The sequence below is a fragment of the Candidatus Binataceae bacterium genome (assembly GCA_035308025.1).
Lineage (GTDB): Bacteria > Desulfobacterota > Binatia > Binatales > Binataceae > JAJPHI01.
This window is the reverse complement of the sequence record DATGHL010000031.1, coordinates 1-57,067: the sequence shown is the minus strand read 5'-3', so window position 1 is coordinate 57,067 and position 57,067 is coordinate 1. Positions and strand designations below refer to the sequence as shown.

Below are 57,067 nucleotides of genomic sequence, written 5' to 3'. Positions count from 1 at the left end.
TCGAGCGCGCCGGCCAAGCCAAAGATCCAACTCATGCCATAGATCATCAGACCCGACGCGACGCCGCCGTAAATCAGATATTTGAGCGCCGCTTCCTGCGAGCGCCGGTTATGCCGCACGACCCCGGTCAGCACGTACGACGTCAAGCTCACGAACTCAAGCGCGAGATACGCCATCAACAAGTTGACCGATTCGGCCATCAGGAGCATACCCAGAGTACTCGCAATCAGTACTGCATAGTATTCTCCCTGCTCACAGCTCTTGATCTCATCCGAGCCGATCGACATCCAGCTCGCGACCAGTGCGGCGAGCACGATCAGGACACGGAAAAATGTCGCGAACGGGTCATACACCAGCATTCGATTGAACAGCCACGCCTCGTCGGAATGCGATTCGAGACCGATGACTAACAGGGCCAAGGCGACGGCGACGAGCGCCAGCTCTCCCAGATAGGACTTGTCCCTCAACACCAAATCAATCAACACCAGCATCAGCGCCGCCGCCATCAGCAATAGTTCCGGGTAGAAATATCGCAAGCTCGCGAGATTGCCGAGGTCCATTTCAGCCTCAGTGGAACGCGAGCGTAAACCCAGTTGCCGCGCCAGCCACAATCTGATTGAGGTGATCCAAAGAAGTTTGCAAAAGCATCAGCAGCGCGTGCGGGTATACTCCCAGTACTAGTACGATGACCGCAAGGGGCGCGAGTGTAAACACTTCGCGTGCACTTAAGTCGGGCAACCGATTATACTTCTCGTTAAGTGGGCCCAGGTAGATGCGCTGAAAGCACCACAGAAGGTAGCCTGCCGTCAGGATCGCGGTGCCGGCGCCAAACACGGTCATTATCGGATGCGTCTGCCAGGAACCCAGCAAAACCAGCACCTCCGATATGAATGCTGAAAGCCCGGGCAGTCCCATGCCGGCAAAAAAAGCGAAACCGGTTATTCCAGTGTATAGCGGCATCTGATAAGCCAGTCCGCCGAACCCGTCGATCTCACGATGGTGCGTACGGTCGTAAATAACGCCGACCAGAATGAACAGCATGGCCGTGATTGTTCCGTGATTAAACATCTGCAGCACGGCGCCATTGATTCCGACGGCAGTGAACGACGCCATCCCGAGCATCACGTAGCCCATGTGACTAATCGAAGAATATGCGATCAGCTTTTTATAGTCAGTCTGCGCCATGGCGCACATAGCGCCGTATACGATATTGATCGTGCCGATGACGCCTAAAAACAGCCACGCCAGGTCGTGGCTCGCGGCCGGGAAGATCGGGAAGTTTACCCGCAAGATTCCGTAGGTACCCATTTTGAGCAAGATGCCCGCCAGAATGACGCTAATCGCGGTCGGCGCTTCGACATGTGCGTCGGGCAGCCAGGTGTGAAACGGGAAAGCCGGAATCTTGATCGCGAATCCGAGGAATAGAGCGACCCAGCAAATTCGTTGAAAACTCATCGAGTAGCTACCCGACTGCGCCGCCAACTGTGTCATGTCAAAAGTCGGATTCGGGGCGTAATAATATAATCCGAGCATGACCAGCAAAATCAGTACCGAGCCGAGCAGCGTATAGAGAAAGAACTTTATAGCCGCGTATAAGCGCCGTGGTCCGCCCCACACGCCGATGAGAAAATACATCGGCAGCAGCATCACCTCCCAGAAGATGTAAAACAGGAAGAAGTCCAGCGAAACGAAGACGCCCATCATGCCGGTGTCGAGCATCAGCAGCAGCGCGTAGTAGCCTTTCTCGGCGCGATCGATACCGAAGCTCACAAAGACTGAGATGAAACAGATCAATGCCGTCAGCAGGACCATCGAGATGCTGACGCCGTCGATACCGACGAAGTAGTTAATATGGTAGGCGTCGATCCAAGCGTGCCGCTCGACGAACTGCATCGAGGTAGTGACTGTGTTGAAGTGTTCGTAGAGCCATCCGGCAATCAGCAATTGCGGGGCGGTGGCGACAGCCGCGATCCACTTGTAGATAGGCTTAGCCGAGTCCGGGCAGAGTAGAATCAACACCATGCCCGCCAAGGGCACGAAGGTGATGAGGGTTAGCGGATGCTTCAGCTCCATGTAATATTCGGCGCCGTGTTCAAAATCGCTGGATCGCGCGGGCGAGCAGAATGAGCATCACGCCAGCAAGAATGCCGTAGAGATATCCATTGATCGAACCAGTCTGAAGGCGACGGAGGCGATTGCCTGAGGCGAGCGTCGCGTTCGCCGCGAGATTGACGAGACCGTCCACTATGTAGTTATCGAACAGGCCGGAGAGCCACGCACCGAGGCCGACTAATGCCGCTGTCAGGTTCACCACGCCATCGATGATGTGCTGATCAAACCAGGCCATCGCATGGGTTGCCACCAGGTAGGGCTGCACGATGAGGCGGTCATAGATTTGATCGATGTAGTATTTGTTGAATGAGAGGCGGTAAACGACGCCGTGCGCAAGATTGCTTAGGATGCGAGGATCGATTTTTTTTTGACGATATGTGAAGTCCGCGAGGAGCCAACCCAAACCAACCACGAACAGCGAGAGCAGAGCGAAGTCGGCTTCCCAATCTTCGTGGGACTGCGCGGTTGTGAGCAAACGAGTCTGGGGCGAATCGAAAAGTGGGGCAAGAAAGTCGCGGAGCGGTGCGAAGTTCGAGACAAAATGCGGCAGCATTACGAGGCCACCCACCAGCGACAGGCCACCGAGGACTACGAGAACCGAGACCATCGAAGGCGGCGATTCGTGAAGATGGTGCTGCTGTTCGTGGGTGCCGCGAAACTCGCCGAAGAATGTCATGTAGACCTGACGAAACATGTAAAAGGCAGTGAGTCCGGCGCCGATCAGAAGGAGCGCCCAGATTATCGGATGACCGCCTGCAAACGCGCTCCAGATAATACCGTCTTTCGACATGAAGCCGGCGAAGGGCGGGACGCCGGCAATTGCGAGTGTCGCCGCGAGGAATGTCCAATAGGTAATAGGCAGCTTGTGGCGCAGGCCGCCCATCTGACGCATATCTTGCTCGCCACCCATCGCGTGGATGACGGAGCCTGCGCCGAGAAAAAGACACGCTTTGAAGAACGCGTGGGTCATCAAGTGAAAGATAGCAACGCCATATGCGCCGACGCCGGCAGCCGCGAACATGTAGCCGAGTTGGCTCACGGTGGAGTATGCGAGCACGCGTTTGATGTCGTTTTGCGTGACGGCTACGGTCGCCGCGAAGAAGGCGGTTGCAGCGCCGACAGTTGCAATCGTCAACATGGTCGCGGGCGCCATCGAGAAGAGGAAGTTAAGACGTGTGACCATGTAGATACCCGCTGTCACCATCGTCGCCGCGTGGATGAGAGCGCTGACCGGGGTCGGCCCGGCCATCGCATCGGGCAGCCATACGTGGAGAGGAATCTGGGCTGACTTGCCCGTAGCACCGAGGAATAGCAACAACGTCACGAAGGTTACCAAGCTCATTCCGAAATAGCCGGAACGTCCTGCGAGGATCGGCGCATAGTGTGCGATATCGCGAACGACCAAACTGGGATGGCCCACACCGGAAAGGCCACCGAATAAGGCGTAGAGCGCAATTACAAAAGCCCAGTCACCTATGCGATTGACGATGAACGCCTTGTTGCCGGCCGTCGTATTGATTGGATCTGTGTACCAAAAGCCAATCAGCGCGAAGGAGCAGAGGCCGACGCCTTCCCATCCGACGAACATTAGCCAGAGATTGTCGGCGAGGACCAGCACCAGCATCGCGAACGTAAACAGGTTCAGCCAAGCGAAGAAACGCCAGTACGACGGGTCGTCGCGCATGTAGCCGGTCGAGTAAATATGAATCAGGCCGCCGACGCCGGTAATAATCAAAACCATCGTGAGCGAGAGCGGATCGAGCCAGAAGGCAATGTCGAGATTGAGGCCGCCAACGTCGAACCAGCGCCAAAGATCGTCGAGCATGAAGCGCTGAGCCGGCGCGAGTTCGAGCATCCTGACAAAAGCCCCGGCAGCGCAGGCGAAGGCGGCGACGACGGCGCCGCAGGCAACGACGCTCACCGGCCAATGGCCGAGCCTCTTTTGGATCGCGCTACCCACTGCGAAATTAAAAACCGCGCCCGTGAGCGGAAGCAAAACGATCCAGCGAATAAAGGCGACGGTTAGTGGATGGTCCATTTCCGATCAGGCAGCTCTCGCAAGGCGCCAGGATTACCTGCACGACGCTCGCATATACGCAGAAAACGACGAACACGCAAACGATCGGAATAGAGGCGGGTGCGGCGAGGAGTCCACAACCCCGTTCGCATTATCCGCCCAAGGTAGCGGACGCGCCAACGTCGATAGTCCTCAGGTTATTGTAGATAGCCAGAACTATGGCGAGACCGATGACGGCCTCGGCGGCGGCCAGCATAATCACGAAGATTGCGAACACCTGGCCGTCGTACCTTGCGCCACCGCCACCGTAGGCGGCGAAAGCGACGTAATTGATGTTGGCGGCATTCAATATCAGCTCGATGCCGAGAAGAATTCCAATCGCATTACGGCGAGTGAGCACACAAAAGCAGCCGAGCAGAAAGAGCATTAGGCCGAACACGAGGAAGTGATCGAGGGTCAGCGATGGTGGCATTTTTGGCTCGACTTGTTCTAAGAGCGGGTCTCCTGGCGTGAGATCACGATCGCGCCGACGAGCGCGGCGAGCAGAACGATTGAAGCGATTTCGAACGGCAGGATATATCCACTCAAGAAAGCGTTGCCGATGCCATATGTCGTCGGGAGCGGGGGCGCAGCAGGCCCGACGATCCACTTCGTTTGCTGCAGCGCGTAGAACATCACGGCGCCGGCGACCAGCATAATTGCCAGGGCAGGCGCGACGCCGACAGCGCGATTCGAAACGTTGACGTCGGCCACCCCCTGCGTGAGCATCACGGCGAAAATGGTTACAACGAGTATTCCGCCGATGTATATAAACACCTGAATGATGAAAAGAAAGTCAGCGCCGAGCAACGCGTAGATACCAGCGACGCCGGCCAAGGCGCCGAACAGGGCGAAAGCAGAATAGACAATGTTGCGCGAGAACGCGGTGATGATCGCGGATAAAATGCTCAGCGCGGCGAGTCCGTAGAAGATCGCGAGCGCCACTATGGGACCTTTTCGTTTGACGCCGGGGAGGTCGCAGGGGCCGGCTTCGGCGCCGCGGCGGGTGCTTTGTCACTGCCCGGCTGCGCCCATTCGTCCACGTATTTCATTCCGCGTCCGAGGAGCTTCGCAACATCCTCATCAGGTTCAGGGCCTTTCTTGGGCTTGTAAGCGACGACGGGCTCGACAATGAAGCGCCGAATCAGGCTTTCGAGCGAGTAGTCAGCGCCCTCAAACTCGGTAGTGTGATGAATGGCGCCGGTGGGGCACGGCTCACTGCACAACCCGCAGTACATGCATTTCGCCATATCGATATCGAACTGCGAGATGACAATTTCGCGGGTCTGCGCGTTCTTCTCGATCGCCATCGCGATGCAATTGATCGGACAGGCGCGATCACAAGCAAGGCAGCCCGTGCAGATTTCGAGATCGACATCGAGGATGCCGCGGTAGCGGAAGGGCAGCGTATCCTGCACGCGCACCGGCATGCGATCGGGATACTGAATCGTGAAGGGACGGCGGATGAGATGCGAAGCAGTCACGGCCATACCGTCGAAAATGCTGACGACAGCATCTTTGATATTTCTGAAATAGCTATTGGCCACGGCCATCGTTCGCTCGCCTCAGATAGTCGGGCGCAGATAGAGTTCCATGCCGGAGCGCCGGGTGAAGGTGATTACGCGCGAGGCAAACAGAACCGCAATCGCGACCCCGAAAGCCAACATGCCCCAGCGCACAATCGCGTTGCCGTCGGGGAAGATCGCTACCCAGACGGCGGTGCCAATCAGGTTGATAAAGGAGATCGGCACGAAGTACTTCCAGCAAAGAGACATCATCTGATCGATGCGCACACGCGGGAGGGTGCCCCGAACCCACATCGAGACGAGCACCAGAAAAAGACACTTGACCATAAAGGCAACGAACTGGAGCGCGTTCATGACGACGGCGCTGCGGGTAAGCAGGGGAAATTGCCAGCCGCCGAGAAACAGCGTCACGACGATCGCAGCGGCGATGAACATATTGCCCCATTCGGCCATAAAGAAGAACAAATAGCGCATGCTCGAATACTCAGTCGCGAAGCCGGCGACGAGTTCAGATTCGGCCTCCGGAAGATCGAAGGGCGTGCGGTTGTTCTCGGCGAGGCTTGAGATGAACATGATAAAGGCGGCGACAAAACAAAAGGGATTGGCAAAGATGAACCATCGATCAGGTGCCCAGCCTTGGGCGCGAATAATACCTTGCATCGAAAGCGTGCCGGTCATCAGAACGATCGGAAAGATTGAGAGTCCTGCCGGAATCTCGTAACTGATGATTTGAGCGGCAGAACGGATTCCACCTATCAGCGACCACTTATTATTCGACGCCCATCCGCCCATGAGGATGCCGACAACCGTCAGGGCTGGGACCGCAGTAATATAAAGAATACCGATATTGAGATCCGCCAAAATCAGTCCGGAGGAAAAGGGCATCACCGCCCAGGGTAGAATGAAGGCGAGAACGACCAGATAGGGCGCGAGTTTGAAGAGGCGGGCGTCGGCCTCGGAGGGAATCAAATCCTCCTTGCAGACGTGCTTGACGCCGTCGGCGAGCCATTGCAGGAAGCCGTTGGGCCCGACTCGATTAGGGCCGATACGCGACTGGATGCGCGCCCACACGCGACGCTCCACCCAGGTGACAATGGAGGCGAATGGCAGCGCGACGAGCATCAGAACTAGCGCGCAGGCGATCGTGATCGCGATAGTATATACCCACTCGTGCGAGGGGTGCGGCCCAAAAACACCGTGCGCGATTAAACTATCGAGCCAGAGTTGCATAGGTCAGCGATCGATTTCCGGCGCGATGACGTCGAGGCTGGCGATGAGAACGACCAAGTCGGCGATCATCAGGCCGCGACTGAGTTTTTGAATCATGCCCATCGCGGCGAAAGAGCCGGTGCGCACATGCACGCGCTGCGGAAAGGCGGTGCCGTCGCTGACGACATACCAGCCCTGATCGCCGCGCGCGCTTTCGACCCGTACCTGACACTCGCCGGCCGCGGGTTTGAAATTGCGCACCACCTTGCCGAGCACAGGACCGTCGGGCATCTGGGCGAGGGCCTGGCGCAGGATTCGCGACGACTGCACCATTTCGCGAATACGCATCATGTAGCGATCCATGGCGTCGCCCTGACTACCCCACTCGCCGGCGCCTAGAGGCACCTCGAACTCAAGTTCGGAATAGACTGAGTAGGGAAGATCGCGGCGCACATCCCAGTTGACGCCGGAGGCGCGGAGATTAGGACCGACCAGATTGTAATTGATTGCGTCGGCGGCGCTGATCGGGGCGACATTCGCGAGGCGCTCGATACAGATTTTGTTGTAGGAGAAGAGCGAGTTGAATTCGTCGAGGATCGGAGCGAGATGATCGAGGTAGGCGAGCGCCTTCTCGCGCCATCCGGGGGGAAGGTCCCAGGCGACTCCGCCGATACGCATATAGTTGAAAGTGAGACGAGCGCCGCAGAGTTCCTCGATGAGATCGTTGATCATTTCGCGCTCGCGCAGGGCGTGCAGAAACGGCGTCATTGCGCCGATGTCCATGCCCATCAGGCCGACGGTCAACAGATGCGAAGCGAGGCGATTGAACTCGGCGGCGACGACGCGGCAATACTCGCCGCGCCGCGGCACGGTGACGTTGGCGAGCTTCTCGCAGGCCATCGCCCAACCCTGATTGGTAAACATCGCGCAAACATAATCTACGCGGTCGGTGTAGGGCATGAAGCCGTGATAGCCGACTTTCTCGGCGATTTTCTCGATCGACCGATGGAGATAGCCGACATCCGGGATCGCCTCGCGCATGACCTCGCCATCGGCCTTGATCACGAAGCGCAACACGCCGTGCGTCGACGGGTGCTGCGGACCCATGTTGAGAGTCATTTCCTCAGTGTGAAAGGCAGACATAATGGTTCGAGCGATTACTCTATAGCTAATACCTACTTCAGTTACTAAGCGGCGTGACCGCCGATTTTTTTCTGCTGGTCAAGCCGGATAATCGGACTTTCGCGCACGGTCGAAATACCATGATATTCGGCGGGCTCAACGAAGTCCTTGCGCAGCGGATAGCCGGGCCAATCCTCGGGCATCAGGATGCGGCGCAGATCGCTATGGCCGTCGAAGGTGACGCCGAGCAGATCGTAGATTTCGCGCTCCATCCAGTTGGCGGCGCGCCAGACTTCCTCAACCGTCGCAACGGCGGGATTCTCGCGCGGCAATTTGACCTTCATAACACAACCGTGCCGATGGGTATACGAGAACAGATGATAGACAACCTCGATCCGATCCTTGTAATCGACTCCGGTCTCATTACTGAGGCAATCCATCGCGCAGACCGGGTCGTCGTGCAGAAATCGTGCGATTTCGACGATCGCGGCGGGTTCGACGACGGCGAACGGGTCGAACTTACCTTCAACGACCTCGAGCAGCTTGCCGGGAAAACGTTCGCCAACGAGCGCAAGGATTTTGAGCGGTTCCAACATGCGCTACCAATCGTGCGTTATCAAGCCTGCGCGACAAGGACCGGTTTACTTTCGCGCGCCAGCCAGCGCTCGGTCATGATCTTCTCCTGGAGCTTGAGGAGACCCTCCGTCAGCGCTTCCGGACGCGGCGGGCATCCGGGGACGTAAACATCGACGGGTAAGACTTTATCGACGCCGTCGCAGACCGAGTAGGCGAGCTGAAACAGGCCGCCGCAATTCGAGCAGCTACCCATCGAGATGATGTATTTGGGATCGGGCATCTGATCGTAGAGCAGGCGGGTGCGCAGGGCCATCTTGAGCGTCAGGGTGCCCGCGATGATCATCAGATCGGACTGGCGCGCAGAGGCACGCGGGGTCGCGCCGAAGCGTTCGATATCCGAACGGGGCCCCCCGGTTTGCATCAATTCGATCGCGCAACAGGCGAGCCCAAAGAGCATGTACCAGAGGCTGGATTTGCGCATCCAGTTGATTAGCTCGTCAGTCTTGGTAGTCAATACATAATCGGGCAGTGTATTAAGCAACGGCATTGATGTTGTCTCCTGGGCTGTGCCTCAGTCCGGAACTTGCTTTACCCATTCCAGATCCCGCTTGACCCAGACGTAAATGAGACCGACGAAGAGGATCAAAAGAAAGATCATTATCTCGCCGAGTGCGAAAAGCCGCTGGCCGTGCCGCACCCAGTCGAGGTAGACAGCAGCGACGGGATAGATGAAAGCGACCTCGACCTCGAAGATTACGAAGACCAGCGCGATGAGGTAGAAGCGGACGTTGAAGTTAATCCAGGCATTACCGGTGGGCGGCTCGCCGCATTCATACGGCATCAGCTTGCGCGCGAACGGGTTGCTGGGGGCGAGCAGCTTTTGCAGGCCGATCATCGCCGCCATTAAGGCAAACCCGACGATCGTCAGAGCGAGCACCACGCCATAGTCGAAATACATCAGTTAGTACTCACACGAGTCACGCGGAACCTAGAGGCGACTGCGGTCAGCGTGCATGGATTAGACCTTGCAGGGCGTCGTGATCGAGCCAGGCGCCGTGGCCGTCCTGGCAGGCCATGATAGTGAATGCGCCCTCCTGACGGCTGACCAGCAAGGTGTGACATTGCGGACAAGTGGGCGTCGCCGCTTTTTGACGCATTCGTTCGAGGAGGCGCTTATCCTCTTCGCGCGCCCACTGATCCTCGCGGGCTTTTTCGACATCGTGCAACTTGTCGCCAAATTTATCGTCGCTCATGTTCGTTCCATAGTCTTCCGGCGAATCCTCAAATCATGTCGTTGATCAGTTTGCCGCTGCGCGCCTTCTCAACGGTGGCGTCAAACTTGGGCCCCAGATCCACCCCCATTTCTTTGGCCCGCTTCTTGGCCCAGAGACCGACGTTGCGAGAGTCACGATAATAGGACTCACCGCGTGGGGCGCTGGTGTCGAAGCTGTTGAGCCGCGAGGTCTCGGTGGCGTGCACCGCGAAGGAGGACATCACGCGCCGCGTGCGCTTCGACTCGCAGTTGCCGCAGGCGGGGCGCACAACGCGTCGCGCGCCCATCACGATATGAGAGCTGAGAGCGCCGCACGCCAGGCATTCATACTCGTAAATCGGCATCCGAGATCAGACTAGCCCAGCCTATGAGGATCGGCAAATTCCAGATGAAGGCGCGTCCGCGCTAGCTGGGATGGCGGCTGCCTAGTAGGAAGGGCGCGATGATCGAGCTGCCGCAGAAGTAGATTGCGCCGATTGCAAACACGACGGCGCCCGACGCAATCCACCAAGCCGCGCCGTGCTTCAACCCCAGAACGAAGCATGATCAGTCCCCAAACCGGGATGATCAGCGAGACCATTAGCCGCAGGATGAAGCTGATCGCACGTTCAGGATAGGTTTCGCCTCCCTTCGCCATCGTCGCATAGCTCCGCTAGTTCGCCCAGTGATTACTTAGCCGCTTGCGCGGCGGTTTCAAATCGGGCGGCGCGGTGATTTGCGGAATCTCGTAGAGCGCGGGTGTTCCCCCTCCGCCGGAGAGATCTGCCCGCATGAGTACCTGCAAGCTTGCGCGCACTTGCGGCGCTAGCCGCAAGAGTTCCCGCGGCCGCGCGACCAGATATACCGGGTCGCGTGAGGGCGCGCCGCGGCGGGCGATAGCGTGAGGCAGGGGTGGCGCCTCGCGCCCGTAATACCAGGCAAACTCGGGATCGAAGTAGGCAACGTAGACAGGCGCCGAGCCGATCCTCATGCGAACCGCGGGCGCGAAATCGACGAGGCTGCGAGTGCGCATCTCGGCCGGTCGCACGACCGCGGTCCAGAGAAGCGAAGCGGCTAAGGTGGTGATCGCCAGCCCGATGCCGGCTACGAGCGGGGTTCGCCGCTGTAGACCGACGATCACCGTGACTGCACCCGCAAGGACCGCTGCCTCGAACGCCACGAAGGGCCATCTCCAGTGGGCGATGCCGGCGACAAAAATTGCCGCGTAGGAGGCGTCGCTGGATTGCAAGCGCGTCAGCCATGCGTGATCGCCGGCGTTCGGTGACAACAGCGATGTAGCCGCGATTATGGCGAAGATTATTCCGATCGCCATCGCAGCGGCGATCGTCACGGTTGTGAGATCGCGCAGGCAACGCGTGATTGCGCGCCGCTTCGAGTCGGTTCGCAAATGGGTGAACAGGGCGGCGAGCAGAATCGCGAGCGACGGGATGGCGGGCAGAATGTAGTCGTCGCGCTTGGCGTTGGCGGCGGAGAACAAGAGCAGGACCGCGAGCGCCATCGCGAGTTGAAAGCGAAGCGGCGCGCGCGCGGCGGGATCAAAATCGCTGCGCACGCAGGCGGCCACGAGCGCCGGAAACAGAATGCTCAGCGGCAACATCCCGCCCCAAAGACGCATCACAATGTAATAGAAGGGGCGTGCGGCCTCGCCGGTTCCGCCCATGCTCGACGGCATAAAATGACCGAAGTTCTCGCTGACAAACAGGGCCGCGACTTCATTGCCGCGATGGGCCGCCAGCGCCGGAACGTACCAGGCCGCGGCGATCGCAACTGCCAGCGCGAGCATCGCCCAAGGCCATCGGCGCCGCGCAAGCTCGAACGGATTGCGGCGCACCATCAGGAGATAAAGCACGAGCGCGAGGCCCAGAATGACCACTACTACGGGACCCTTGGTGAGAATCGCGAGCCCCAGCAGCACCCCGGCAACGAGGGTGCCTGACCACGACGGAGAATCGTCGAGCGCTGGAAAGATTGCGCACCAGATGGCGAACAAAAGCGTCGTCATCAGCATGTCGGTCAATGCAGTCGTCGCGCGTGACGCAAAGCCGTAGCTGCCGAGCAGAAAGGCGAAGGCAAGCCATCCGGTCGCGGCACCGAGCAGCGCAGCGGTCCAGTCGAAGACGATCGTCGCGAGCGCGGCGCCGGCGATCAGGGAGACCAGGCGCGCGCGCGTCTCGTCGACGGGCTTGCCGCTCAGATCGGAAGCAAGGGCCGACAGCCAGTAGTACAGCGGCGGCTTGCGATTGACGAAACCATAATAATCCACCGGCAGGAGCCAGTGGCCGTGATCCACGATGTCGGCGATCCACTGTGCGGACTGGGGCTCGGCGTCCTTGGCAAAGGGCGCTGAGAGGCCCGGGGCGAGCAGGACAATTGCGATTAGAAAGGGTGCGGCGAGACGAACGCCCCGAGGAAGGCTCATGCGGGTCGCCGCGATTTGTCGACGCGCCGCGCGAGCAGATAGTGCGTTCCGCCCGCGGGATCGAAGGTTGCGATTTCCATCGCGGCGGCGTTATGCGCGGTGCCGAAGCGTCCGCGAGCGTCAACGAGGATGATGCCGGCCTCGCCGGCGCAGTCCCGACTCATGTGCGAGATTACGTTGGCGGCGACCTCGGCGGCCGAACGGCGGTCGAGTCGCGCGACCGCCTCGCGGCAGAGCGCGGCGCGCAGAATCGACTCGCCGTTGCCGGTGGCGGAAGCTGCGCCGTGGCGATCGGCGTAGAGACCGGCGCCGAGAATCGCGGAGTCGCCGATGCGGCCCGGGACTTTACCAGCGACGCCGCCGGTAGAAGTCGCGGCGGCGAGATTGCCGGAGACGTCGAGCGCGACCGCACCGACGGTGCCGTGCGAGTCGGTGGGGCCGGCTTGGTGACGCCGCGCGCGCCATCGCGCGAGCGCCTGCGGCGCGATCAGCGACGCGCGGCTGCACAGCCGCAGCCCCGCCGAGCGGGCGATACGCTCGGCGCCTGCGCCGCCGAGGAGCAGATGAGGCGTGCGCTCCATCACGGCGCGCGCCAGCAGAATCGGATTGCGCATGCGGCTGATCAGCACCACGCCGCCTGAGCGGGGAGCGGCGCGACTTCTTGATTCGTGGTTCGCGGACTCGGCGACCGCAACACCCGCATCCATTTCAACGTGGCCGTCGATCGTCAGGCACGAGCCGTAGCCGGCATTGAAGAGCGGGTCGTCCTCGAGCGTGGTGACCGCGGCGATTACAGCGTCGAGGGCATGAGCGCCGTCGCGCAAAAGACGTGCGCCGGCTGCAATCGCGGCAAGCATCGCGCGCCGGCGACCCGCGCGGTCATCCGGCGCAGCGCGGCCGCCGGCGCCGCCGTGAACAATCAGGATCGGAAGCTTCTCGCGACGGGCCACCACAGATTCAGTGTGGACGACGCGCCCAAAGGAAAAGCCGGCGAAAAGGAAAGATCAGAGGGCCGCGCGTGCCGTAGGCGCGTTCGAGCCGACGCGTGAATTCCTCGATAAATTCGCCGTGGCGATCATCGGGCAGGCGCTCGAGGAACGGGCGCAGGGCGGTCGCGCGGCAAAACTCGACAATCGCCGAGGGACTCTCCATCGGATGGTTGAACTGGCGGTAGTAGCAATCGATTTCGACGAAACCGATTGCTTCGAGCATCGTGCGATAATCTTCCGGGGTTCCGACGCCATGCGACGGAGTTTCGCGGTCGCCGACAAGGTCGCGCCAACTGGCGTCGGCAGCGAGTTCGCCCAGCGTGGCCTGCGCGGTCTCCTCGTGATTCGAGGGCACCTGCACGACGAGTCGGCCCCCCGGCGTAAGTGCGCGAAACCAGCGCGTGAGCAAGTCACGATGGTTAGCCGCCCATTGCAGAGCGGCATTCGAGAAGACGATCGACCACGCGCGATCGGCGGCGGCGGTGCGGAAGTCACCGGCGACGAAATGCACGCGGTCGCGGAGGTCGGGTTCGAGTGTGGCGCGGAGTTGCTCGGCGCGCGCGATCATGGCGGGCGACGAATCGATGCCGGTCGCCCGTCCGCGGGTGACGCGGCGCGCCAGCTCGATCGTGTTCTCGCCCGTGCCGCAGCCGAAATCGACGACGAGATCCGCAGGCTCGAGCGGCAGGCGCGCGAGAATCCACGCAACCGGCTCGGCGCGGTAGTCCTGGAAGCGGTTATAGAGCGCAGGATCCCAATCCGCCATCGCGAGGCTCGCGGCTTGCGGTTAATCGGCGCGGTCGATATGCGCGGCGCGGCGGGCGCGCGCCTCGACCGATTGGCCGGCGCGACGGAACTCAAGCCGCAGCGGCGTCCCGACGTCCTCGAGATCGAGCGCCGCGCGAAAACGGCTTTCGAGGAAGCGCATGTAGTGCGTCGGGATATCGCGTTCGAGATTGGTGAAGAAGGCGAGCCGCGGCGGCATACTCGCGATTTGGGTGACATACATCAATTTGAGACGGCGGCCGGCGACGAGCGGGGGATCCATCGCTGCGAGAGTTTCGGCGAGTACGCGATTGAGCAGCGCGGTCTGAAATCTGGCGCGCCAGGCCGCGCCGGCCCGCACGGCGGCGGGAATCAGCTCGCGGACACCGTCGCCGGTCAGCGCCGAGGTAAACAGGATCGGCGCGAAGTCGAGGAACGGATAGCGCCGCCGGGCCTGCGCGACGAAGACCGGCACGCGCCGTCCTTGCGCCGCGGCCTTATCCCATTTGTTGAAGACGATGAGCAGCGCGCGATCGTTGGTCGCAGCCAGATGCGCCAGCCGCGCGTCCTGATCGGTCAGACCTTCGGTGGCGTCCACGATGAGCGCGAGAACTTCGGCGCGGCGGATAGTTTCGATCGCGCGACCGACCGAGTGCTGCTCGAGTTCGCCGTCGACTTTGGTCGGGCGGCGGATGCCGGCGGTATCGACCAGCAGCAGGCTCAAGCCGTTATCCTCAAGACGCAGATCGACCGGATCGCGCGTGGTGCCGGGGCGATCGGCGACGATCGAACGCTCATAGCCGGCGAGGCGATTGAATAACGAGGACTTGCCGACGTTGGGGCGACCGATCAAGGCAAACCGCAGATCGGGCGGAGTTTCAGCCTCGGCAGATTCCGCCGCCGGCAGCCGGGCAACGATCGCATCGAGGAGGTCGGGGATGCCGCGGCCGTGCGCCGCCGAGACGTTGACGACGGTCTCGACGCCGAGGGCGTAAGCTTCGCCGGCGGCAGCCTCTTGGCTGGCGTGTTCGATCTTGTTGACCGCGACAATCAGCGGCCGGCCGCTTTCACGGACCAGGTCCAAGGCGTCGCGATCGCCGCTCGAAATGCCCGCGCGGCCGTCGACCACGAGGACCACCACGGCGGCGCCCGCGACCGCGCGCAGCGCCTCTTCCATCGCACGCTCGGTCTCCGGTTCGCGCGTGTACAGTTCGACGCCGCCGCTATCGACGATGTCGAATTCGCGGCCTTCGTACTCGGCGCGCGCGACGTTGACGTCGCGCGTGGTGCCGGCGATCGCACTGGTGATGGCGCGGCCGCGGCGCGCGATCCGATTGAACAGGGTCGATTTGCCGGCGTTGGCGCGGCCGGCCAGCACGACGGTGGGCCGCTCGCCCCCGCCGATTCGCGGCGGTTGCGGCGGCGCGGCTTTCGGCTCGCGCGCCATGTCAGTAACCGAGCTCCTGCAACTTGCGCGGATCGTCGGTCCAGCCGGCTTCGACCTTGACCCGCAGGCCGAGAAAGATGCGCCGCCCGAGCAGCTCTTCGAGTTCGAGCCGCGCCGCGGTCCCGATCGTTTTGAGCGTGCGGCCGCCCGCGCCGATGATCATGCCCTTGTGCGACTTGCGGCTGATGATCACCAGCGCTTCGATCCGCGCCAGACCCGTTGTTTCATCATAGCTGTGAAACTGCTCGACGATCACTGCGGTCGAAAAGGGAATCTCCTGGCGCATCGCAATGAAGATCTTTTCGCGGATGATCTCCTCGGCGATCATGCGTTCGGTCTGGTCGGTGTATTGATCGGCGGGCATCAGCGCGGGACTCGCGGGCAGCAGCGGCTTGACTACCCGCAAGAACTCCTCGACGTTCTCGCCGGTGAGCGCGCTGACCGGCACGATCTCCGCACGCGGCATCAGCTCGTGCGCCTGGGCAGCGAGCGGCAGCGTCGAGGCGCGCCCGCGCCGGTCGATCTTGTTGATCACGATTATGGTGGGCCGCTCAAGTTGCGCGATCTCGGCGAGCAGGGCGCGATCGGCGTCGTCGAGTGCGCCGCGCGCTTCGATCAAAACCGCGATCACTTCGCCCTCCGCCAAGCCGCGGCGGGCAGTATCGACCATGCGGCGATTGAGCGGGCGGCGGGCGTCGTGGAAGCCCGGCGTATCGATCAGGACGATCTGGGCGTCGGCGTCCGTGCGGATACCGACGATGCGGCGGCGCGTCGTCTGCGGCTTGGGCGTGACGATCGCGACCTTGTGGCCAACGAGACGATTGAGCAGCGTCGATTTACCGACGTTGGTGCGCCCAGCCAGCGTGAGAAAACCGGCGCGATAGGCCGGTTCGACTATGGCGCCGGCGGCAGTAGAGCTCATCGGGTTAGCTGGACCAACTAGTTTGAATCATCTCAGTTCGCATCATCATTAATTAGCTTCGTCATTAATTAGCTTCGTCGCGGGCGAGCCGCGCGAGGGTTTCGCGCGCCGCGGCCTGCTCGCTTTGCTTCTTGCTGCGCCCCTCGCCCTGACCAAGCTCACGGGCGCCGATCCGGATGCGCGTGGTAAAGCGCTTGGCATGTTCGGGACCGGCTGCGGCGACAAGCTCATAGACCGGCTGCACGCGAAAGCGGCGATGAGCCATCTCCTGCAATTCGGTCTTGTAATCGCGCTCGGCGGCGGGTCCGCCGATGTCGTCGCGAAACAGGCGCTCGACCACCTGCTGCGCCGGGTTGAGCCCGCCGTCGGAGTAGATCGCGCCAATCACCGCTTCAAATGATGCCGCCAGGATCGAAATTTTCGCGCGGCCGCCGCTTTTTTCCTCACCCTTGCCGAGCCGCATTTTTTTTCCCAACCCGACTTCGACGGCCTTCATCGCCAGGGTTCGGCCGTTGACGATCGACGCGCGCTCCTTCGAGAGCAACCCTTCGTCGGCGTCCGGAAACCGGCGCATCAGGAGGTCGGCAATCGCGAGGTCGAGCACCGCGTCACCCAGGAACTCGAGCCGCTCATAATGCGGTTCGCCCGGATTCACCACGCTCGGATGAGTCAGCGCGAGGGTCAAGAGCTCAGGTCGCGAGAAATTATAGCCGAGAACCTGGTGGAAGTCGCTCGCGAGATTCGACGCTGGCGCGGACGACGGACGCTCAGAACGATCCCGCAGCCACGGGCCGAATAATCTTCCCCACCAGCTCCGCGCCTGCCCCACCCGATCGCTTCACCTCCACTTCGACTTCCTGATTACGCACGTCGGAGGCAGCCTCGGTCAATACCCGCAGATAATTACGGCTGTAGCCGCGCCAGATGCCGGCGCCGGCGCTTTCCTCAAGTAACACTTTAAGTCGAGCGCCAAGGAAGCGGCTGCCAAACGCGCGATGCTTGCTTTCGCCGAGCTCCCGCAGCGCCGCCGCACGCTCCTTGATTACCGAGGACGCGACCTGATTTGGCATCTTCGCGGCGGTCGTACCCGAGCGGATCGAGTAAGGGAAGACGTGAAAATAGGCCAGCGGCAGACTCTCGACAAACTTAAAGTAAGACTCGAAATTGCTGCTGCTTTCCTCCGGAAACCCGGCGATCAGGTCGGTGCCGATCGCGACGTCAGGCATCGCGGCCGTCAGGCGCTCGACGCGCTCGCGAAAGGCTTCGCGGTCGTAGCGCCGCCGCATCCGGCGCAAGGTGTCGTCCTCACCCGCCTGCAGCGGCAGATGGAAATGCGGACAGAACTTCTTACTGGCGGCGACGAGATCGATGATGCGATCGCTCAACTCCTCGGGATCCAGTGAGCTGAGGCGGATGCGCGGGATCGCCGCGCGTTCCTCGATCATTTCCAGCAGTGCTTCGAGAGTAATCGGCGGATCGAGGTCCTTGCCGTAGCCGCCGAGATGGACCCCGGTGAGAATTACTTCCTTGAAGCCATTGGCGTGAAGTCCGTCGATTGCGGTAATCACGCGGCGCGGATCGACGCTACGCGAGCGTCCGCGCGAGAACGGTACGATGCAGAACGAGCAGAACTGATCGCAGCCCTCCTGCAACTTGAGGAACGCGCGCGTGCGGCCGTCGAGGGCGACCGTGCCGAGCTCGATGGCGGCGGTCTCCTTGCGCAGGTTCGAGACCATCACGCGCTCGTGCGGGCGGCCGAGCGCGGCGTTTTCGAGATCGTGGGGCCGGCCGAGGCCGATCACCGCGTCCACCGCCAACGACTTCGCCAGCACGCCGGGACTGGCCTGCGCGAAGCATCCGGTCATGATCACCCGCGCGGCCGGATTGAGACGGCGGGCGCGGCGCGCGATGCGCAGGCTTTCGGTGTCGGCGCGGTCGGTCACCGTGCAGGTGTTGACGATATAAACATCGGCGACCTCGTCGAACTCACAGCGCTCGAGGCCTGCGGCGGCGAGCCGCGTCTCGATCATCGCCGAGTCGTACTGATTGACTTTGCAGCCGAGCGTGGCGATGGCAAAACGCGTCACTTCATCGCTCCCAGGCCTGTCAGCCCGCCAACGCCTGCTCGATAAAGCCGCCGCCGAGCACTTCGTCGCCGCGATAGAAGACGCACGCCTGTCCGGGCGTGACGGCCGGGCCGCTCTCAACAAACCGCACTTCCGCGCGATCAGTGCCGGTAAGCTCGATCGTCGCCGGAATCCCCGGATTGCGATAGCGGATCTTCACCTCGGCCTTGAACTTGTAATCAAGCCTCTGCGGACTAACCAGACTCACCTGCTTCGCGATCAGTCCGGGCGCGCTGAGACCGCCGCGAGTGCCGACCGTAACGTCGCCGCTGGCAGCGTCGATCGCGCGCACGTAAAGCGGTTCGCTCGAGGCGACACCGAGGCCGCGCCGCTGTCCCACAGTAAAGTGGTGGATGCCGGCGTGGCGGGCGAGCGTCCGCCCGGCATCATCGACAATCCGGCCGGCCCGGATAGCGTCGGCGGGCGTGGCGCGCTCGACGTGAGCGGCATAGTTGCCGTCGGGCACGAAGCAGATCTCCTGGCTCTCGGGCTTATCGGCATTAACCAGCCCGAGCGCTCGCGCGCGCGCACGGGCCTCGTGCTTGGTCATCGCCCCAAGCGGGAACAGGGTCCGGGCCAACTCGCGCTGTTGCAGGCTGAAGAGAAAATAGGATTGATCTTTAGCCTCATCGGCCGCTCGACGCAGCCGAAAGATTCCGTCGGCGCCGGCTGCGATCCGCGCGTAATGGCCGGTCGCGATGAAGTCCGCCTGAAGGGCGCGCGCGCGTTGCCACAGGCGATCGAACTTGATCTCGCGATTGCACATCACGCACGGATTCGGCGTGCGGCCGCGCAGGTACTCGGCAGCAAAGTTGTCCATCACACGGGCAGCGAAATCCGCTCGCAGATCGACGACGTAAAAGGGAAAATCGAGCCGCTCCGCTACCCGGCGCGCGTCCTCGAAATCGTCGTGCGAACAACAGGTCCCTCGGCGGCGCGCTTCGCCCGGCGGCCGCTCGGGCGCAAGCCGCATCGCCACCCCGACGACATCGTAGCCCTGGTCGCGGAGCAGCGCCGCGGCCACGGAACTATCGACTCCGCCGGACATCGCAACCAGCACCCGCGGCTTCATCGCGCTGCTCCGACGGTAGTCGCGGCGGATTCGGCAGAGCTGACTGGCTCGGCGGCTACCACGCGCCGCCAGACGAGCGGAATCAACTCGCCGGCGCGGGCGATTTCGGCCGCGGTCGTGCTCCAGCCGAGGCTGATGCGCAAGGAGCTGCGGGCGGCGGCGGGGTCGCGGCCCATCGCGAGCAGCACGTGGGAGGGCTCGACGGCGCCGGCCGCGCAGGCCGAGCCCATCGACACCTCGACGCCTTCGAGGTCGAGCGCAATCAACATCGTTTCGCCGAGCACGTACGGGAAAGTCAGGTTGAGGGTGTTCTGGATGCGTTCGCGTCGCGGACCGTTCAGGCGGAGTCCGGGAATCGCTAGAAGCAGCCGCTCGAGCAATTGGGCGGACAACGCACCAACGCGGATCGATTCTTCTTCGAGGGCTCCCATCACCGTCTCCGCGGCGACGCCAAAGCCGATCGCGCCGGCGAGATTCGGCGTGCCGGCGCGGAGTCCGGTTTCTTGCGGCCCGCCAAGCATGACGGGCGCGAGAGCATTACCGGGCCGCACGTATAGCGCCCCGCTCCCCCCGGGTCCGCCGAGCTTGTGGGCGCTAAGCGCCATCAGGTCGCAGCCGAAGTCGTCCACCGCGAGCGGAATCCGCCCGGCAACCTGCGCCGCGTCCAGATGCAGGAGTGCGCCGGCGCGCCTGGCCGCCTCCGTGACCGGTGCAATCGTTTGGATCGCGCCGACTTCGGCGTTGGCCAGCCCGAGCGTGACGAGAGCAGTCTCGGCGCCGACATGCCGCGTGATCGCGTCCGGATTAACCAGGCCGTCGGAATCGGGTGCGACCCGCACAATCTCGAATCCCGCGCTTTCGAGCGCGGTCAAAGGCGCAAGTATCGACGAGTGTTCGATCGCGGTCGTAACGATCTGCCGCCGCGCCGACAAGCGCGCCGCACCAAAAATCGCGAGATTGTTGGCTTCGGTCCCGCCGCTCGTGAAAACGATCGATCGCGTGGGCGCGCCAAGCAGCCGCGCCACGCGCTCACGTGCGCGTTCGAGTTCGCGCCGCGCCCGCTGGCCGCTCCGATGAATCGACGCAGGATTGGCCCCGGTCTCGCGGGCGAGAAACTCCGTCAGCGCTGCGCGCACCGTGGGGCGCATCGGCGCACCGGCGTTATGATCGAGATAGATCGGCATCGACTCTTCGCTCAGCTCGCTTCATCGAGGAAGGCGCGGCCTGAAGCATAATCGATCGGCATCGAGTTATGCTCATGCACGATCTTCCATTTACCGTTTTCCTTTTCGAGACAATCGGTTACGCGGAACGCCATCCGCACCTTCCTGCCGTTTTTGTCCGTCCCGGTGAAGCGCTGGATGCTGTGCGCGTACCCGATTTTAGCATCGTTGACGATCTGCAAATCCGTGATTTCCAGAATCCCGGGATTGTAGGCCGCGACAAAGCCGTCAAGGTTTTTGCGCCACGCCTGGGTTCCAGAATATTTCAGCGGCGGGACCGCATCGAAGATTATCAGCCGGTCCGTGCCGTCGTAATAGCTCATCATCTCATCGACGTTCTTATTATTGGTCGCCGCGATCAGCCCATGTTCAAGATCGATGATCTGCTGTTTGTCGCTCTTCCCCGATTCGGCATTTGATCCGACGCCCCAAAGGACTATCCCTATTATCACGACCGCCAATAGAAGAGCGCCTTTTTTCATCTGATATCTCTCCTCGGACAAGACCGTCTGGTTTGGACGCGGCAGGCTTTGCACTGTGACGTCAGCCGCCCCGTCATCGTTTCTCGCATGAAGCCGGTGGTGCGCCGGTGGCGGAAGTCGAGCAGGAACTCCAGCAGGTGCTGGCCAGCGCGCCGGCGCACAAGGCCAAAGCCGAGCTCATGGCAGCGGTCCCGGGATGGGCCCACAACTGAGCTTCACCTTGCTCGCCGAACTGCCCGAACTCGGCCACTCGGCTGCCGCCAACTCGCGGCGCTGGTCGGCGTCGCGCCGCATCCCTTTGAGAGCGGCAAGTTCAAGGGCCGACAGACCATCTGGTGCGGTCGCGCCCGCGTCCGCACCATGCTCTATATGGCCGCGCTCAGCGCAGTGCGCCACAATCCGCCGCGGCGCGCCCACTACCAAGCCCTGCTCGCACGCGGCAAAGCCAAAAAGCTCGCCCTCGTCGCCTGTATGCGCAAACTACTCATTACCCTAAATGCCATCCTTCGCAAAGCCACGCCCTGGAACCCCAACCACCTTGATCTCCACAGTCGCTGAGCGCAGCGAAAGAATCCCGGCTTCCACCAACGTCGCGCATTTTTCGGAGACTTCTCGCTCCGCCGAACTCCTGCCTGAATGAGGGGGCGTTGGCGCCGCGGTTAGCGCAACTTGCGGGACGCGCGACACTAGCGCCTTGAATCTCGGCGCGCCGGGGCAGATTTTATATGTCGTAGCTTCTGTACATAGGGGATGAGTGGAGGTTGTGGGGATGAGAGGGATAGGATTTCGAGCGCAGGGTTCGTCGGGGCGACGCAAGACGGGCGGGTGCCTGCCGCTCTTCATGGCCGCCTGCGCGATGACGTTAGCCGCGATCATTCCGGCACTTGCGCAACCCAGCGCTGCGCCGAAAACGCTGCCGGAGACTACGATCGCGCCGGAGGATTCGGCACCGTCGGCCGCCGTTCCGGCAGCCGCGGATGAAGGCGTCCCAACGGCACCCCTCCCGGCGGTGCCGGTGTCGCACACGCCTCGCGCCGTCCATCATGCGGCGAAGAAGTCTGTGCGGAAAACATCTGTGGCATGGTCCGGCGCGGTCGAGCCGGCGGACGCGATGCTCAAATTGAAAGAGTCCTCGTGGGCCTACACGAGTCCCGCAGATTCGTCGAGCCGGATCGAGCGCATGGACCCCGGCAAATTCGTTCATGTCACTGGCGCGACTCATTACTTCGTTCAGGTCAAGCTCAAGAGCGGTGCAGTCGGCTATGTTCCGGTCAGCGCGGTCGAGCTCGACCGGCCGACGGACAAAATGTTCAAGCTGACGAAAGATACTCCCGTCCTGTCGGAGCCGAATCGCTACGGGAAAAAACTCGCCGAGGTGCACAACACGCACGACGTCCATGTGATTGGCACGTCGCTAAACTACATGAAAATCCGGATGAAGGACGGCCTCGAAGGCTATATCGCCATGACCGCTCTCGAGTGATTGCCGCGTTCGAGTGAAAATTCGGCGAGCGTGAAGCTCCCGCCCTAGACTGCTCGGAGGATTGTCAGAATCGACTTAACCTTCACGGCGATGTTCGGCGCGTGCACGACATCTGTGATGATCGCCGCGGCGTCCGCCCCGGCCGCGAGTACGGCGGGGATCGTCGCTTCGGTGATGCCGCCTATCGCAACGATCGGCATCTGCACGGCGTCACGGACCTCGCGCAGACGCTCGAGTCCCTGCGCGTTTTGGACATTTTTCAAGCCGCCCGAATAGATCGCGCCAAACCCGATATAGTCAGCGCCGCCGACCTCGGCTACGCGCGCCTGCTCGACCGTGTGAGTCGAGATGCCGATAATTCGATCCGCGCCGACGAGCCGGCGGGCGGCCTCAAGCGGCAAATCCTGCTGGCCCAGATGAACCCCGTCCGCACCGGCCAGAATCGCAATATCCACCCGATCGTTGACGATCAGGCAGGCCTCGCGCTCATGGGCGAGCGCAACGATCGCGCGCGCCGCGCTCAAGAAATCGCGTGCGCCGGCCTCCTTCAGGCGTAACTGCAAGACGCTAGCGCCGGCGTCAAGCAGGAGACGGGCGAGGGTGACGGGCTCGTGGCCGCCGGCCGGATCAATCATCGCGTAGAAATGGGAAGCGAAGGGCTTCAGATCAGCTACCCGGAGTTTTCGTGATCGTGATTGCGTGATCGGCGAGCTTTTTGCGCAACGTGTTGCGATTCAGCCCGAGCATCCGCGCGGCGTGGACCTGATTGCCGCGCGCCCGCGCCAGCGTGATCTCAATCAGCGGCTTCTCGAGCTCGGCGATGATTCGCTGATGCAGGTCGCGGGGTTCGGCGCCGTCCTCGCTGACCATCTCCTCGAGGCGGCGAAAGATTAGTTCACCAAGGGTCGCGCCGGCGTCGCTCGCGACTTTGCCGGGCTTGGCATTGCGGCCGAGATTGAGATCCGCCGCGCGGAGCTGCGAGCCCTGGGCGAGCAGCGCCGCGCGCAAGACCGCGTTCTCCAGCTCGCGGACGTTGCCCGGCCAGTCGTAGGCGTAGAGCTTGTCGCGGGCGTCGGGCGCAATCGTGCGGGCCGGCGCGCCCATCTCACGCACCGCTTTGCCGACAAAATAATCGGTTAATTCCGCGATATCTTCGCGGCGCGCGCGCAGCGGCGGGATATTGATCGGAATCACGCGCAGCCGAAAATAAAGATCCTCGCGAAAGCGCCGCTCAGTGACCGCGGTTTCGAGCTCCTGATTGGTCGCGGCGATTACGCGCGTCTGGGCCTTGAGCGTCTCGACCCCGCCGACGCGCGAGAACTCGCGCTCTTGCAGCACGCGCAACAGCTTCGGCTGCAGTTCGAGCGGCAAGTCGCCGATCTCGTCAAGGAAGATCGTGCCGCCTGCAGCCTGCTCGAACTTGCCCGCACGCCGCTCGGTGGCGCCCGTGAAGGCTCCGCGTTCGTGCCCGAACAGCTCGCTCTCGAGCAGTCCCTGCGGGATGGCCGAACAGTTGACCGCGACGAAAGGACCGCGCCAGCGCGGCGACTTGAAATGAATCGCGCGCGCCACCAGCTCTTTGCCGGTGCCGCTTTCGCCGGTGATCAGCAGCGAGGCGTCGTTGCTGACGACGCGACCGATCAGCTTGTAGATCTCCTGCATCGCCGGGCTGCGGCCAATGATCTCGCCGCCGACCAGGTGGCGATTGAGCTCGTCCTTCAGCCGCGACAGGTCGCCGGCTTGCGCAGCGATCTCCGCGGCGCGCGCCACCGCGGCGGCGACCTGATCGAGATTCTCGAACGGCTTGGTTAAATAGTCGTGCGCGCCGCGGCTCATCGCTTCCACCGCGTTGTTCATCGTGCTCGCGGCCGTGATGACGATGATTTGGGCTCGTGCTGCCTGCTCGCGCGCCTGCGTTAACACTTCGAGCCCCCCAGCCCCGGGCATCATGATGTCGAGCAGGGCCACGGCGTGGCGATTTGCGAGCAGGGCGCGGAGCGCCGTCTGACTGTCGGCGGCCTCCTCAACCGTATAGCCGGCCGACTCGAGCCGATGGCGCAGGACGAGCCGGATCGCCGCGTCGTCGTCGGCAACGAGCACCGAGGTTTGAACCGTATCGCTGAGCGGAGGTATAGAGTTGTTTTCCATCATTTGATCATCGTGAAGCCCGACAGTTTAGCATGTCGCGAACGCGCGACGACCATGCTCGCAGAGGCATCCGCGATGGTATGCTGGAGGCGGTGAGTTCTTTGCGTAGGGGTTTCGGTGATCGACGATAACTTCGCGGCGGCCTTGCGCGGCCATGGGATGGAGCCGCTGCGGCGCGGCGCGACGGAAACCTTGCAGGTTAACGTCGGCAAGCTCTGCAATCAGGCGTGCCATCACTGTCACGTCGATGCCGGCCCGGCGCGACGCGAGATTATGACGCCGGCCACGGCGGCGCGCGTTATCGAGCTGCTCGAGGCGAGCGCCGCGATTCGCACTGTCGATCTGACCGGCGGGGCCCCTGAACTCAATCCGAACTTTCGCCGCCTGGTCGAGGCGGCCCGCGCCGGTGCTCGCGAGGTCCTGGTGCGCTGCAATCTGACGGTGCTGTTCGAGCCCGGCATGGAGTCGATTCCGGAGTTTTATTGCGCCAATCAGGTCAGGCTGATCTGCTCGCTACCCTGTTATTCCGCAGAGAACGTCGAAAAGCAGCGCGGCCGTGGAGTGTTCGAGAAGAGTATCGAGGCGCTGCGGCTGCTGAATCGCCTGGGCTATGGCGGCGACGGGCTCGTCCTCGACCTCGTGTACAATCCGGTCGGCGCCGCGCTGCCGCCGCCGCAGGCCGCACTTGAGGCGCGTTATCGCGAGGAGCTCGGCGGCAATTTCGGCATCCGCTTCAATCGCCTGCTGACGATTACGAATATGCCGATTCGGCGCTTCGCCGATCAGCTTCGTCGCTGGGGCCAGTTCAGCGAGTACATGGGATTGCTGGTCAACCATTTTAACCCGGCCACGATCGCGGGTCTGATGTGCCGCTCCCTGATCAGCGTGGGCTACGACGGCACGCTCTATGATTGCGACTTCAATCAGATGCTCGAGCTGCCGCTCGCCCGCGACGTCAACGAGAAGCCGCTGACCATCGCAGACGTCGATAACCTGGACCGTTTCGCGGGGGCGTCGATAGCTACGGGTCCGCACTGTTTCGGCTGCACGGCCGGGGCGGGGTCGAGCTGCGGCGGCGCAATCGCCCAAGTCTGAACGTGACGCCGTGAGGGGAGGGATGCATCTTGGATGAACTTCGCATCGAGGGAACCTGCGATCCGCGGTTTGAGCGCGTTAAAGAAGCGTTCGCCGAGAATTTTGCGCAGCGCAACGAGTACGGCGCCTCATTTGCGATCGTTGTTGACGGCCTGGCAGTTGTTGATCTGTGGGCCGGTCACGCCGACAAGGCTCGAACCATTCCGTGGCGGCCTGACACGTTGGTCAACCTGTTCTCGACGACCAAGGGGGTGACGGCGATTTGCGCCCATCGGCTGATTGATCAAGGGCTACTCGATTTGGACACGCCAGTGGCGGCTTACTGGCCAGAATTTGCGCGCGCCGGAAAAGACCATATTCGGTTGCGCCAGCTCTTGAATCATCGCGCGGGCCTGCCGGCGCTGCGCAAACCCGTGCCTGACGCCGCGATCTACGACTGGAGCGCGATGACCACCGCGCTGGCGGCCGAAGAGCCGTGGTGGACACCAGGGACGCGGCACGGCTATCACGCGATCACGATCGGCTTTCTCGTCGGCGAGGTGATTCGGCGGATTACCGGCAAGAGCCTCGGGGATTATTTTCGCGACGAGATCGCCGGGCCGCTCGAGCTCGACTGTCATATTGGCCTGACGGCGGAAGACGACGCGCGCTGCGGTCAGATGATTCAATCGCCGGCGCCGCCAAAAGATCAGATCAATATCTTCAAATACGCGCAGGAGCATCCGGAGTCGGTTACCGCCAAGGCTTTTTTCAATCCGCCGGGCGCGATGAAGCTGGGGGCGGTGAACTCGCGGGCTTGGCGTGCAGCGGAGATCCCGGCCGCCAATGGCCATGCCACGGCGGGCGCGCTGGCGCGGCTTTACGGCGCGCTCGCGGCTGGCGGCGCGATCGACGGCGTGAGGGTCCTGGAACCCGAGGCGATCGTGCGTTGCCATACGGAAGAATCGAGCGGGCGCGACGAAGTGCTGATGATCCCAACGCGCTTCAGCACCGGCTTCATGCTCTCGCAGGCGCACGATCGGATGGGACCCAATGCGCGGACGTTCGGTCATCCGGGGGCGGGCGGCTCGCTCGGCTTTGCCGATCCCGATGCGCGCGTGGGCTTCGGCTATACGATGAACAAGATGGGCCCGTACATCCTGATGGACCCGCGCCCGCGCGCATTGGTCGAGGCCCTCTACGAGTCGCTGTAACGCTAGCGGAGCACAGCGAGCAAGTGAGTCTTTACTCGGGCCGCGCGTCGCAGACTCCACCGCCCCCTGGAGCTGTGTCAAAAATTCCCGTCTGCCGGCGGCGAAAATCAGCCGCCCATATAGTGCGCCATCACTAGCAGGTCGTGTTTGAAGCCGTGGCGGTCTTTGACCTGATCGTTGAGGGTGGCTTCGGCGCGAAAGCCGAGGCGTTTGAAGACGCGAATCGGGCCGGGTTGGTCGGCGACCATCTGCGCGAAGATTTTTTCGAGTCCGGAATGCTGGGCGAGATCAAAGATGGTTTTGGCGAGTAAGTGACCGAGGCCGCTCCGGCGCAGCGAGGGATCGGCCACGATACGGATTTCGCCCACGTGCTGCGACCAGCCATTGAGCTGGCGTTCGAGCACCGCCACCCCGACGATGCGATCGGTAACCGCGACCATCACAGTTTCGCGATCGACGTCGATTTCGTCGAGCCAGATTTCGACCTCTTCGCGATTGAGCAGGTCTTCCTTAAGAAAGACCCGATCCTCTTCCGGCACGCGCTCGAAAAATTCGCCCATCTGCGCGCGATCCTGCGGAATCAGGGCGCGCACAGTCAGAGCGGTTCCGCCGGGTAGCGCGCTTTTTTTCGGATACGCAGCCAGCAGGTAGGCGGAAATCGGATCGTTGGGCATCACCGTGACCTCCGGACTAATAGTTTTCAATTACTAGAAGTGGGCGCGCTTGCAAATCGCTGGGCGGGTCAGCGATCCGGCTGAGGAGTCGCGCCCGACGGGAGTATGCGCTAATAATCATGGGACTCTCAGATTGCTTGATGCAGAAAGCTGGAGCGCGAGATGAGTTCTGGAGTCACCACATGGTTTCCGATTGCCGTGATGTTGTTCGGCGCGGGCGGGGTGGTCGGGACCATGATCACGATCAATCGTTTTCTCGGGCCGCGGCGCGCGGGCGGCAAGGTCAAGGGTGAGGCTTTCGAATGCGGTAATCCGCCGACCGGAAGCGCATGGGGACGTTTTTCGGTGCGCTTTTACCTGACGGCAATCCTTTTTCTCGTTTTCGATGTCGAGGTCGTGTTTCTTTATCCATGGGCCGCGAATCTGCGCGAGCTCGGGGTGTTCGGCCTGGTCGAGGCGTTGGTTTTCATCGCGATTCTCGGGGTCGGATTGGCCTACGCATGGCAGCGCGGGGCGCTCGACTGGGATTGAAACACCCGCCTGACCGTCCGAGCCTGCCAAGCTTGTGACTTCTGTAGAGCTCGCGATGTCGGCGGACGGCGCCAATTCGAGCCACGCGCATCCTGCGCGGGTGCTGATTGTTTTGCTCGGATCGATCGGCGATGTCGTACGCGCCCTGCCGCTGCTTAAGCGGATGCGTGAGGGCTGGCCGACGGCGCATCTGGCGTGGGCGGTTGAGCCGAAGTCGGAGCCGGTCCTGCGCGGCCATCCGTGGCTCGACGAGGTAATCGTGTACGAGCGTCGTGGCGCGCCGTGGTCGTTTGCACCTTTTCTCCTGAAGATTCGGCGCGGACGCTTCGACCTCGTGGTCGATCTGCAGCGGCATCTGAAGAGCGGGGTGATCGCGAGAGTCAGCGGTGCGCGCGACCGTTTCGGCTTTGCGGCGGCGAACGTCAAGGAGTTCAATCAATGGTTCTCGACGCGGCGGATCGCGCCGCAGCCGCCGATGCGGCTGAAGCTCGCGCAGTATCAGGCGTTTGGCGATCTGCTGGGGCTGGCGTCAGGCGCGATCGAGTTTGGGCTCGAGCCGTCGGCGGAAGGCCGGCGGCGCGCGCGCGAGATTATCGGCGCGGCGCCGCGCCCGCTGCTCGGGGTGATTCTCGGCTCGTCATGGCCGAGCCGGGTCTATTTTGCGGAGGCGATCGCAGCGGTAATTAAAGAACTGGCTGCGCCGCCAGAGGGCGCTGGGGGGCTTTTCCCGATTCTGATCGGGGGTCCCGAGGACGCGGAGCTTGCGGCGAACGTCGTGCGTGAACTCAGGGAGACGGCGGCGCTGAATCTGGCGGGTCGGACGAGTGTAGGCGAACTGGCTGGGATTTTTGCTGAATGCGCCGCCGCCTTTGGTCCCGACTGCGGGCCGATGCATATCGCCGCGGCGGTTGGATGTCCGATCGTGTCGCTGTGGGGGGCGACCGCGCCGGAGCGCTCAGCGCCGTGGGGCTTCGCGGAGTTCGCGCTGCGCGGCGAGATCCCTTGCAGCCCGTGCTATTTACGGCATTGTCCGGTCGGGCGCGAGTGCATGCGACGGCTCTCGCCCGCGCTCGTCGCGGCGACGATCCGACGGGCGCTTCAGGTCACCGGCGAACGTCGCGGGGCGCCGGAGATCGAAGAAGCCTCGCCAGCGAGCTGAGCGTGCGGAAACGATCGGAGCTCATCGAATGCGAAAGCTGGTCGCTAATCGTGACCGGCCCGGCCGTCGGGCTCGGCGAGGATTTGCGCAGGCTCGTCGTGACGACGGCAGCCGGCCGCGGCGTGAAGCCGCTGCGGAGATCGCGTCGCGCCACCACGTACAACGTCCGCGCGGCGACAGAGGCCGGCCTGCGAACCGATATTTTCGTCAAAGTGATCGAGGTACCGCACGGCCTCGACGGGCTTAAGCAGAGACTGCGCGATTCGGTGGGCTCGCACGTCGCCCGGGTCACTGCACAAATGGCGGCCGCCGGAATCTGCGCGCCGCCAGTCTGGATTCACGGTCGCGAGCGCGCCGGCGGACGCGAGCTAATCGTCACGCCGCGTGCGCAGGGGCGCGGTCCGCTGCGGACACTTGAGCTATTAGCGGGATCGATCGCTGACAAGCGCGCGGCGTTGGCGGCGTTGGGGATTGAAATTGCGCGGATGCATCGCGCGGGTTTCGTGCATGGCGATCTCACGCCTTTCAACATCTTTGTTGTCCTTGAAGTGCAGCCCCGCTTCATATTTCTCGATCACGAGCGGACGCGGCTGAGCTTCGCGATCGGACGGCGCCGCCGGATGTTGCGCAATCTGGTGCAGCTCGGACGGTTTGCGATGCCAGGGATTACCCGCAGCGATCGGCTGCGGCTCCTTCGCAGTTATGGCCTCGCGATGAAGTGGCGGGACTCGCGCAAGATGACCCGGCGGGTTGCGGCGATGCTCCGGCGGCGCATCGAGCGTGATGGTAATTTCGTGACGGTGATACAACCCACACGGCTGATCGAAGGTAACGTCAGTGGATAGGGCGGATGACCTTCCCGCCCGTAGCCCGTCATTTGATTCTTCGGCAGGGACGGCCTCCAACCATGGTGTGCCAAGCGGACCGTTGCGCGTGGCGGGGGTTGATCCGGAGCGCGGTTTCAGCGGCGGCGAAACGCAAGTGATGGGCCTGACACTCGAACTGCGACGGCGCGGCCATCGCGCTGAAATTCTCTGCGATCGGGACGGTGAGCTGTGGCGACGGGCGCGGGCGGAGGGGGTGGTTTGCCATCCTTTGCGGGTGCGCAATTCGTTAGATATCGCGGCGGCGATGCGGCTGCGCGGCCTGCTGGCGCGCGGAACTTATGACGTGGTGCATTTCCATACCGCGCGCGCTCATGCGCTCGCGCCCTATGTGCGCGGACTGGCGCCGGTAAGAATAGTGACGCGCCGGATGGACTATCGGCCGAACCGGCTTTTTGGCAGGTATCTGTATAATCAGGCGGTGGACGGAGTGATTGCGATTTCGCGCGGCGTGGGAGCGGCGCTCGAACGTGGCGGTGTGCGGCCCGCGCGATTGAGGATTATTCCGAGCGGCGTCGACTGCGTGTGGTTCGCACCCCCGAGCGCGCGCGCGCGCGCCGAGGCTCGCGTTCGTCTCGGACTCAGCGACGCTGATATAGCGGTCGGCGCCGTCGGCGCGCTGACGCCCCGCAAGGGCCATCGATATTTTATTGAAGCGCTACGCCTCGCCCGCGCGATCGCTCCGCCGGGCGTTAACCTACGTGGGTTTATCGCCGGCGATGGACCACTCGCGCAAGAACTTGCCGCACAAACCGCCGTATCCGGGGTGCAGATGCTGGGTGCGCTCGCTGACGCGCGCGCGCTGCTGTGGGCGCTGGATATTTTCGTGATGCCATCCCTAATGGAAGGACTCGGGGTTGCCGCGCTCGAAGCTATGGCGTGTGGACTGCCAGTTATCGCGAGTGACGTCGGCGGCTTGAGCGAAGCGGTCGAGGAGGGCGTCAGCGGCCATCTGGTTTCTCCGGCCGATGCGTCGGCATTGGCGCAGGCGGTGCGGCTTCTCGCGATGGCGCCGGAGGTTCGAATGGCTATGGGTGTGGCGTCGCGAGAACGGGCAATCGCCGGCTTCAGTCTCACGGCGATGGCGGTGCAGACCCTGGCGTTTTACCGCGATTTGCAAATCGCAACTCTGTAGCGGGCGGGGAAAGGATTCACTATCGATGCGCAGCATGACTGGGTTCGGGCGGGCCGAGCTGAGCCGCGCAGGGGTGCAGGTCAACGTCGAGGTGCGCTCGCTGAACCAGCGCTTCTTCGAGCTCAAACTTAATCTCCCGCGCGGATGGGGTGATCAGGAGAAGGAAATCCGCAAGTTGGTGCAAGAGCAGGTCGAGCGCGGGCGCGTCGAGGTGTTTATTCGAGCGGTTTTGACCCGGCCGCCGCACGCGCGCTTGCAGGTCAACGAGGAGTTGGCGCAGGCCTACGTCACGGAACTGCGCCGGCTGGGCCGCAAGCTCGGGCTCGACGACAAGTTGGAGCTTGAGGCGCTACTGCAGCGGCCCGAGATTTTTCAGATCGCGGAAGATGAAAATGACCCGGTTGCCGGCGCCGGCCTGGCGCTCGAAGCGTTGCGCCGCGCGCTGAAGGCGCTGGCGAGCGAACGTGCGCGCGAAGGGCGCGAGCTCAAGCGCGATTTCGAGAACCGGCTCAGGACGATCGGCGCGGCATTACCGCAGATCGAGGAATTGGCCGCGGCCGCGCGTGAGGCTCTACGCACCGGTTTCGAAGCGCGGGTCCGCGAGTTGATGGCCGAACTGCCGATCAACGAGAAGCGGCTGCATGACGAAGCGCTGGGCGCCGCCAATCACGGGGACATCAGCGAGGAGATGACGCGGTTGCGAGTCCATCTGAAGGCGATGACGCCGCTGCTTGGGCGCGCGGGAGCGGTGGGCAAGTCGATGGAATTTCTGCTGCAGGAGCTTAATCGCGAGATCAATACGATCGGGGCAAAATCACAGGATGCCCGCATGTCGCAAATCGCAGTCACGATGAAGGGTGAACTCGAGAAGATGCGCGAGCAGGTGCAGAACGTCGAATGACCCGCCACTGTCTTAATGCAAGGGCCGCCGCACCGGTATAATCGTTTTATGGAGGGGGACAAACGCCCGCGGCGTGGTATCATATTCATATTGTCGGCGCCCTCGGGCGCCGGTAAGACGACGATCTCCCGCGCTGCGCTCCAGCAGATCGAGGGGCTGGAAGCCTCGATTTCACTGACCACCCGCGAGCGGCGCGAGGGCGAGAGGGCCGGCGTCGATTATCATTTTGTGAGCGAGGACGAATTCCAACGGCGCACAGCGGCGGGCGACTTCGCCGAACTGGCGCGGGTCTTTGATTCGAGCTACGGCACGCTGCGTGGCCCGCTTGACCGGGCCGTGGCTGCCGGACGCGACATCCTGCTCGATATCGACGTGCAGGGCGCTGACCAGATGCGCCGCTGCTATCCGCGTGACGCGGTGACGATTTTTGTTCTGCCGCCGAGCTTTGCGGAACTGGAGGAGCGGCTGAGGCGGCGCGGCACCGAGAGCGTTGCGGCGATCGCTCATCGCTTGCAGCGGGCGCATGAGGAGGCCTCGGCCTACCCGGCTTACGATTATCTGATCATCAACGCGGAGGTCGCAGCCTCGATTGCGCGGCTCGGCGCGATCGTCGATGCCGAGCGGCTCAAGGTCACGCGCCTGGCGGAGGGCTTTGCGCCATGGAAAGCGTGACCGGCGACTATCCCGACCAACTCGAAGAAATCATCCGGCGCGCCGGGGAATACAACCCGCAACTTGAACCCCGGCTGATCCGCCGCGCTTACGATTACTCCGCGCGGATGCACGGTGAGCAGAAGCGCAAGTCGGGCGAGCCCTACGTCGTCCATCCGCTGAGCGTCGCGCTGATCCTGACCCAGCTCAAGCTCGATCAATCGTCGCTGATCAGCGGACTGCTGCACGACGTGGTCGAAGACACTCACGCCTCGCTCGAAGAAGTGCAGGGGCTGTTCGGACCAGAGGTCGCGCGGCTGGTCGACGGCCTCACCAAGGTCTCGAAAATCACCTTTTCGAGCCGCGAGGAAAAGCAGGCGGAAAATTTCCGCAAGATGATCATCGCGATGGCGCACGATATCCGCGTCGTGCTGATCAAGCTGGCTGACCGCCTGCACAACATGCGCACGCTCAGCCACCTGCAACCGCATCGCCGCGAAGAGATCGCGCGGGAGACGCTGGAGATCTATGCGCCGATCGCTCATCGGCTCGGAATTTACTGGCTTAAGTCCGAGCTCGAGGACTACTCGTTCCGCTACCTCAACGCGGAGGCCTACGCCACGCTGAAGACACAGGTGGCGGAAACCCGCACGGCGCGCGAAGAATATATCCGCTCGGTGATCGAGATTCTCGCGGCGCGGCTGAGCGAGGCTGAGGTCAAGGCCGAGGTCACCGGCCGGCCCAAGCACTTCTTTTCGATTCACAACAAGATGCGCGAGCAGGAGCTGAGCTTCGATCAGATTCACGACTTGGTCGCCTTCCGGATCATCGTGGAATCGGTGCGCGAGTGTTACGCCGCGCTGGGCGTGGTGCATGCCCATTGGAAGCCGGTGCACGGGCGCTTCAAGGATTACATCGCGCTGCCCAAGGCCAACCTCTACCAGTCGCTGCATACGACGGTGATCGGCCCGCGCGGACAGCGGATCGAAGTGCAGATCCGCACGCGCGAGATGCATGACATCGCCGAGCAGGGGATCGCCGCCCACTGGAGTTACAAGGAGAACGGCGCCGCGCAGATCAAGAAAGCGGAGAGCTTTTCGTGGCTGCGGCGGCTGGTCGAGTGGCAGCAGAATCTCAAGGATCCGGAGGAGTTCCTTTCGACGGTCAAGGACGATCTGTTCGCGGAAGAGGTCTTTGTCTTTACGCCTAAGGGCGACGTACTCGATTTCCCGCAGGGCGCGACCGTGATCGATTTCGCCTATCGCATCCATTCGCAGGTGGGCAACCATCTGACCGGGGCGCGCGTCAATGGCCGCATGGCGCCGCTGCGCTACAAGCTCCAGTCCGGCGACACCGTCGAGGTCACGACCTCCGAGCGTCAGAATCCGGGGAAAGACTGGGCCAACTACGTCGTCACCGCTCGCGCCAAAAGCCGCATCCGGCAATGGCTGCGGCAGCAGCAGTCCGATCGCTCGCGCGAGTTGGGAGTGACGCTGCTCGAGGGGGAGTTGGCCGCGCTGAATTTGACCGTCGCGCAGATCATCGCGCGCGAACGGTTTGCGGCCGCGCTGCAAGAGTTTTCCTACCGCGACGCCGACAGTCTACTCGCGGCCGTCGGCTACGGGATAATCACGCCGGCGCAATTTCTGGCGAAGGTGCTGACCCCCGAGGAGCTCAAGCTTTATCGCGGCGAAAAGCCGCCCAGCATTCCTGGTGAGAGCGAGCATACCGCGCCGCGCGAACGCGGCGCGCCCGGCAACGCCGTGATCGTCTCGGGCATCGGCGACATGATGGTGCGCTTTGCGCGCTGCTGTAATCCGCTGCCGGGCGAGGCGATCACCGGATTTGTCACGCGCGGACGCGGCGTCACGGTGCATGTCGCGGGGTGTCCGCATGCGCTCGCGACTGATCCGCAGCGGCGGGTGCCGGTCATGTGGAAGGCCGGTGACGAGACTCTGCGCCCGATCCAGTTGGAGGTGCTCTGCCTCGATCAGCCGGGATTGCTCGCGCAGATGACCAAGGCGATCGCGGGCGCCGGCGTCAATATCTCGAATTTGCAGGTGAAAAGTACCGGGCATGATGGCCGCGCGCTTTCGGTTTTTGAATTAACCGTGAAGAGCGCCGGACAGTTAAAGAATCTGATGCACTCGATCGCGGCGATTGACGGCGTGATGCGCGTCTCGCGCCTGGGGCTGCACAACGGCGCGCGCGCCGCCGCCGATTCAACCTAAAGTATTACTTGAGATTGTTCCACGTCGAATCAATTAACGGCATCGTCGCATTTCTTGCAATCCAGTTCCATTCCCAAACGGCTGTTGCGGCCTTCCTCGGTAACCACCCATGGGCGGAGCTGAAACGGTGGCGCGTGGCGGACGTGCTGGGTATGTCCGCAGTCGAGATCGGCGACCCAGTCGCGCTGGGCATCCTGATGAAAAGCGATGACGCGGCGAGTCATGCGTTAATCTCCAACCAACTCTATTCTCCGGTTAAGATAGCGAGGGCGGCGGCGGTAAGCAGTCGGCGATGCGGGTCGAGTTTGCGGGCTGAGCGGATGAGGCGGTGCAAGTTTCGGCGGCGCAGGTTGATCGGCAGCGCCGCCGGGAAGAACCGGGCCTTGTCGAGGTCAAGGATCACCACTGCGAAACTCTCGCCCGATTGGGTGACGAAAAGATTGTGCAGGTTCAAGTCGGCATGGAAGAGTCCGCGCCGATGCATCGTATCGACCGCTTGACGGGCCAGCTCGAGGATATGCGTGCGCACGCGCGGATCGTCGTCGGTCTGAAGAAATTCCCAAAGTGTCATGCCGGAGAGCGCGCGCGTGATCATAGCGCCGCGGTAGATGCCCGGGATAATCGGTTCGATTAGCGCGCCGAGCGGTTCGGCAATCGGTATCGCGCGGCGCATCGCCTCGCTGGCGAGCGCGAGTTCGCGCGCGGGACGCGGCCGCTTACCGAGGTAAAGATCGCGATTGAGCAGCCGCATCCAGCCGCCGCGGCGGGAGCGGCGCACGAACAGGGGGGTCTGGCGAAGTTCGATGCGGAAGCCGCTGCGGCGATTGCCGGCGCCTGCGCCGATGCGTTCAGCCTCGGCGATCAACGTCAGAATTTCCTCCGCCTCGCTGAGCAGATCGTTGCGCAGGTATAACGTCCGGCCGGCCGCACGATAAGTTGCGAAGCCGAGCGCGGCAAGGGCTGGGCATCGCGGCGACTCCTGCGTGGCCGATCGCATCGAGGCCTGCCGCGCTATTCGAGGTTGCGCGCTTCGTCGATCAGCATGATCGGAATGTCGTCCTGAATCGGGTAAAGCAGCTTGCACGACCCGCAAACCAGCCCGCTCTGATCGTCATTAAGTTGCAATCCGCCTTTGCATTTCGGGCAGGCGAGAATGTTCAGCAGGTCCTGACTCAAGGCCATAAGAGTCTCTCCTATGAAGGCGTCGCCGGATGAGTTCCGCTTGCGGCTTGCGCTCGGCGTGCCTTGATCACTTCTGCAACCATCGCGAGCAGCCGCGCCTCGTCCGCATCGTCCATCGCGACTTTCAGACGAACAGCGTACAGCGCGGCAGGCTGCGGAGAAAATCCCTCGAGCTTGATCAAATCCTTCTCGGTCGTGATCACGAGATCGGCGGCGGGTGCGGCGGCGACGATCTCACGCCAATCCTCCGGGCGGTACCGGTGATGGTCGGGATAGGCGAACGCCTTGACGATCTTCGCGCCGAGATGTTCGAGCATCGCGCGGAAGCCCTGCGGATCGGCAAGGCCGCAGACCGCGACGACGCGCCGGCCGTTCAGCTCAAGGGGCGACTCGCTCCAACCGTGCGGCGACGCTTGAATCAGGGCGTGAGGGGTAAGAGTTGCCCGCAGAGATGGGAGTCCTTCGAGGCCGGCGCGATCGCGCGATGCAATGGTGCAGGCGTCAGCCCAGGCCGGCGAGACCTCGACGATCGCGTCGGCGCGGCGGATAGCTGACCGTGGTTCGCGCAGCGGTCCCGCCGGCAGCAGCCAGCCGTTGCCGAAACCGCGTCGCGCGCCGACCAACAAGAGGTCGAGGTCGCGACGCAGCCGGCGATGTTGAAACGCATCGTCGAGGATTATGGCGTCGAGTGGGCCGCGTGCGACGAGCAGGTTGATGGCGTCTAATCGCCGTCGCGCCACGGCGATCGGGCCGTCAAAGGCCCGCGCCATCATCGCCGGCTCATCGCCTGCCGCGCTGATTGGGAGGAGCAGCTTACCGCCGTCGGCGACCAGCATCGGACCGTGTTGGTTGTCGCGCCCATAGCCGCGGCTGACGATCGCGATCCGGTGGCCGTGAGTGCGAAGCCGCCGCGCGAGAAACAGCGTGAAGGGTGTCTTGCCATTGCCGCCCAGCGTGAGATTGCCGACGCTGACGGTCGCGACCGGGCTTGAATCCGCCATCACACGCCACCACTGCGCGCGCAGTCCGAGCGCACCGGCATAGAGTGCCGCGAGCGGCGTCAGAGCCGCCCAAAGCGGAGCGCGCAGTCCGCTCACACCGGGTTCCCACAAGCGCTCGAAGTTGAGCCGCCGACGCATCGAGTCAGCCACCCAGCAGCGGTTTGAGGTGGTCGACCGTAAGCCTGGCGCCGTCGGCGAGGCGCTCGATGACCTCGCGGGCGTGGATGCCGGCGACGCGCCGCTCGCGTTCGTCGCTGAGCCAGTTCATGCATCGCGCGACCAACTCTGCGCTATCGGCGGTCACGGCCCCACCGCCGTCGGCGAGGATCGCGTCGGCAACCTGGCGTTGGTTTTCGTGATGCGGCCCGAACAGCACCGGAACCGCGGCGGCGGCGGGTTCCGAGAGGCTTTGGCCGCCGCGCGGGGGCGCCATGCTGCCGCCGACGAAGGCGATCGTCGCGCGTTGATAGAAACCGCGCAGGTCGCCCATCGTATCGATCAGCAGCACGCTCGCAGGATCGTCAGCGTTTGCGGTGAGAGTCGAGGCCTTGGCGTAAATGATTCCCGATGAGCGCAGTTCGGACTCGACTTCAGCGACGCGCTCGAGATGGCGCGGGGCGACGGCGAGCGCGAGGGCCGGGAAACGCTCGACGAGCCCGCGATATGCGCTGAGGACGATGGCCTCTTCGCCGGGCGCGGTCGATCCGGCAACCAGAATCGGTCTTCCGCGCGCGAATCCCTCGAGAGCCGGACGCAGTATGGCCGTAGAGTCGTCGAGATCGAACTTGGTGTTGCCGGTGACGAATAGCCGATCGTCCGGCGCCCCGAGTTCGCGAAAACGTGCGGCGTCGGCCACGGTCTGCACGAGAATTCGATCGGCCCGCGCGAGCGTAGCGCGCAACAGTCCGCGCACCCGACGATACCTCCGCAATGAACGCTCCGACATGCGGCCGTTGATCAGGATAACTTTCGCAACTGCGCGCGCGCCCTCGAAAAAGAAGTTAGGCCACAATTCGGTTTCCGCGATAAGGATCAGACGGGGCTGCACACGGCTGAGGAAGCGCCGCACCGCCGATTTAAAATCCAGCGGCGCCAAACCATAAGCCGCAAGGCCGCGAAGCCGCCGGCGAGCGGCCTCACGCCCGGTGAGCGTCATGGTAGTGAGCACCACTTCGAGGCCGGGGACCTCGCGAGCGAGCCGGATGACAACAGGCCGCACGGCTTCGATTTCGCCGACCGAGGAGGCATGGACCCACACGCGTCTCGTCGGATCGCCGGCGAGCGCGGGAGTTGCGTAGCCGAGACGCTCGCGACGGATAGCAGAATCGCGCCCGCCGGCGACGGCCAGCGCGAAGGGCAGGGCCGGGTACCAGAGGGCGTTGTAGAGCTGGGCGAATTTTGAATCGCGAGCCGGCACAAGCGAATCGTCGATCAGCCGGTGAGATCGCCGTTGGTTGCAAGCGTGGGTCTGAATTGCAGATCGTGCAGGCGGCCGTATTCGCCGCCGCGCGCGATCAACTCATCGTGCGTGCCGGTCTCGACGATGCGGCCATGCACCACGACGACGATGCGATCAGCGCGCCGGACAGTGGAGAGTCGATGGGCGATCACGAGTGTGGTGCGATTCTCCATCAGGCGCTCGAGCGCCTCCTGGACCTGGCGTTCGGCGTCGGAGTCGAGCGCCGAAGTCGCTTCATCGAGAATCAGGATCGGGGCGTTTTTGAGCAACGCGCGGGCGATCGCGAGACGTTGGCGCTCGCCGCCCGAGAGCCGGACACCCAACTCGCCGACCACGGTGTCGTAGCCGTCGGGCAGCCGCGTGATGAAGTCATGAGCATTGGCGTCGCGCGCCGCAGCGATCACGGAGTCGAGGCTTTTTTCCATACTGCCGTAAGCGATATTGGCGCGAACCGTATCGTTGAAGAGAAAGGTCTGCTGGGTGACGATGCCGATTTGCGCGCGCAGCGAGGCAATTTTCAGGCGGCGCACATCTATTCCGTCGATCGTTACAGCGCCGCGCTGGACATCGTAAAAGCGCGGCACCAGGTCGGCGATAGTTGATTTGCCGCCGCCGCTCATACCGACCAGCGCGACCACTTCGCCCGCGCCGATCGTCAGGTTGATCCCTTCGAGCACCCAGGCGTCGCTATAACGGAAGCTCACCTCTTCGAGCGCAATGGTATGGTTGCCGGACGCGAGTTCGAGCCCGGCCGGATCGTCGCGCACCTCGACCGGCGCGTCCATCATCTCGAAGACGCGCTCCGTTGCTGCCAGCCCTTGCTGAATATCATTGTTGGTTTTCGTCAAGCTTTTGAACGGCTGGTAGATAATCAGCATCGCGGCGATGAACGCGCCAAAGGTGCCATAGGTGCGCGTGCCGGAAAGCACCGAAACCGAGCCCCACCAGATCACGGCGACGATCGCGAACGCGCCCATCACTTCGATGATCGGCCCGGTGGCGGCCTTGATGCGCGCCACGCGCATACTGATGCGGAAGAGCCGCCGCAGCTCGCGATGAAAACGGCCGCGCTCGTAATCCTCCATCCCGAAGGCCTTGACGACGCGATTGCCCTGGTAAGTCTCTTGCAGCACGACGTTGAGACCGCCCATCTGTTTTTGGGCTTCGCGGGTCATGCGGCGCATCCGCTTCGAGAAGGTCGCGACCGGCAGGACGGCCGCGGGGAAGACCAAGAAAGCGATCAGCGCCAGTTTCCAATCTATGTAGATTGCGGTCGCCAACACCGCAATCAGGGTCGCGCCGTCGCCGAAGATTGAAGTTAGGCTGTTGATCGCTCCGCCGGTCACGAGCTGCACGTCGTTAATGACCCGCGACATCATCACACCGGTCGAGGTGCGATTGAAGAATGCAAGCGACTGGTTTTGCAGACGCTCGTTGAGCCCCGAGCGCAAATCGAGCGTGATCTTCTGACCGATGTAAGCCTGCAGATAATCGGAACCGAAGTCGGCGGCGGCGCGGATCAGAAAGAGCGCGAGCGCTTCGAGGGACAGAACGCGCACGGCGGCAATGTCATGCAGGTCGTGCTTATTCGTCATCTGATCAATGAAGCGCTTGATCAGCAACGTGATGACGCCGTTGGTGGCGCTCAGCACCAGCATCGTGATGAGCAGGATCAGGACATAAGGGAACAGGTAGCGCCGCAGATAGCCGAGCAGGCGGAGATAGAGCGGTGGCAGCAATCTCATGTGTTACTTTAGGTATATTAATCGATCATTTGCGGCACGAATCGCTCATCTGCAGTGCGATCGCCGCCACGCGCGCCGATGCCCCCGGCTCGCCGAGCGTCATCCGCAAGGCGCGCAACTCGGCTATCACTTCCCTGCGGAGGCTTTCGTCCAGCATCGGTTCGGCGGCGCGCACCAGCTTGGCCGGGGTGACGTCATACTGGATCAGCTCGGGCACAACTTGGCGCCCGGCGAGAAGATTGGGCATCCCTACGCAATCAACGCCGCGAACGAGCGCGCGGCCCACCGCATAACTCAGTGCTGACATTTTGTAGGCGATCACCATCGGGCATCCGAGCAGGGCCGCCTCGAGCGTCGCGGTCCCCGAGGCAACCAGCGCGAGTTCGCTAGCCGCGATAATACTATAGGTGTCCCCTTCGATAATACGCACTCCGGCGAGTGCTTCGGGGCCCGCGATGCTGCGCAGATCCTCGACCGACAGGGTATTCGCGAGCGCGATAACCGGTTCGAGGTCGTGGTCCGTGCGCAGCACGCGCGCGGCCTCGAGCATCGGGCGGAGCAGATAGCGAATTTCGCCGCGGCGGCTGCCCGGTAAAAGCGCGAGCAGGCGCGCGCGCGTTTTGAAGCCGTGGCGATCAAGCGTGGCGGTGCGATCCTGCGCCGGCTGCACACGATCGAGCAGCGCATGACCGACGAAAGTCACGCGTCCGCCCGCGCGCTCGTAGAGCGGGGCCTCGAAGGGAAAGACCACGGCGAGCTGATCAGCGCGCTTGACCAGGGTGCGGATACGCCAGCGGCGCCAGGCCCAGACCTGCGGCGGCACGTAGTAGAGCACGGGCACGCCGGCGCGGCGCGCGAACCAGGCGAACTTGAGATTGAAATCAGGGAAATCGATCAGGATAACCAGATCGGGCGGATCGCGCCGGAGCAGTTTCACCAGCTGGCGAAAGGCGGCAAGGATCGGACCGATGGTCGAGGCGAGTTCGGTCGCTCCCATCCCCGAGACCTCCTCGGTGTTGACGACGGCGCTGACGCCGGAGGCGCGCATCCGCTCCCCGGCCATCCCGAAGATTTCGCAGGCAGGCGCGAGCGCGAGAATTTGAGCGGCGAGATCGGCGCCCAGATGATCGCCCGAAGCTTCACCTGCAATCATCAAAATGCGCCGTGGCCGCGTTCCCGTCATGGTGAATTTCCGACGCGGTCGAGAGTCAGAGTGAGCGGTCTGCAAAAGCCATCGGGGCGCCGTCGCGGCTGATCGAATTGCGAATCAGTTCGCTCAGTTCCATCACGCGCAGACCGTCCTCGGCGCCGACCAGCGGAGCGCAGCGGGTGCGGACGCTGGTGACAAAGGCGGTGATTTCATCGAGTAACGGATCGCCGTCGCCGAGGTCGACCTGTTCTGCAGAGATGGTCGGATAAGTAGAGCCGGTAGCAGGTGGGGTCTTGCGATAAACCTGGATGCGGCGCGCCTCGTAATCGAGCGAGATGTAGGCGTCGGGCTGGAAGAAGCGAATTTTGCGCTCGCGGCGCGGCGCGACGCGGCTCGCGTTGAGGTTCGCGATGAGGCCGTCGGCGAAGCGGATGCGCGCATTGGCGACGTCAGGTTGATCGGTCAGGACGGCGACGCCGACCGCTTCGAGTGATTGCGGCGCCGCGCGCGTCACGCTCAGGACCACGTCGAGGTCATGGACCATCAGGTCGAGTACGACGTCAACGTCGGCGCCGCGCTCGGTGAAGGGCGCGAGCCGATGGCATTCGATGAAGCGCGGCGCGCTGAGAATCGAGCGCAGGTGCACGATCGCAGGATTAAAGCGTTCGAGATGGCCGACCTGCAAAATGCGCCCGGTGCGCGCGGCGATAGCGGCGAGATCGTGGGCTTCGGCGAGCGTCGCAGCCATCGGTTTTTCGACGAGGACATCGAGACCCTGTTCCATCAGGTCGCGGGCGACGGCGTGATGGACGACGCCGGGGACGGCGACGGTGGCGAGATCGGCGCGGCCTGCGAGTTCGCGATGGTCGCGCAGGGCGCTCGCTCCGGTTTGATCGGCCAACCGCTGCGCGCGGTCGGGATCGAGGTCAACCACGCAGGCCAGTTTCACGCCCACTATGCCGGCGTATTTTTGCGCGTGCAGCGTGCCCAGCCGTCCCGCGCCAACGAGCGCCGCGCGCAACTCACTCATGGCCATAAAGCGTGACGCCGAGTTCCTGTGCGCGCGCGAAGGCGGCCTCGCGTTCGAGGATCATCGCGGTGCGGGCCTGCAGGCCGAGCATCGCCGCGCCGATTTCACCGAGCAGGTCGAGCGTAGCCGGCCCGATCGTGGGACGGTCGAAGCGAAGGTCCTGCGCGGCCTTGGCGCCTTTGGCGACGACGAGACCTTTGCCCCAGACCGCGGCGGCGCGGCGCAGGGCGGCGTCGGTGCCTTCGATCGCCTCGACTGTGGCCACGACGCCGTCCCGGACAGCGACGGTCTGACCGACGTCGAACGCGCCGAGTGCATCCAGCACTGCGAAGGCGAGGCGCAGGTCGGCGAGCTGAGCGGCGGTCGGCGCCGGACCGGCCAATAGACCGGCGGCCGCGATGACATCTTCGAGCAGCGGCACTGGGTCGATCACTTCGATGCCGTCACTTTCGATTTCGGCGGCGAGGCCGCGCAGCACGGCGTCGTCACTGAAGCGTCCGATGCGCGAAAGCATCGCGAGCGCGCGCGCGTCCGGGGCAAACGAATCCGCCAGCCGGGCGCGCGCGATGCCGCCGGCCATCGCGGCTTGCCGGACGCCGGCGCGTTTGAACACGGCTATCATGCGTTCGAGCTCGCCAACTTTTATCCACGTGATCTCGTCAACCAGCGGCGCGAGCGCTTCCGCGGTCTCGCCGCGATGGGCAATCGCGACGATACTGAGGCCGCGCCGCCGCGCGGCCTTGGCGACTTCGAGCGGGAAAGTGCCATTGCCGGCGATGAGGCCGAGGCTATTCACGATCGCGGCCGACGACGCCACGCGGCGAGTTGGTGATGAAGTCAACGAGGCGGCGGACCTCGGCGACCTCGCCGTTGCGGGCAAGCACGCGTTTGAGCGCCTGATTGCGCAGCAGCTTCCCGTAAAAGAGCGTGCGGAAGGCGGTTTTCAGCGCCGCGATGGTTTCGGTAGTGAAGCCGCGGCGTTCGAGGCCAATCGAGTTGACACCCACCAGGCGCGCGCGATCGCCCGCCACCATCGAGTAGGGCGGAACGTCCTGCGCGACCTTCGAGCCCGCCGCCACGATCGCGTGCGCGCCGATCCGGCTGAACTGATGGATACCGCACATGCCCGCCGTGACCACCCATTCTTCGAGGACGCAGTGACCGGCGATTTCGGTCGAATTGGCGATGATCGAGTGATCGCCAATCGCGCAGTCGTGGGCGACGTGAACATAGTTCATCAGCAGGACATGGTTGCCGATTCGCGTGAGCATCCCGCCGCCTTCGGTACCGCGATGAATCGTGGTGAACTCACGGATGCGGTTATCGTTGCCGATTTCGAGGCGCGACGGCTCGCCGTGATACTTCAGGTCCTGGGGATCGGCGCCGATTGAGGCGAACTGAAAGATCCGGTTGCGTTCGCCGATCGTGGTGTCGCCTTCGATCACGGCATAGGGACCGATCTGCGTCTCCGCGCCGATTTTGACGCGCGGACCGATAACCGCACCCGGGCCGATTTCCGCCGACGAATCGATCTCTGCCGCGCGATCGATCACCGCCGCTGGATGAATCCGCCCGGCTATGGGAGTTGGCCCTCGACTTCCATCGCGGAGAGCTCGGCTTCGGCCGCGAGCTCGCCGTCAACTCGGGCCTCGCCGCGCATTTTCCACAGCGGGTGATGATGCTTCAGCAGCCGCACTTCCATATGCAACTGATCGCCGGGCACGACGCGCCGGCGTAGGCGCGCCTTGTCGATCCCGGTCAGCATAAAGAGGCTGCGGCGTTCGCCGATGATGCTGAGCGCGAGGATCGCCGCGGACTGCGCGAGGGCTTCGAGAATGAGCACGCCCGGCATCACCGGCATACCGGGAAAGTGGCCGGTGAAGAACGGCTCGTTGATGGTGACATTCTTGAGCGTCAGGACGTGATCGGCGTCGCGACCGAGCACCCGATCGACCAGCAGAAACGGGTAGCGATGAGGCAGCAGCCCGAGGAAGCGGTCGTTATCGTGAGGGGTTTTATCCGCCAAGCCGCTACCGGATTACTTCGTGATGGTCGAGCCGCCCGACGGCGGGGCGCTTTCCTCGGGCTGCGCCGGACGCGGCTCCGAGGCGGAACCGAAGCGGCCGCCGCCGCTCGAGGCCATCGCTTCCTGGGCGAGCGCGCCCGGCTTGACGTTCATCGCATCGTAGTCGCGGATGACCTCGTCGGTGATATCGATACTCGGGATGGCCCAGAGCAAGGAACCCTTTTCCATGACCATCGTGTAGTTGCTCTTGGCGCCGATTCGCTGCACCACCAGCGCGAGATCGCGCACGATCTCGCCGGTCATTTCCTGATCCTTCTGCTTGAGCTCATCGGCTGAGTTTTTGTAGTCGTCCTGGAAGGCATGCAACTTCTTGGAGTAATCGTCCTCGAGGTTCTGGCGCTGATCGGGCTGCATCAGCGGGCCTTTTTCTTCGTACTCTTTTTTGAGCCGCTCGACTTCGTCCTGCTCGCCCTGCAACCGCTGCTGCAGGCGCTCGATGCGCCCGCGGAAATCCGTCTTGACCGCTTTACCGTTGTGGCAATCGTTGAGGGCGCGCTGAATATCGACGAAAGCTAATTTATAGTCGCTTGCGTGCAGGGGCGCGGCTGCCATCGTGACCAGAGCCAGCATCAGTGCCGCGGCGCAAAGCTTCGACAGAAACGTCATACCCAACCAACCCTCCATTGCATTAGCGTCTTTCGCTGACCAGCGAGCATGAGGACGAACAGGGCCGGCTGGTGATTCGAGCGTAAACTCTGGCCGATCTTGCCGGGGCGCGCAACTGTGCGGTTGCCCATCGTCATCTTGACGCAGATCCCCACGCTCGCCGATCGGGCTTCGCTCGCGGAGACGCCAGCTCTGGCGTTAGAGAGGCGCGCCCGCGCCGAAATCAAAAACCACGGCCTGATCGTTGGGCCGTTTGTTGATCGGGAACGCGAGATCGACCGCCAGCGGACCGAAGGGAGATTTCCAGCGCACGCCCGCGCCATAGGCCGCCTGCAAAGAACTGGGCGTGATCGAATCGTGCAGGCGGTAGGCCTGACCGGCGTCGAGGAAGGCCGCGCCACGGATACCAAAGGAGGACCAGATCGGGAAGGTGGTCTCGGCGCTCAGCAGCAGTTCCTGGCTGCCGCCGACCTGCTCGACCGCGAGCGGGGCGCCCTGCTGATCGAAGAGCGTGACCTGCGGGCCCAACGAATAGATTTCGTAACCGCGCACCGAACTGAGGCCGTTGTTGCCGCCTGGGAAGAAGCGCTCATAGAGCGGCAACTCCCCGCCAAAACCCGAGCTCAGGAGCGTGCCGATGCCATAAGTCACGCCCGGCGCGAAGACCCACTCACCCCATTTTGGACTCTGAATATAAGGGATGAAAAACCGGGTGTGGAACACGCTCTTGACAAATGCGGTGCCGCCGAGCCCGGCCAGTTCGACGTCCAGCGACTGGACCGACCCGCTGCGCGGGTCCTGAGGGTTATCAACGGTGAAGCGCCGGATACCCGGGGTGATCTCGGAGACTCGGGTGTAGCCCTTGTAGCGGAAAATATCGAAGGTGGTGAACTCGCCGAGTCCGCTGATGCCGACGCTCTCGAAGGTATAGCCCAAGGAGAGATTGATATCGTCGAGCGAAAACTGGCCAATCCGCTTGAGCCCGAGGTCAACCAGCGGATAGCTGGCCGTGACCGAGAATCCCGCCGTGCTCTGATTGAACGAAAATAAAAAGAGCTTGTTGTAAAAGCCCTGCAAAGAGATGCTGAGCGGAATATCGAGGAACCAGGGCTCAGTATAACTGACAGTATAATCCTGGTAGAGAAAACCGACCTGTGCATCAGCCGAGATCGACTCCCCGCCGCCGAACAGATTGCTGTTGCTGACGCTGAAATTGCCGAAGATCGACGAATAGCTGTCGTAACCGCCGCCGGCCTGCAGCGATGCCGTGTTCTGTTCCTGGACGGCGACGTTGAGATCAATCTTGTCCGGTGAAGGCCCGGGCTCGGTCGAAATGCGCGTATTGGAAAAATAGCCGAGCGAGTCGAGGAGCTGCTTGGAGCGCTGGATTCTCGCCGTCGAATAAGGCTCCTGCTCCTCGATCGTCAATTCCCGCCGGATTACCTTGTCCGAGGTTTTGGTATTGCCGGTGATCTTAATGCGATCGACCAGGACCTCGCGGCCCGGCGTAATGTTGTAGACGACGTTGACGTTGCGCGTCGCCGGGTCGACCTGGGTGCGCGGATCGACGTTGACGTACGCATAGCCGCGATCCGAGTAAAGATCCGACAGGGTGAGCACGTCGTGCTGCATGTCGGAGCCGCTGAAGACCTCTTTGGGCTTGAGGATTAATTTGCTGATCAGATCCTTCTCCGGCAGCTTGAGATCGCCGGCGACCTCAACCGTGCCGACCTTATACTGCGGTCCCTCATCAATCGCGAAGCTGACAGTCAGATAATTGCCGTGCCGGGTAATCTGCGGCGGCGAAACCACGGCATTGACGTAGCCGTGCTCGTAATAAAACGAAGTCAGACGATCGACGTCGCTCTGGAGTTTCTTCTGATCAAGGTAACCGGTGCTGAAGATGTAGCTCAGCACGCTGTGCCGCTGGGTTTCGAGGAGGCCGCGCAACTGCCGCGCCGAATAGGCCTTGTTGCCGGTAAAGTCGATCTTTGAAATTTTGACCGCCGGACCCTCGTCCACATCGATCACGCCGATCGCCGTGTTGTTCGGTTGCGGGATCAGCTTGAAATCGACCTTGGCGTCGAGATAGCCCTTGCCCTGATAAACCTCGGTGATATTGCGGACCGTGCTCTTGGCGCGCAGCGGATCGTAGACCGCGCCCGAATGGATCGTCAGCGCATTGATAATCTGCTCGTCGGCGGCCTTGATCTTTTTCATCCCGCTGAACCGCAGGTCGCTGATCAGCGGGCGCTCAGTCACCGAATAGGTGAGCACGCCGTTATCGATTGCCGCGCTGGCGTGGTCGAAAAAACCCATCTTGTAGATGGCCTTGACATCTGCGTCGACGGCGGCCTGATTCAGCGGTTGACCGGTCTGCTGCGTGATGTGGACGCGGATGGCGTCGGTCTCGACGCGTTGATTCCCCGCGATTTTGATGTCGGTGACGATCGGCGACGGCGTCTGTGCGCGTGCCGGCGCGACCACGGCGAGGATCATGAGGAGCAGCCAGAATAGACGAACGCGGAGGAATCCTCCGCGCAACAGAAAAGAATTTGCCGCCGTCACCATCATCCCCGCAGGCGGCGACCAAGCTAACCAATCATCTGATTGAAGTAAACCAAGCGCTGTCCCACAAGGGCAGACGCGAGCCTCAAAGCAGCGCAAAGCACAGTGCGACACCGCTCGCGCTCGACGTGCTTGAAGTGATCTAGGCGTCGGGCTCGGCGAACAGACGCCCCTCACGCAGTCTCAGCGTCCGCCCCATACTGCGCGAAAGGCGTTCATTGTGCGTTGCGACCACGAGGGTTACGCCGAGCGAGGTATTGAGGCGATGAAAGAGCTCGTGAATCTCACCCGCGGTATGCGGATCAAGATTGCCCGTCGGTTCATCGGCCAGGACCAGCCGCGGGCGCATCACTACCGCGCGCGCGACCGCGACGCGCTGCTGCTCACCGCCGGAAAGCTCGGTCGGGCGCCGATGCGACTTGTCGCCGAGTCCCACCAGTTCCAGCACCTCGGTAGCGCGCGCCCGCGCCTCGCGCTGATTGAGGCGCGCGATCAGCGCCGGCATCATCACGTTTTCGACCGCGCTGAAATCGCCGAGCAGATAGTGGAACTGAAAGACGAAGCCGAGATTGCGGTTGCGAAAGTCGGCCATACGCTTGGCGTCCATGGCGAAGAGATCGTGATCCTCGAATAAAACCTTTCCGGCAGTTGGCGCTTCGAGGCTGCCGAGCATGTGCAGCAAAGTGGACTTGCCCACCCCGGACTGGCCGACGATCGCGATCTCCTCGCCCGCCATCACCTCGAGCGCCAAATCGCGCAGCACGACGACCTCGCGCCCGGCGTCGAGGAAGCTCTTGCCGACCGCCTCGGCGCGCAACAGCGGGACCCCGGTTTGCACTTGCGCCGCCACCGGAGCGATCGCCGTGTCAGACGCGAGCCTACTCATAGCGGATAACCTCGACCGGACTGAGCGTGCGCGCGCGCATCGCCGGATAGATCGCGCCCGCTAGACAGAGCGCGATCGCTGCGACCGCCACCGCGATGAAGTTCACGGCATAGAGCCGCACCGGAACCGTACTGACCATGAAGAGGTCAGCCGGCAGATGAATAAAATGATACTTGCCGATTAAAAACGACACGATAAAGCCGACTCCGACGCCCAGCAGCGTGCCGCCGATCCCTAACGCCGCACCCTCGCAAAGAAAGATCGCGGCGATCGAGCCGGCCCGCGCCCCCATCGCGCGCAGAATCGCGATCTCCTTGCGCCGCTCCATCACCACCATCACCAGGGTCGCGATAATGTTGAACGCCGCCACCAGCACAATCAGCAGCAGCACCAGAAAATAGGTGAATTTCTCGAGCTTTAGCGCGGCGAACAGCGGGGCGTCGGTTTGCGTCCAGTCAGTTACGGCGAGGCCGGGATCACCGCCAGCCGCGATCCGCCGGGCGAGGGCGGGAGCGTCGAAAAGATTGGCCGCGCGCGCCTCGACACCCTGCTCGAGTTGCGGGTCGTCAGCCAGCAGCGCCTGACCGTTGCGCAGCGCGACGAAGATCAGCGACGAGTCGTACTCGAACATGCCCGAGTGGAACAGGCCCGCAACGACAAAGCGGCGCAGCCGCGGCGTCGAGCCCGCGCCCAGGCTCGCCGGCGCGATCACGATAATCGCCTCGCCCACGCGCACGGCAAGGTCCTCCGCGAGTCCGTCGCCGATCAGCGCGCCCGGCAATTGCACGACGCGTTTGACGCCGCGATCGCTCACGCTCACCGGGAAACTTTGATCCATCGCCGCCGCCCGCGCACCGGCAGTTAGCGTGCTCTCAAGTTCGCGCAGGACCGGATTGTGCCGCGCTTCGACCGCGCGCAGGGTCGCGCCCGCAACATAGGCCGGAGTGCCCGCAGCCGTGGTCGAGACCAACATCACCTGCGAGGTTGCGAACGGCGCCACGCCGACGATTCCGGGCAGGGCGGCGACGCGCCCGGCAAGGCTCGGGATCTGGGCTGCGTCGTGCGGGCTGACCGTAACGGCAATCTCTGGATTGAAGGCCAGCAGCCGGTTGCGCAAGTCCTCCTCGAAACCGCTCATGACCGAGAGCACGACCGTGAGCGCGAAGGTGCCGATCGCGACGCCGGCCAGCGAGATGAGCGCGATCAGCGAAACGAAGCGCTCATGCCGCCGCGCACGCAGGTAACGGACTCCGATCAGATATTCGAAGCGCACCGATAAATCCTCGCTGCGCCCCGGGATGACCGCAACGCACGCGCCCACGCGGTCCAACGCTGATTAGGCCAGGTTGCGTAAAACTCCGCAGGCGTTAGCTGTGATTTCCTCATTGATGCAGAAGACGCAAGGATTGAGCGCGTAGTGAATTTTCATAGTTTCGGACCCGTCATGGTTTTGCAATCGATCGGGGTTGCCGTGGTTGACGGGCGCCGATAGACTCGCACGCGGACCGGGGACTTTCTGAAAATCGGGGCTTTCTAGAGGGGCAGCGAATGAAACGTTGGTGGGCCGTCGCATTCGCGTTTTTTCTCAGTCTCTGCCTGATGGCGGCGCAGGTGCACGCCAGCGACGACGACGGCTCCGACGACAATGACTCGGGTGATACGGCTGACGCGCCCGCCGACGCTCCGGATGTCAGCGCGCCGGTCAGCCCCGCGGTTGCGTCAACGTCAGCGCCGCCGGCGGTTGCCGACTCCGCGCGGCCGGGCGCGAGCGATCTCATCACGATGAATTTCCAAAACGTCGAGATCCCGGTGCTCGCCCGCTTTATCAGCGACATCACCGGCAAGAATTTTGTTATCGACGAGAATGTGCGCGGCAAAATCAGCATCATCTCGCCGAGCCGCGTCACTCCTGAGCAGGCCTATTCGATTTTTCAATCGGTGCTGCAGCTCAAAGGCTTCACCACTGTCCAGGCCGGCCCGGTGATCAAAATTATTCCGGCCCGCGATGTCCGCCAGTCGGCGGAGTTGACCGAGTCGCAGCATCCGGCGCAAGCGCAGGGCGATCAATACGTCACACGGATGATCAAGCTGCGCAACGCCGACGCGGCGTCGGTGTTGAGCGTCATCCAGCCGATGGTCTCGCACGACGGTCTGATCGCAGCGTTTCCTCAGGACAATACGCTGATCATCACGGACGATGCCTACAACGTCCAGCGCCTGCTGCAAATTATCGGCTCGCTCGACGTCCATGGCGTGCAGCAGAACGTAGCGGTCATTCCGCTCAAGCTCGCTTTCGCCGACGATCTGGCCGCGCAGATCGATAAAATCATGAGCGTACGTGAGGCCTCGATGCACGGGGCCGGCGTGCCGCGTCCGGGCGTGGGCGTCGTCGCGCCCTCCGCGCAGGGCGCCGCGAGCAGTTACAGCGTCGTGCCCGACGAGCGCACCAACTCGCTGATCGTTCTGGCCGGGCCGCTTGAGATGCGTCAAATCAAGGACCTCGTCCTCAAGCTCGACGTGCATTCGCCCAACGAGACCTATCGCATCCACGTACTTCATCTGAGATACGCGCCGGCAACTGAGATGGTCGATGTGCTCAACGGGATGCTGAGCGGCGGCGGCGGCCCCTCGTCGCTGTCGCCGTCGACCGGACGCAATTCGCTCGGCCGCGGCAGCTCGTTGGGGAATCAGAACGGCTCCTTCAACAGCGGCTTTGGCGGCGGCGGCAGTAGCTTTGGCGGCGCCGCGGGCGGTATCGGCGGCGGCAGTAGCTTCGGCGGCGCCGCGGGCGGTATGGGCGGCGGCAGTGGCTTTGGCGGTTCCTCGGGCGGTTTCGGCGGTGCCGGTGGCGGCGGCCTCGGTTCGCGCACTCAGGGCGCGTCCGGCAACGGCCCTTCGACCGCCAGCAGCAGCGGCGGTCACGGCACCGATTTCGAAAGCAACGTCACCGTCACCGCGGACCCCGCCACCAACTCGTTGATCGTCAGCGCCGCGCCGCAGGACTACGAGACCCTCCGCCGCGTTATCGAGCAGCTCGACATCCCGCGCGTCCAGGTGTTCGTCCAGGCGATCATCGTTGCCGTCGACGTCAACCGCACCAAGGACATCGGCGTCAACTTCCTCAGCTCGGGCTCGCTCGGCAGCAACGTGCTCGGGCTCGGATCACTCAATTTTGGCAATCTGCAGAACGCGCTCGGTAATCCGTTGGGACTGACTGGGCTGGGCTTCGGCTTGGCCTCGGGCAGCAATTGCCAAGTCCCGTCGACCAGTTCGACCACCACGACCCCCACGACTACCTCCAGCAATATCACGGTGCCGTGCGACGTCGCCCTGATCACTGCGCTGCAGAGCGACACGCATAGCAATGTGCTCTCGGCGCCGACCCTGCTGACGGCAGACAACGAGGAAGCGATGATCGTCGTGGGCCAGAACGTCCCGTTCGTCGGCTCGTCAGCCGCCAACTCGGGATTGCCGGGGCAGATTTTCAATTCGGTGGATCGTCAGAACGTCGGCATCACCCTCGATATGATCCCGCAGGTCTCCGCCGGTGACGCGGTCAAACTGGACATCTACGAGGAAGTCTCCAACGTCGTTAATGGCACCCAGAATTCGTCGACCAACCCGCTCGGACCGACCACCACCATCACCTCGGCTTCGACCAGCGTGCTCGTGCAGAACCATCGGACCGCGGTGATTGGCGGGCTCATCTCGACCGAGACCGACATCACCCGTCAGGGCGTGCCGTTTCTTTCGGATATCCCCTTCCTCGGCAATCTCTTCAGCGATAACTCGCGGATTAATACCAAACAGAATCTGCTGGTTTTTCTGACTCCGCACGTCGTCCGCACCCGCGATGATTTGCAGGCGCTCGCGCTCGATCAGCGGCAAAAATACGTGCGCTCGCTCGGCCGCCAGGAGATCAATAACATGCCGGCGTCGCACTTCCAGCAACTTTATCAGCCGACCTTCAACGCTCCGGTCTCGCCGCAGCAGGATCTCAATCAACAGGCGCAACCCGCCACGAACAGCGGTTTCGCACCCAATCCGAACGCCGCCAATCCGCCTCCGGGCGGCGCCGCGGGCGCGAGTTCCTACAGCGCGCCGAACGGCGGCAGCGGGCCGCCGGCCGCAAACGCGCCATGACCGCGCGACGGCTCAGCGCCGGCGCGATCGCTACCCGCTGACGAGTTGCGCCGCCGATGCCCCGTCAGATCGGCGCCCTGAGAGCCTGGACCGAAGTCGCCGCGTTGAGCGTCCCGTGGGGCGTGCTGCGCGCCTTTTCCCTCGAACGCGCGATCCGCGTTGGCGCCGCTTTCGGCGCCGTCGCGATGACCGCGGATTACGTCAACCGCCGCATTGCTGAGCGCAACCTGCAGATCGCCTTTCCCGACTCTGACGCACACGCGCGTCGCAAAATTATCCGTGGAATGTATCGGAATTTCGGCCGGATGGCGGCCGAGTGGGTCCATTCCCGTCACCTTGATCGCGCGGCGATCGAGCGGCGCGTCACCTACACCGGACGCGAATGCTGGGACGAAGCCAACCGCCGCTCGGGCGGCCGCGGCATCCTGACGCTGACCGCGCACTTCGGCAATTTCGAACTGCTGTCGCTCGCCCACTCGGCCTTCGGCAATCGCGTCGCTTTCGTGCAGCGGCCCAATCGCAACCCGCTCATCGACGCCGCCGTGATGGCGCGGCGCGAGCGCTTCGGTTGCCGCCCCATTCCGCGCCGCGGCGCCGGCCGCCCGATGCTCCGGCTGCTGCGCGACGACTGGATGGTTACGATCCCGCTCGATCTCGATACGCGCGACGGCGTCTTCGTAGATTTCTTTGGACTCATGGCCGCGACCAGCGACGCCCTCGCGCGTATCGCGCTCGCCACCGGCGTCCCGGTGCTGCCGGCCTTTATGGTGCGCGACGGCGCCAGCACCCGCCATCAGATTACCTTTCTGCCGATCATCGAGACGGCGCGTGGCTCCGATCGCCCCACCGCCGTGCGCGAAAACACTCAGCGCTATACCTCAGTGATCGAAGGCATGATTCGCGCGCATCCCGATCACTGGAACTGGATCCATCGCCGCTGGAAAACCCGCCCCCCGGGCGAAGCGCGCTTTTATTAGCGCTCCGCCGTGCGTCCGACGAAGTGGACGGTTAATCTCGAAGGGTCGGAATCGTATTGAGCTCTTTCTTGAGCTTACGCTTGGCGTGCCAGAGGTCGTAACGGTTTTGCAAAGTCATCCAGAGATCCGGGCCATTGCCACAGAGCTTGCCGAGCCGGATCGCCATCTCCGGAGTAATGGCCGTATCGCCCGCCATCAGGCGATGAAGGGTCTGCCGGCTAACGCCGAGCAGTGTCGCGAGCTCGCCGATCGTGCGGCGGCCGAGCGCAGGCAGGATATCGCGCGCGAAGAGCACGCCGGGATGCGTCGGCGGACGCGTGATTGTCCCGCGGTCGACAATATATTCGGTCATGCTGTGAACTCCGTAATAGACGGGCGTTGTTCAATTCGCCTAATGATACTGCTCCAAGTCCACTTTACGCGCGTCGGGAGCTTCCCACTCAAAGGTAATCGTCCACGGGCCATTTATGTGAATGCTGTAGCACAGCGGCGTTCGATGCAGGGGATGCGTGTTATAACCAGGTAAGCTGAGGTCGTCCAATTTCATGGCCGCATCCAAAGCTTCCAGACGATCACTGCATCTTTGGCGCAGGCTGGGCGGAACCTTCGCGCTGCGGCCGGTCTCAAATAATTCCTTCAAGCCCTTGTGCTTGAAGCTCCTGATCACGGAAACAGTTGTAACATATCACGCGTCATGCTGTCGAGCATAATGCGACAATCCGGGCATCAAGAGCCTTCTTCCGCCTCGCACGCGGCGGCGGCCAACAGATCAGAAAACCGGGATGATGTCGGCCGCCGTGATGTCGCCGACGTCGACGCCGTCGAGATCGAGTTCCGGGATCGCCGGAAACTTGATGCCCCAATCCTCGACCACCTTCTTGACCTTGGCGATCGCGTAGCGCCAGTTGTCCGCCTGCTCGTCGAAGCTGAGCACGCCGAGTCCGCCCTGCCGCGCCAGATCAACCAATACCCGATGGTTATCGATAAAGTAGCTCGGCAGCTCCCAAAACATCTTGGGCGGCTCCCACAGAATCATCGAGAGGAAGACGAAGCCCGCGCGCAACTGCCGCGTGATCATGTCTTTGTATTCCCGGCTGAGCTGCGGCCAGTCGTTCTCCAGCATCTTGAGGCAAATCGCCAGATGCCGGCTCTCGTCCTGCCCGACCTTCGTGAAGACCCGCTTGAACACCGCCCGCGACGTCCGCTGCGACATGCCGTAGAACAGCGTCGACGCCGCGACCTCGCCCAGTAAGAACGAGGTGAAGAGGATCGACAGCGGATACTTGTCGAGTGAGGCCGAATAGCCGCGCCAGTAGCGGCCGCCGTTATGGTAGAGCCATTCGATATTATTGACCGCGGCGCGTTCGAGGGCGGTGCGCGGGCCGAAGCGCAATGGGCCGTTCGGCACCAGCTGCGCGATCGCCCGCTGGCAGCATTCCTCGTGATTCACCTCGTCGCGCGCGACCGCGAAGAAACATTTGCGGATCGGATCCTCCGCTTGAATCTCATAGGTATGGATCATCGCCTTCGCGAAGACCGCTGGTCCCGAGCCGTCGAACACCGCCAGCACCGCGTACCAGTACATGATTCCGATTCGCTCTTCGGCCGTGAAATCCGTCGCGCGCAGATCGTCCCACGCCAGATCGGCGGGGTTCCACGCCTGCCGCTTCGACTTTTCGTACAGCGCGGCGAGCGACTCGGTGACCACCGGCCATTCGAGCGGAAAGATATTCGGCTGCTCGATCGGCGGCGGAATCTCGAAACCGCCCGCCGGAATGATCAGGCGGCTCTCCGGCGATGGAGCACCGTTCGCATTAGGAATGCTTTGCGTTTGATCGAAACTGCTGCCAGCCATGATAGAAATATTCTAGCAATAATTTACTGTCCGGTCGCGCGACTATCTATCCCGCCACCCGAGGAATGCAACAAGATGCCGCTGCTCAAAGCCTGCACAATCGATCAACTCAAGCCCGGCGAGGCGCTGCGCCTCAATCTGACGCCCACCATCGCGCTCTATCGGCTCGACGACGGCTTTTACGCCACCGAGGACACCTGCTCGCACGCGCAGGCTTCGCTCGCCGCGGGTGATATCGATCTCGAGGAATGCAGCGTCGAGTGTCCTTATCACGGCTCGGCCTTCGATATCCGCACCGGCCGCGCGCTGGGTCCGCCCGCCGTCCGCCCAATCAAGACCTACGCGGTCAAAGTCGAAGCCGACGACGTTTTTGTCCAGATAGATTAAACTCTATAAATGATGGTGAAAGCCTAACGTTTGGTCACGGAATTGTCGCTAACGTGGAAAAATGAACTGATAGAGCTTCTATCCTCGTTGAAGCCCGACCTCGCCACACTGCAACGAGTGTTTGACGAAAAAGATCACGACCTGCCAAGACAGTTGTATAAATATAGGCCTTTCAATGAGCACTCGCTAAGGAATTTGAGAGACGACACAGTTTGGCTGACGGATCCATCTCAATTCAACGATCCATATGATTCCGCACTTGGCATCAAGTTCGAGAGCCTAATAGACCGTATTGACGACCTTTCGACGGAGCACCTAAGGCTGATGTCCGTTCAGGAAGGATTCATGAGCGATCACGAGATTGTCGCCGTTGCTCAACGAAGCGAGGGACTACAGGGTTTTATGCGCGCGGTCTTGGAGAAGGGCTCGCCGGGCTTGAAAGAAAGCGGTGACGAATTCGTCTCCACAATTCTGGCTTTATTTCGTCAGCAGTCCGTATCCGGTATCGAGCGGGCGATAGCGATTATCCAGAAATCCCTGCGGTTGTGTTCGTGGTAGTGTCGGGAAGTTGGTGGAAAAGTGAAAAGG

Annotated in this window: 58 protein-coding genes and 1 pseudogene (1 of these 59 cut by a window edge); 15 read left to right on the top strand and 44 right to left on the bottom strand. The window is 62.8% G+C overall.

What is annotated here, in order from left to right:
- From VKS22_10145 to VKS22_10035, 23 genes are all read right to left on the bottom strand, one after another.
- Positions 1-560, bottom strand: partial view of an NADH-quinone oxidoreductase subunit N gene (locus tag VKS22_10145; protein ID HLW70971.1) — the 5' end (the start) only. 928 nt of this gene lie to the left of the window's left edge; only the first 560 of its 1,488 coding nucleotides appear in the window; it begins with the start codon at positions 558-560; the stop codon falls past the left edge of the window.
- A gap of 7 nt (positions 561-567) precedes the next feature.
- Complete coding sequence (locus tag VKS22_10140; protein ID HLW70970.1) at positions 568-2,073, bottom strand: NADH-quinone oxidoreductase subunit M; 1,506 nt, start codon at positions 2,071-2,073, stop codon at positions 568-570.
- 19 nt (positions 2,074-2,092) lie between these two features.
- Positions 2,093-4,150: an NADH-quinone oxidoreductase subunit L gene (nuoL, locus tag VKS22_10135; GenBank protein ID HLW70969.1), complete on the bottom strand. Its 2,058-nt coding sequence runs from the start codon at positions 4,148-4,150 to the stop codon at positions 2,093-2,095.
- Between the two features lie 130 nt (positions 4,151-4,280).
- Positions 4,281-4,601, bottom strand: coding sequence for an NADH-quinone oxidoreductase subunit NuoK (gene nuoK / locus VKS22_10130; GenBank protein HLW70968.1), 321 nt, complete (start codon positions 4,599-4,601; stop codon positions 4,281-4,283).
- A gap of 17 nt (positions 4,602-4,618) precedes the next feature.
- The gene (locus tag VKS22_10125; protein ID HLW70967.1) at positions 4,619-5,113 is read right to left on the bottom strand and encodes an NADH-quinone oxidoreductase subunit J; all 495 of its coding nucleotides are present in this window, start codon (positions 5,111-5,113) and stop codon (positions 4,619-4,621) included.
- A complete protein-coding gene (locus tag VKS22_10120) occupies positions 5,113-5,721 on the bottom strand; it encodes an NADH-quinone oxidoreductase subunit I (GenBank protein ID HLW70966.1) in 609 nt (202 codons plus the stop codon). Before VKS22_10120 ends, VKS22_10125 begins: the two co-directional genes overlap by 1 nt.
- 12 nt (positions 5,722-5,733) lie before the next feature.
- On the bottom strand, positions 5,734-6,924 hold the full coding sequence (nuoH, locus tag VKS22_10115) for an NADH-quinone oxidoreductase subunit NuoH (protein HLW70965.1): 1,191 nt from the start codon (positions 6,922-6,924) through the stop codon (positions 5,734-5,736).
- Positions 6,925-6,927: 3 nt separating this feature from the next.
- Complete coding sequence (locus VKS22_10110) at positions 6,928-8,022, bottom strand: NADPH-quinone oxidoreductase (GenBank protein HLW70964.1); 1,095 nt, start codon at positions 8,020-8,022, stop codon at positions 6,928-6,930.
- A gap of 68 nt (positions 8,023-8,090) precedes the next feature.
- Positions 8,091-8,621 (bottom strand): NADH-quinone oxidoreductase subunit C, encoded by a 531-nt coding sequence (locus VKS22_10105; GenBank protein ID HLW70963.1) that lies wholly within the window; start codon positions 8,619-8,621, stop codon positions 8,091-8,093.
- Between the two features lie 20 nt (positions 8,622-8,641).
- Positions 8,642-9,148, bottom strand: a complete 507-nt coding sequence (nuoB, locus tag VKS22_10100) for an NADH-quinone oxidoreductase subunit NuoB (protein ID HLW70962.1) — start codon at positions 9,146-9,148, stop codon at positions 8,642-8,644.
- A 24-nt stretch (positions 9,149-9,172) separates the two neighbouring features.
- Positions 9,173-9,559 (bottom strand): NADH-quinone oxidoreductase subunit A, encoded by a 387-nt coding sequence (locus tag VKS22_10095; protein HLW70961.1) that lies wholly within the window; start codon positions 9,557-9,559, stop codon positions 9,173-9,175.
- Positions 9,560-9,605: 46 nt separating this feature from the next.
- Positions 9,606-9,854 carry a zf-TFIIB domain-containing protein gene (locus VKS22_10090; GenBank protein ID HLW70960.1) on the bottom strand — a complete coding sequence of 83 codons (249 nt, stop codon included), beginning with the start codon at positions 9,852-9,854 and terminating at the stop codon, positions 9,606-9,608.
- Positions 9,855-9,882: 28 nt separating this feature from the next.
- Positions 9,883-10,218 carry a zinc ribbon domain-containing protein gene (locus VKS22_10085; GenBank protein ID HLW70959.1) on the bottom strand — a complete coding sequence of 112 codons (336 nt, stop codon included), beginning with the start codon at positions 10,216-10,218 and terminating at the stop codon, positions 9,883-9,885.
- Between the two features lie 308 nt (positions 10,219-10,526).
- Complete coding sequence (locus VKS22_10080) at positions 10,527-12,293, bottom strand: glycosyltransferase family 39 protein (GenBank protein HLW70958.1); 1,767 nt, start codon at positions 12,291-12,293, stop codon at positions 10,527-10,529.
- Positions 12,290-13,243 (bottom strand): isoaspartyl peptidase/L-asparaginase, encoded by a 954-nt coding sequence (locus VKS22_10075; GenBank protein ID HLW70957.1) that lies wholly within the window; start codon positions 13,241-13,243, stop codon positions 12,290-12,292. Before VKS22_10075 ends, VKS22_10080 begins: the two co-directional genes overlap by 4 nt.
- A gap of 7 nt (positions 13,244-13,250) precedes the next feature.
- Entirely contained in the window at positions 13,251-14,048 is a 798-nt protein-coding gene (locus tag VKS22_10070) for a methyltransferase domain-containing protein (protein HLW70956.1), read from the bottom strand.
- Between the two features lie 21 nt (positions 14,049-14,069).
- Complete coding sequence (gene der / locus VKS22_10065) at positions 14,070-15,494, bottom strand: ribosome biogenesis GTPase Der (protein ID HLW70955.1); 1,425 nt, start codon at positions 15,492-15,494, stop codon at positions 14,070-14,072.
- A gap of 1 nt (position 15,495) precedes the next feature.
- On the bottom strand, positions 15,496-16,416 hold the full coding sequence (gene era / locus VKS22_10060; protein ID HLW70954.1) for a GTPase Era: 921 nt from the start codon (positions 16,414-16,416) through the stop codon (positions 15,496-15,498).
- A gap of 64 nt (positions 16,417-16,480) precedes the next feature.
- Complete coding sequence (gene rnc / locus VKS22_10055; protein ID HLW70953.1) at positions 16,481-17,245, bottom strand: ribonuclease III; 765 nt, start codon at positions 17,243-17,245, stop codon at positions 16,481-16,483.
- On the bottom strand, positions 17,184-18,503 hold the full coding sequence (gene mtaB / locus VKS22_10050) for a tRNA (N(6)-L-threonylcarbamoyladenosine(37)-C(2))-methylthiotransferase MtaB (protein ID HLW70952.1): 1,320 nt from the start codon (positions 18,501-18,503) through the stop codon (positions 17,184-17,186). Before mtaB ends, rnc begins: the two co-directional genes overlap by 62 nt.
- Before the next feature lie 19 nt (positions 18,504-18,522).
- Positions 18,523-19,614, bottom strand: a complete 1,092-nt coding sequence (mnmA, locus tag VKS22_10045) for a tRNA 2-thiouridine(34) synthase MnmA (GenBank protein HLW70951.1) — start codon at positions 19,612-19,614, stop codon at positions 18,523-18,525.
- On the bottom strand, positions 19,611-20,798 hold the full coding sequence (locus VKS22_10040) for a cysteine desulfurase family protein (protein ID HLW70950.1): 1,188 nt from the start codon (positions 20,796-20,798) through the stop codon (positions 19,611-19,613). Before VKS22_10040 ends, mnmA begins: the two co-directional genes overlap by 4 nt.
- Before the next feature lie 11 nt (positions 20,799-20,809).
- The gene (locus VKS22_10035) at positions 20,810-21,319 is read right to left on the bottom strand and encodes a nuclear transport factor 2 family protein (GenBank protein ID HLW70949.1); all 510 of its coding nucleotides are present in this window, start codon (positions 21,317-21,319) and stop codon (positions 20,810-20,812) included.
- Positions 21,320-21,589: 270 nt separating this feature from the next.
- Here VKS22_10035 and VKS22_10030 point away from each other — a divergent pair.
- Positions 21,590-21,877, top strand: a pseudogene (locus tag VKS22_10030) (transposase).
- Between the two features lie 211 nt (positions 21,878-22,088).
- On the top strand, positions 22,089-22,802 hold the full coding sequence (locus VKS22_10025; GenBank protein HLW70948.1) for a hypothetical protein: 714 nt from the start codon (positions 22,089-22,091) through the stop codon (positions 22,800-22,802).
- A 44-nt stretch (positions 22,803-22,846) separates the two neighbouring features.
- On the opposite strand, the gene thiE is transcribed toward VKS22_10025, so the two are convergent.
- Both thiE and VKS22_10015 read right to left on the bottom strand, forming a co-directional pair.
- A complete protein-coding gene (gene thiE, locus VKS22_10020) occupies positions 22,847-23,437 on the bottom strand; it encodes a thiamine phosphate synthase (GenBank protein ID HLW70947.1) in 591 nt (196 codons plus the stop codon).
- Between the two features lie 31 nt (positions 23,438-23,468).
- Positions 23,469-24,950: a sigma-54 dependent transcriptional regulator gene (locus VKS22_10015; GenBank protein HLW70946.1), complete on the bottom strand. Its 1,482-nt coding sequence runs from the start codon at positions 24,948-24,950 to the stop codon at positions 23,469-23,471.
- A gap of 117 nt (positions 24,951-25,067) precedes the next feature.
- On the opposite strand from VKS22_10015, the gene arsS reads away from it, so the two are divergent.
- Together arsS and VKS22_10005 are read left to right on the top strand one after the other, a co-directional pair.
- Positions 25,068-26,045, top strand: a complete 978-nt coding sequence (arsS, locus tag VKS22_10010; GenBank protein ID HLW70945.1) for an arsenosugar biosynthesis radical SAM (seleno)protein ArsS — start codon at positions 25,068-25,070, stop codon at positions 26,043-26,045.
- 29 nt (positions 26,046-26,074) lie between these two features.
- Complete coding sequence (locus VKS22_10005; GenBank protein ID HLW70944.1) at positions 26,075-27,238, top strand: serine hydrolase domain-containing protein; 1,164 nt, start codon at positions 26,075-26,077, stop codon at positions 27,236-27,238.
- Positions 27,239-27,345: 107 nt separating this feature from the next.
- Here the strand turns inward: VKS22_10005 and VKS22_10000 are convergent, their stop codons facing one another.
- A complete protein-coding gene (locus VKS22_10000; GenBank protein ID HLW70943.1) occupies positions 27,346-27,912 on the bottom strand; it encodes a GNAT family N-acetyltransferase in 567 nt (188 codons plus the stop codon).
- 162 nt (positions 27,913-28,074) lie between these two features.
- On the opposite strand from VKS22_10000, the gene VKS22_09995 reads away from it, so the two are divergent.
- From VKS22_09995 to VKS22_09965, 7 genes are all read left to right on the top strand, one after another.
- Positions 28,075-28,443: an NADH-quinone oxidoreductase subunit A gene (locus VKS22_09995; GenBank protein ID HLW70942.1), complete on the top strand. Its 369-nt coding sequence runs from the start codon at positions 28,075-28,077 to the stop codon at positions 28,441-28,443.
- A gap of 34 nt (positions 28,444-28,477) precedes the next feature.
- Positions 28,478-29,602, top strand: a complete 1,125-nt coding sequence (locus VKS22_09990; protein ID HLW70941.1) for a glycosyltransferase family 9 protein — start codon at positions 28,478-28,480, stop codon at positions 29,600-29,602.
- 2 nt (positions 29,603-29,604) lie between these two features.
- Positions 29,605-30,447 (top strand): lipopolysaccharide kinase InaA family protein, encoded by an 843-nt coding sequence (locus VKS22_09985; protein HLW70940.1) that lies wholly within the window; start codon positions 29,605-29,607, stop codon positions 30,445-30,447.
- An 88-nt stretch (positions 30,448-30,535) separates the two neighbouring features.
- Positions 30,536-31,621 (top strand): glycosyltransferase family 4 protein, encoded by a 1,086-nt coding sequence (locus VKS22_09980; GenBank protein HLW70939.1) that lies wholly within the window; start codon positions 30,536-30,538, stop codon positions 31,619-31,621.
- 25 nt (positions 31,622-31,646) lie between these two features.
- Positions 31,647-32,522 carry a YicC/YloC family endoribonuclease gene (locus VKS22_09975; protein ID HLW70938.1) on the top strand — a complete coding sequence of 292 codons (876 nt, stop codon included), beginning with the start codon at positions 31,647-31,649 and terminating at the stop codon, positions 32,520-32,522.
- 90 nt (positions 32,523-32,612) lie between these two features.
- Positions 32,613-33,194, top strand: coding sequence for a guanylate kinase (gene gmk / locus VKS22_09970; GenBank protein ID HLW70937.1), 582 nt, complete (start codon positions 32,613-32,615; stop codon positions 33,192-33,194).
- Complete coding sequence (locus tag VKS22_09965) at positions 33,182-35,404, top strand: bifunctional (p)ppGpp synthetase/guanosine-3',5'-bis(diphosphate) 3'-pyrophosphohydrolase (protein HLW70936.1); 2,223 nt, start codon at positions 33,182-33,184, stop codon at positions 35,402-35,404. The genes gmk and VKS22_09965 overlap by 13 nt, the downstream gene beginning before the upstream one ends.
- 29 nt (positions 35,405-35,433) lie before the next feature.
- Here the strand turns inward: VKS22_09965 and VKS22_09960 are convergent, their stop codons facing one another.
- From VKS22_09960 to VKS22_09890, 15 genes are all read right to left on the bottom strand, one after another.
- Entirely contained in the window at positions 35,434-35,628 is a 195-nt protein-coding gene (locus VKS22_09960; GenBank protein ID HLW70935.1) for a DUF3565 domain-containing protein, read from the bottom strand.
- Positions 35,629-35,648: 20 nt separating this feature from the next.
- The gene (locus tag VKS22_09955) at positions 35,649-36,401 is read right to left on the bottom strand and encodes a lipopolysaccharide kinase InaA family protein (protein HLW70934.1); all 753 of its coding nucleotides are present in this window, start codon (positions 36,399-36,401) and stop codon (positions 35,649-35,651) included.
- Between the two features lie 14 nt (positions 36,402-36,415).
- Positions 36,416-36,586, bottom strand: coding sequence for a Trm112 family protein (locus VKS22_09950; GenBank protein HLW70933.1), 171 nt, complete (start codon positions 36,584-36,586; stop codon positions 36,416-36,418).
- 11 nt (positions 36,587-36,597) lie between these two features.
- A complete protein-coding gene (lpxK, locus tag VKS22_09945; GenBank protein HLW70932.1) occupies positions 36,598-37,725 on the bottom strand; it encodes a tetraacyldisaccharide 4'-kinase in 1,128 nt (375 codons plus the stop codon).
- Positions 37,726-37,729: 4 nt separating this feature from the next.
- Complete coding sequence (locus VKS22_09940) at positions 37,730-39,004, bottom strand: glycosyltransferase N-terminal domain-containing protein (GenBank protein ID HLW70931.1); 1,275 nt, start codon at positions 39,002-39,004, stop codon at positions 37,730-37,732.
- A 14-nt stretch (positions 39,005-39,018) separates the two neighbouring features.
- Positions 39,019-40,791, bottom strand: a complete 1,773-nt coding sequence (locus tag VKS22_09935) for an ABC transporter transmembrane domain-containing protein (protein HLW70930.1) — start codon at positions 40,789-40,791, stop codon at positions 39,019-39,021.
- 25 nt (positions 40,792-40,816) lie between these two features.
- The gene (lpxB, locus tag VKS22_09930; GenBank protein ID HLW70929.1) at positions 40,817-41,974 is read right to left on the bottom strand and encodes a lipid-A-disaccharide synthase; all 1,158 of its coding nucleotides are present in this window, start codon (positions 41,972-41,974) and stop codon (positions 40,817-40,819) included.
- A gap of 25 nt (positions 41,975-41,999) precedes the next feature.
- Positions 42,000-42,971, bottom strand: coding sequence for a Gfo/Idh/MocA family oxidoreductase (locus tag VKS22_09925; protein HLW70928.1), 972 nt, complete (start codon positions 42,969-42,971; stop codon positions 42,000-42,002).
- Positions 42,964-43,767: a UDP-2,3-diacylglucosamine diphosphatase LpxI gene (lpxI, locus tag VKS22_09920; protein HLW70927.1), complete on the bottom strand. Its 804-nt coding sequence runs from the start codon at positions 43,765-43,767 to the stop codon at positions 42,964-42,966. The genes VKS22_09925 and lpxI overlap by 8 nt, the downstream gene beginning before the upstream one ends.
- The gene (gene lpxA, locus VKS22_09915) at positions 43,760-44,539 is read right to left on the bottom strand and encodes an acyl-ACP--UDP-N-acetylglucosamine O-acyltransferase (GenBank protein ID HLW70926.1); all 780 of its coding nucleotides are present in this window, start codon (positions 44,537-44,539) and stop codon (positions 43,760-43,762) included. The genes lpxI and lpxA overlap by 8 nt, the downstream gene beginning before the upstream one ends.
- Positions 44,540-44,547: 8 nt before the next feature.
- A complete protein-coding gene (fabZ, locus tag VKS22_09910; protein ID HLW70925.1) occupies positions 44,548-44,997 on the bottom strand; it encodes a 3-hydroxyacyl-ACP dehydratase FabZ in 450 nt (149 codons plus the stop codon).
- A 12-nt stretch (positions 44,998-45,009) separates the two neighbouring features.
- Positions 45,010-45,663 (bottom strand): OmpH family outer membrane protein, encoded by a 654-nt coding sequence (locus VKS22_09905; GenBank protein ID HLW70924.1) that lies wholly within the window; start codon positions 45,661-45,663, stop codon positions 45,010-45,012.
- A gap of 198 nt (positions 45,664-45,861) precedes the next feature.
- Positions 45,862-48,162: an outer membrane protein assembly factor BamA gene (gene bamA, locus VKS22_09900; GenBank protein ID HLW70923.1), complete on the bottom strand. Its 2,301-nt coding sequence runs from the start codon at positions 48,160-48,162 to the stop codon at positions 45,862-45,864.
- Between the two features lie 211 nt (positions 48,163-48,373).
- Positions 48,374-49,117: an ABC transporter ATP-binding protein gene (locus VKS22_09895; protein ID HLW70922.1), complete on the bottom strand. Its 744-nt coding sequence runs from the start codon at positions 49,115-49,117 to the stop codon at positions 48,374-48,376.
- On the bottom strand, positions 49,110-50,390 hold the full coding sequence (locus VKS22_09890) for an ABC transporter permease (protein HLW70921.1): 1,281 nt from the start codon (positions 50,388-50,390) through the stop codon (positions 49,110-49,112). Before VKS22_09890 ends, VKS22_09895 begins: the two co-directional genes overlap by 8 nt.
- A 275-nt stretch (positions 50,391-50,665) precedes the next feature.
- Here VKS22_09890 and gspD point away from each other — a divergent pair, with 275 nt between their 5' ends.
- Together gspD and VKS22_09880 are read left to right on the top strand one after the other, a co-directional pair.
- Positions 50,666-53,260 (top strand): type II secretion system secretin GspD, encoded by a 2,595-nt coding sequence (gene gspD, locus VKS22_09885; GenBank protein HLW70920.1) that lies wholly within the window; start codon positions 50,666-50,668, stop codon positions 53,258-53,260.
- Positions 53,261-53,316: 56 nt separating this feature from the next.
- The gene (locus VKS22_09880; GenBank protein HLW70919.1) at positions 53,317-54,237 is read left to right on the top strand and encodes a hypothetical protein; all 921 of its coding nucleotides are present in this window, start codon (positions 53,317-53,319) and stop codon (positions 54,235-54,237) included.
- A 31-nt stretch (positions 54,238-54,268) separates the two neighbouring features.
- Here the strand turns inward: VKS22_09880 and VKS22_09875 are convergent, their stop codons facing one another.
- From VKS22_09875 to VKS22_09865, 3 genes are all read right to left on the bottom strand, one after another.
- Positions 54,269-54,589: a HigA family addiction module antitoxin gene (locus VKS22_09875; GenBank protein HLW70918.1), complete on the bottom strand. Its 321-nt coding sequence runs from the start codon at positions 54,587-54,589 to the stop codon at positions 54,269-54,271.
- Between the two features lie 39 nt (positions 54,590-54,628).
- A complete protein-coding gene (locus tag VKS22_09870) occupies positions 54,629-54,904 on the bottom strand; it encodes a type II toxin-antitoxin system RelE/ParE family toxin (protein ID HLW70917.1) in 276 nt (91 codons plus the stop codon).
- A 102-nt stretch (positions 54,905-55,006) separates the two neighbouring features.
- On the bottom strand, positions 55,007-56,092 hold the full coding sequence (locus VKS22_09865; protein ID HLW70916.1) for a hypothetical protein: 1,086 nt from the start codon (positions 56,090-56,092) through the stop codon (positions 55,007-55,009).
- A 75-nt stretch (positions 56,093-56,167) separates the two neighbouring features.
- Here VKS22_09865 and VKS22_09860 point away from each other — a divergent pair, with 75 nt between their 5' ends.
- On the top strand, positions 56,168-56,479 hold the full coding sequence (locus tag VKS22_09860) for a bifunctional 3-phenylpropionate/cinnamic acid dioxygenase ferredoxin subunit (protein HLW70915.1): 312 nt from the start codon (positions 56,168-56,170) through the stop codon (positions 56,477-56,479).
- 87 nt (positions 56,480-56,566) lie between these two features.
- Positions 56,567-57,037: a hypothetical protein gene (locus VKS22_09855; protein HLW70914.1), complete on the top strand. Its 471-nt coding sequence runs from the start codon at positions 56,567-56,569 to the stop codon at positions 57,035-57,037.
- Positions 57,038-57,067 lie beyond the last annotated feature (30 nt).

What these genes read in the sequence shown, in the direction of transcription:
- VKS22_09875 (HLW70918.1), bottom strand. Translation starts at nt 54,589, where the DNA reads ATGACCGAATATATTGTCGACCGCGGGACAATCACGCGTCCGCCGACG.
- VKS22_10025 (HLW70948.1), top strand. Translation starts at nt 22,089, where the DNA reads ATGAGAGGGATAGGATTTCGAGCGCAGGGTTCGTCGGGGCGACGCAAG.
- gspD (HLW70920.1), top strand. Translation starts at nt 50,666, where the DNA reads ATGAAACGTTGGTGGGCCGTCGCATTCGCGTTTTTTCTCAGTCTCTGC.
- nuoK (HLW70968.1), bottom strand. Translation starts at nt 4,601, where the DNA reads ATGCCACCATCGCTGACCCTCGATCACTTCCTCGTGTTCGGCCTAATG.
- VKS22_10000 (HLW70943.1), bottom strand. Translation starts at nt 27,912, where the DNA reads ATGCCCAACGATCCGATTTCCGCCTACCTGCTGGCTGCGTATCCGAAA.
- mnmA (HLW70951.1), bottom strand. Translation starts at nt 19,614, where the DNA reads ATGAAGCCGCGGGTGCTGGTTGCGATGTCCGGCGGAGTCGATAGTTCC.
- VKS22_09935 (HLW70930.1), bottom strand. Translation starts at nt 40,791, where the DNA reads ATGAGATTGCTGCCACCGCTCTATCTCCGCCTGCTCGGCTATCTGCGG.
- der (HLW70955.1), bottom strand. Translation starts at nt 15,494, where the DNA reads ATGGCGCGCGAGCCGAAAGCCGCGCCGCCGCAACCGCCGCGAATCGGC.
- VKS22_09975 (HLW70938.1), top strand. Translation starts at nt 31,647, where the DNA reads ATGCGCAGCATGACTGGGTTCGGGCGGGCCGAGCTGAGCCGCGCAGGG.
- lpxB (HLW70929.1), bottom strand. Translation starts at nt 41,974, where the DNA reads ATGACGGGAACGCGGCCACGGCGCATTTTGATGATTGCAGGTGAAGCT.
- VKS22_09950 (HLW70933.1), bottom strand. Translation starts at nt 36,586, where the DNA reads ATGGCCTTGAGTCAGGACCTGCTGAACATTCTCGCCTGCCCGAAATGC.
- nuoB (HLW70962.1), bottom strand. Translation starts at nt 9,148, where the DNA reads ATGCCGTTGCTTAATACACTGCCCGATTATGTATTGACTACCAAGACT.
- VKS22_10080 (HLW70958.1), bottom strand. Translation starts at nt 12,293, where the DNA reads ATGAGCCTTCCTCGGGGCGTTCGTCTCGCCGCACCCTTTCTAATCGCA.
- VKS22_09895 (HLW70922.1), bottom strand. Translation starts at nt 49,117, where the DNA reads ATGAGTAGGCTCGCGTCTGACACGGCGATCGCTCCGGTGGCGGCGCAA.
- VKS22_09925 (HLW70928.1), bottom strand. Translation starts at nt 42,971, where the DNA reads ATGAGTGAGTTGCGCGCGGCGCTCGTTGGCGCGGGACGGCTGGGCACG.
- VKS22_09905 (HLW70924.1), bottom strand. Translation starts at nt 45,663, where the DNA reads ATGACGTTTCTGTCGAAGCTTTGCGCCGCGGCACTGATGCTGGCTCTG.
- VKS22_09995 (HLW70942.1), top strand. Translation starts at nt 28,075, where the DNA reads ATGAGTTCTGGAGTCACCACATGGTTTCCGATTGCCGTGATGTTGTTC.
- VKS22_10110 (HLW70964.1), bottom strand. Translation starts at nt 8,022, where the DNA reads ATGACTCTCAACATGGGTCCGCAGCACCCGTCGACGCACGGCGTGTTG.
- VKS22_10035 (HLW70949.1), bottom strand. Translation starts at nt 21,319, where the DNA reads ATGAAAAAAGGCGCTCTTCTATTGGCGGTCGTGATAATAGGGATAGTC.
- VKS22_10015 (HLW70946.1), bottom strand. Translation starts at nt 24,950, where the DNA reads ATGGAAAACAACTCTATACCTCCGCTCAGCGATACGGTTCAAACCTCG.
- VKS22_09860 (HLW70915.1), top strand. Translation starts at nt 56,168, where the DNA reads ATGCCGCTGCTCAAAGCCTGCACAATCGATCAACTCAAGCCCGGCGAG.
- VKS22_09865 (HLW70916.1), bottom strand. Translation starts at nt 56,092, where the DNA reads ATGGCTGGCAGCAGTTTCGATCAAACGCAAAGCATTCCTAATGCGAAC.
- VKS22_10105 (HLW70963.1), bottom strand. Translation starts at nt 8,621, where the DNA reads ATGTTGGAACCGCTCAAAATCCTTGCGCTCGTTGGCGAACGTTTTCCC.
- nuoL (HLW70969.1), bottom strand. Translation starts at nt 4,150, where the DNA reads ATGGACCATCCACTAACCGTCGCCTTTATTCGCTGGATCGTTTTGCTT.
- nuoH (HLW70965.1), bottom strand. Translation starts at nt 6,924, where the DNA reads ATGCAACTCTGGCTCGATAGTTTAATCGCGCACGGTGTTTTTGGGCCG.
- era (HLW70954.1), bottom strand. Translation starts at nt 16,416, where the DNA reads ATGAGCTCTACTGCCGCCGGCGCCATAGTCGAACCGGCCTATCGCGCC.
- lpxK (HLW70932.1), bottom strand. Translation starts at nt 37,725, where the DNA reads ATGCGTCGGCGGCTCAACTTCGAGCGCTTGTGGGAACCCGGTGTGAGC.
- bamA (HLW70923.1), bottom strand. Translation starts at nt 48,162, where the DNA reads ATGATCCTCGCCGTGGTCGCGCCGGCACGCGCACAGACGCCGTCGCCG.
- VKS22_09880 (HLW70919.1), top strand. Translation starts at nt 53,317, where the DNA reads ATGCCCCGTCAGATCGGCGCCCTGAGAGCCTGGACCGAAGTCGCCGCG.
- VKS22_09965 (HLW70936.1), top strand. Translation starts at nt 33,182, where the DNA reads ATGGAAAGCGTGACCGGCGACTATCCCGACCAACTCGAAGAAATCATC.
- VKS22_09960 (HLW70935.1), bottom strand. Translation starts at nt 35,628, where the DNA reads ATGACTCGCCGCGTCATCGCTTTTCATCAGGATGCCCAGCGCGACTGG.
- VKS22_10095 (HLW70961.1), bottom strand. Translation starts at nt 9,559, where the DNA reads ATGTATTTCGACTATGGCGTGGTGCTCGCTCTGACGATCGTCGGGTTT.
- VKS22_10040 (HLW70950.1), bottom strand. Translation starts at nt 20,798, where the DNA reads ATGCCGATCTATCTCGATCATAACGCCGGTGCGCCGATGCGCCCCACG.
- VKS22_10140 (HLW70970.1), bottom strand. Translation starts at nt 2,073, where the DNA reads ATGGAGCTGAAGCATCCGCTAACCCTCATCACCTTCGTGCCCTTGGCG.
- thiE (HLW70947.1), bottom strand. Translation starts at nt 23,437, where the DNA reads ATGATTGATCCGGCCGGCGGCCACGAGCCCGTCACCCTCGCCCGTCTC.
- VKS22_09955 (HLW70934.1), bottom strand. Translation starts at nt 36,401, where the DNA reads ATGCGATCGGCCACGCAGGAGTCGCCGCGATGCCCAGCCCTTGCCGCG.
- VKS22_10090 (HLW70960.1), bottom strand. Translation starts at nt 9,854, where the DNA reads ATGAGCGACGATAAATTTGGCGACAAGTTGCACGATGTCGAAAAAGCC.
- VKS22_10070 (HLW70956.1), bottom strand. Translation starts at nt 14,048, where the DNA reads ATGGCGGATTGGGATCCTGCGCTCTATAACCGCTTCCAGGACTACCGC.
- VKS22_10120 (HLW70966.1), bottom strand. Translation starts at nt 5,721, where the DNA reads ATGGCCGTGGCCAATAGCTATTTCAGAAATATCAAAGATGCTGTCGTC.
- VKS22_10085 (HLW70959.1), bottom strand. Translation starts at nt 10,218, where the DNA reads ATGCCGATTTACGAGTATGAATGCCTGGCGTGCGGCGCTCTCAGCTCT.